Origin of the sequence: Flavobacterium sp. LC2016-12 (assembly GCF_015351595.1) — a bacterium.
Lineage (GTDB): Bacteria > Bacteroidota > Bacteroidia > Flavobacteriales > Flavobacteriaceae > Flavobacterium.
This window is the reverse complement of record NZ_JADKPT010000003.1, coordinates 346,030-400,640: the sequence shown is the minus strand read 5'-3', so window position 1 is coordinate 400,640 and position 54,611 is coordinate 346,030. Positions and strand designations below refer to the sequence as shown.

At 35.9% G+C, this 54,611-nt stretch carries 33 protein-coding genes (1 of these 33 running past the window's edge); 17 read left to right on the top strand and 16 right to left on the bottom strand.

Annotated features, from left to right (window positions below):
- The 3 genes from IRZ99_RS08105 to IRZ99_RS08095 all read left to right on the top strand — a co-directional run.
- Positions 1 to 2,715: beta strand repeat-containing protein (locus IRZ99_RS08105; RefSeq protein WP_370527658.1), on the top strand; the 2,715-nt coding region annotated here is incomplete at its 5' end.
- 77 nt (positions 2,716 to 2,792) lie between these two features.
- Positions 2,793 to 5,198, top strand: coding sequence for a hypothetical protein (locus IRZ99_RS08100; protein ID WP_194656790.1), 2,406 nt, complete (start codon positions 2,793 to 2,795; stop codon positions 5,196 to 5,198).
- 89 nt (positions 5,199 to 5,287) lie between these two features.
- Positions 5,288 to 6,538, top strand: a complete 1,251-nt coding sequence (locus IRZ99_RS08095; RefSeq protein WP_194656789.1) for a gliding motility-associated C-terminal domain-containing protein — start codon at positions 5,288 to 5,290, stop codon at positions 6,536 to 6,538.
- Positions 6,539 to 6,585: 47 nt separating this feature from the next.
- Here the strand turns inward: IRZ99_RS08095 and IRZ99_RS08090 are convergent, their stop codons facing one another.
- From IRZ99_RS08090 to IRZ99_RS08080, 3 genes are all read right to left on the bottom strand, one after another.
- On the bottom strand, positions 6,586 to 6,918 hold the full coding sequence (locus IRZ99_RS08090) for a YegP family protein (protein WP_194656788.1): 333 nt from the start codon (positions 6,916 to 6,918) through the stop codon (positions 6,586 to 6,588).
- A 213-nt stretch (positions 6,919 to 7,131) separates the two neighbouring features.
- Positions 7,132 to 7,290, bottom strand: a complete 159-nt coding sequence (locus IRZ99_RS08085; protein WP_194656787.1) for a hypothetical protein — start codon at positions 7,288 to 7,290, stop codon at positions 7,132 to 7,134.
- A 16-nt stretch (positions 7,291 to 7,306) separates the two neighbouring features.
- Positions 7,307 to 7,591, bottom strand: coding sequence for a hypothetical protein (locus tag IRZ99_RS08080; RefSeq protein WP_194656786.1), 285 nt, complete (start codon positions 7,589 to 7,591; stop codon positions 7,307 to 7,309).
- Between the two features lie 189 nt (positions 7,592 to 7,780).
- Between IRZ99_RS08080 and IRZ99_RS08075 the strand changes: the two genes are divergently transcribed.
- Positions 7,781 to 8,923, top strand: a complete 1,143-nt coding sequence (locus tag IRZ99_RS08075) for an XdhC family protein (protein WP_228519050.1) — start codon at positions 7,781 to 7,783, stop codon at positions 8,921 to 8,923.
- 7 nt (positions 8,924 to 8,930) lie between these two features.
- The gene (locus IRZ99_RS08070; protein ID WP_194656785.1) at positions 8,931 to 9,521 is read left to right on the top strand and encodes an NTP transferase domain-containing protein; all 591 of its coding nucleotides are present in this window, start codon (positions 8,931 to 8,933) and stop codon (positions 9,519 to 9,521) included.
- Positions 9,522 to 9,658: 137 nt separating this feature from the next.
- Here IRZ99_RS08070 and IRZ99_RS08065 read toward each other — a convergent pair whose 3' ends face one another.
- The gene (locus IRZ99_RS08065; RefSeq protein WP_194656784.1) at positions 9,659 to 10,795 is read right to left on the bottom strand and encodes a cysteine desulfurase family protein; all 1,137 of its coding nucleotides are present in this window, start codon (positions 10,793 to 10,795) and stop codon (positions 9,659 to 9,661) included.
- A gap of 170 nt (positions 10,796 to 10,965) precedes the next feature.
- Between IRZ99_RS08065 and IRZ99_RS08060 the strand changes: the two genes are divergently transcribed.
- Genes IRZ99_RS08060 through IRZ99_RS08050 form a run of 3 tightly spaced genes read left to right on the top strand, consistent with a single transcriptional unit; the run spans position 10,966 to position 14,803 of the window.
- Positions 10,966 to 11,607: a (2Fe-2S)-binding protein gene (locus IRZ99_RS08060; RefSeq protein ID WP_194656783.1), complete on the top strand. Its 642-nt coding sequence runs from the start codon at positions 10,966 to 10,968 to the stop codon at positions 11,605 to 11,607.
- The gene (locus tag IRZ99_RS08055; protein ID WP_194656782.1) at positions 11,604 to 12,584 is read left to right on the top strand and encodes a xanthine dehydrogenase family protein subunit M; all 981 of its coding nucleotides are present in this window, start codon (positions 11,604 to 11,606) and stop codon (positions 12,582 to 12,584) included. Before IRZ99_RS08060 ends, IRZ99_RS08055 begins: the two co-directional genes overlap by 4 nt.
- Positions 12,585 to 12,592: 8 nt before the next feature.
- On the top strand, positions 12,593 to 14,803 hold the full coding sequence (locus IRZ99_RS08050; RefSeq protein ID WP_194656781.1) for a xanthine dehydrogenase family protein molybdopterin-binding subunit: 2,211 nt from the start codon (positions 12,593 to 12,595) through the stop codon (positions 14,801 to 14,803).
- 71 nt (positions 14,804 to 14,874) lie between these two features.
- Here IRZ99_RS08050 and IRZ99_RS08045 read toward each other — a convergent pair whose 3' ends face one another.
- From IRZ99_RS08045 to IRZ99_RS07995, 11 genes are all read right to left on the bottom strand, one after another.
- A complete protein-coding gene (locus tag IRZ99_RS08045; RefSeq protein WP_194656780.1) occupies positions 14,875 to 15,438 on the bottom strand; it encodes a DUF2911 domain-containing protein in 564 nt (187 codons plus the stop codon).
- Between the two features lie 97 nt (positions 15,439 to 15,535).
- Positions 15,536 to 17,365: a glycoside hydrolase family 2 protein gene (locus IRZ99_RS08040; RefSeq protein WP_194656779.1), complete on the bottom strand. Its 1,830-nt coding sequence runs from the start codon at positions 17,363 to 17,365 to the stop codon at positions 15,536 to 15,538.
- A 135-nt stretch (positions 17,366 to 17,500) separates the two neighbouring features.
- Positions 17,501 to 19,921: a glycoside hydrolase family 2 TIM barrel-domain containing protein gene (locus IRZ99_RS08035; RefSeq protein WP_194656778.1), complete on the bottom strand. Its 2,421-nt coding sequence runs from the start codon at positions 19,919 to 19,921 to the stop codon at positions 17,501 to 17,503.
- A 126-nt stretch (positions 19,922 to 20,047) separates the two neighbouring features.
- On the bottom strand, positions 20,048 to 21,223 hold the full coding sequence (locus tag IRZ99_RS08030) for a glycoside hydrolase family 88 protein (protein ID WP_194656777.1): 1,176 nt from the start codon (positions 21,221 to 21,223) through the stop codon (positions 20,048 to 20,050).
- A 213-nt stretch (positions 21,224 to 21,436) separates the two neighbouring features.
- Positions 21,437 to 22,954: a RagB/SusD family nutrient uptake outer membrane protein gene (locus IRZ99_RS08025; RefSeq protein WP_194656776.1), complete on the bottom strand. Its 1,518-nt coding sequence runs from the start codon at positions 22,952 to 22,954 to the stop codon at positions 21,437 to 21,439.
- A gap of 12 nt (positions 22,955 to 22,966) precedes the next feature.
- Complete coding sequence (locus IRZ99_RS08020; RefSeq protein WP_194656775.1) at positions 22,967 to 25,969, bottom strand: TonB-dependent receptor; 3,003 nt, start codon at positions 25,967 to 25,969, stop codon at positions 22,967 to 22,969.
- Positions 25,970 to 26,184: 215 nt separating this feature from the next.
- Positions 26,185 to 30,279 carry a two-component regulator propeller domain-containing protein gene (locus IRZ99_RS08015; RefSeq protein ID WP_194656774.1) on the bottom strand — a complete coding sequence of 1,365 codons (4,095 nt, stop codon included), beginning with the start codon at positions 30,277 to 30,279 and terminating at the stop codon, positions 26,185 to 26,187.
- Positions 30,280 to 30,465: 186 nt separating this feature from the next.
- Entirely contained in the window at positions 30,466 to 32,103 is a 1,638-nt protein-coding gene (locus tag IRZ99_RS08010) for a glycosyl hydrolase family 28-related protein (protein ID WP_194656773.1), read from the bottom strand.
- A 256-nt stretch (positions 32,104 to 32,359) separates the two neighbouring features.
- Positions 32,360 to 33,544 carry a mannonate dehydratase gene (gene uxuA, locus IRZ99_RS08005; RefSeq protein WP_194656772.1) on the bottom strand — a complete coding sequence of 395 codons (1,185 nt, stop codon included), beginning with the start codon at positions 33,542 to 33,544 and terminating at the stop codon, positions 32,360 to 32,362.
- Between the two features lie 229 nt (positions 33,545 to 33,773).
- Complete coding sequence (locus IRZ99_RS08000) at positions 33,774 to 34,586, bottom strand: SDR family oxidoreductase (RefSeq protein ID WP_194656771.1); 813 nt, start codon at positions 34,584 to 34,586, stop codon at positions 33,774 to 33,776.
- A gap of 85 nt (positions 34,587 to 34,671) precedes the next feature.
- Positions 34,672 to 35,121, bottom strand: coding sequence for a YhcH/YjgK/YiaL family protein (locus IRZ99_RS07995; RefSeq protein ID WP_194656770.1), 450 nt, complete (start codon positions 35,119 to 35,121; stop codon positions 34,672 to 34,674).
- Between the two features lie 207 nt (positions 35,122 to 35,328).
- Here IRZ99_RS07995 and IRZ99_RS07990 point away from each other — a divergent pair, with 207 nt between their 5' ends.
- Complete coding sequence (locus IRZ99_RS07990) at positions 35,329 to 36,354, top strand: substrate-binding domain-containing protein (protein WP_370527659.1); 1,026 nt, start codon at positions 35,329 to 35,331, stop codon at positions 36,352 to 36,354.
- A gap of 132 nt (positions 36,355 to 36,486) precedes the next feature.
- On the opposite strand, the gene IRZ99_RS07985 is transcribed toward IRZ99_RS07990, so the two are convergent.
- The gene (locus IRZ99_RS07985; RefSeq protein WP_194656769.1) at positions 36,487 to 37,653 is read right to left on the bottom strand and encodes a DUF4861 family protein; all 1,167 of its coding nucleotides are present in this window, start codon (positions 37,651 to 37,653) and stop codon (positions 36,487 to 36,489) included.
- Positions 37,654 to 37,890: 237 nt separating this feature from the next.
- Here IRZ99_RS07985 and IRZ99_RS07980 point away from each other — a divergent pair, with 237 nt between their 5' ends.
- The 8 genes from IRZ99_RS07980 to IRZ99_RS21175 form a co-directional block, all read left to right on the top strand.
- Positions 37,891 to 40,095, top strand: coding sequence for a TonB-dependent receptor (locus IRZ99_RS07980; protein WP_194656768.1), 2,205 nt, complete (start codon positions 37,891 to 37,893; stop codon positions 40,093 to 40,095).
- A 34-nt stretch (positions 40,096 to 40,129) separates the two neighbouring features.
- Positions 40,130 to 40,594 (top strand): NUDIX domain-containing protein, encoded by a 465-nt coding sequence (locus tag IRZ99_RS07975; RefSeq protein WP_194656767.1) that lies wholly within the window; start codon positions 40,130 to 40,132, stop codon positions 40,592 to 40,594.
- Positions 40,595 to 40,674: 80 nt separating this feature from the next.
- Positions 40,675 to 41,313, top strand: a complete 639-nt coding sequence (locus tag IRZ99_RS07970) for an HAD family phosphatase (RefSeq protein ID WP_194656766.1) — start codon at positions 40,675 to 40,677, stop codon at positions 41,311 to 41,313.
- A 314-nt stretch (positions 41,314 to 41,627) separates the two neighbouring features.
- Positions 41,628 to 44,558 (top strand): triple tyrosine motif-containing protein, encoded by a 2,931-nt coding sequence (locus IRZ99_RS07965; protein WP_194656765.1) that lies wholly within the window; start codon positions 41,628 to 41,630, stop codon positions 44,556 to 44,558.
- A gap of 530 nt (positions 44,559 to 45,088) precedes the next feature.
- Positions 45,089 to 48,967: a family 16 glycosylhydrolase gene (locus IRZ99_RS07960; RefSeq protein ID WP_228519049.1), complete on the top strand. Its 3,879-nt coding sequence runs from the start codon at positions 45,089 to 45,091 to the stop codon at positions 48,965 to 48,967.
- 118 nt (positions 48,968 to 49,085) lie between these two features.
- Positions 49,086 to 51,758 (top strand): beta-1,3-glucanase family protein, encoded by a 2,673-nt coding sequence (locus IRZ99_RS07955; RefSeq protein WP_194656763.1) that lies wholly within the window; start codon positions 49,086 to 49,088, stop codon positions 51,756 to 51,758.
- Positions 51,759 to 51,930: 172 nt separating this feature from the next.
- Positions 51,931 to 53,568: a glycosyl hydrolase family 18 protein gene (locus tag IRZ99_RS07950; protein ID WP_194656762.1), complete on the top strand. Its 1,638-nt coding sequence runs from the start codon at positions 51,931 to 51,933 to the stop codon at positions 53,566 to 53,568.
- Positions 53,569 to 53,742: 174 nt separating this feature from the next.
- On the top strand, positions 53,743 to 54,611 hold the beginning of the coding sequence (locus IRZ99_RS21175; RefSeq protein ID WP_228519048.1) for an RICIN domain-containing protein. Its footprint extends 2,014 nt past the window's final position; only the first 869 of its 2,883 coding nucleotides appear in the window; it begins with the start codon at positions 53,743 to 53,745; the stop codon falls past the right edge of the window.

The window sequence follows — 54,611 nt, the reverse complement described above, 5'->3', positions numbered from 1 at the left end:
GGAGTCGCCAGTACTGCTTTAGATTTAGCTCCGGCTATTACAAGCGCAACTACAGTATCTAACGCATCATCAGGAAATACTTCAACAATTACAGTAAACGGAAAAACAAGTACCGGTGCTCCAATTGTGAATAGTAACACCACTTCACTTGCAGGTTCAAGTTTGACTACTACAGTAAACGGAGTCGCCAGTACACCATTAAATTTAGCGCCAGCCATTGCGGCCGGACAAGTGATAACCAATTTGGCACAAGATTCTTCCAGCGGTCTGATAACGTATACAAATGAAAATGCAGTTGATCAGACTGCAGTGGTGACGAGCACCGATGCCGGGAATATTTTAGGAGTTGGAACAGACGGAGGAAGTTTATTAACTCCCGCAGCCATTACAAGTGCAACAACAGTTTCAAATGGATCATCAGGAAATACTTCAACAATTACAGTAAACGGAAAAACAAGTACTGGGGCTCCCATTGTGAATAGCAATGAAACTTCGCTTTCAGGTTCAAGTTTAACCACAACAGTAAACGGAGTTAACAGTACCCCATTAAATTTAGCACCAGCAATCGCTGCAGCAACAACTAATACGCTTACGGCAACAAATGGTAATCTTATATCAACAGTAAATGGAGTGGCAACGAATCCCGCAGTTCCTGTTGTAATATCAGCAGATAACGGTTTAACAGCCACAAACGGAAATGTTCAATTAGGCGGACCATTAACAAATCCGACATCAATATTAACTGACCCGACAAATACTTTAGCTATTGAAGGCTTAATGAATGCGCCTCCTTTCAATGATGTTGTCGTTGTTGATCCTTTTACGGGCGTACTGCAAAAAACTCCTATAAAAGAACTTAATCTTCTTAATTGGAGCATTGAAGGTAACATGGGAATTCAATCGTCATTTCATTTTTTAGGAACAATAGATGACGCTGATTTGGTTTTTAAAAGAAACTCTACAATAGCAGGAAGATTACAGGTAAATAATACTTCTTTTGGAGTTAATGCATTAACAGATTCTTCAGGTGGAAGTTATAATGTTGCCATCGGGGCATTAGCGCTAAATAATAACACAACAGGCATAAGTAACAGTGCATTAGGTTTTTCAGCGATGACTTCAAATACAGCAGGATCGGAAAACACAGCAGTAGGTTATCTGGCGCTTAATTCGAATACTGATGGCGGTAAAAATACTGTTTTTGGTTATTCGTCACTTCAAAATATTACTCAGGGAAAATATAATACTGCTATCGGTTATTCTTCTGGTATAAATTTAGGGTCTGGAGAGGAAATCACTTTAATTGGTGCTTCCACAGCAAGTGCAGATAATCTAACGAATGCGACAGCTATCGGATCAGGAGCTTTTGTTGCTACAAGTAATAGCCTGGTTCTGGGAGCTCCAAACGTAAATGTAGGTATAGGAACTGATTCGCCAAGTAATACTCTACACGTCTTACCGGCTTCAGGTATTGATCCATTACGGGTGGAAGGTTTACAAACAGGACTTAATACTGATAATGTTGTCGTAGCAGATGCGACTGGTGTTTTTAAAACGGTAACGGCAAGTTCTCTTATTCCGGCCACAACAGTTTCTAATACATCGGCCGGTAATAATTTAAGTACAACTGTAAATGGAGTACCAGGAACAGCAGTGACCATAATAAACAGCAATTTAACATCACTCACTGGTGCAAGTTTAGTTACGACCGTAAATGGAGTTCCAAGTACAGCATTAAACCTAACACCGGCAATCAAAGCAAATGAAACGGTAACAGTTGTAGCTCCTGTAGTTGTTACCGGAAACACAATTGCAAATTATACTAACGAAGCTGGAGGAACTCCGGTAGCAATAAAAGAAACCATAACTTCTCTAAATGATGTTGTTACACAAGGTACTGATCAATATGGTCAATTGGTTGATATACATACTTTAACTTATACTGATGAAGCCAGCGTCGCTCATCCTATTAATATGTCCGTTTTAGTAAAAGGTGTTGAAACGCTTACTTCGTTAACTTATGATGGCGCCGCTCATTCCTTAATCTATAATGATGAAGATGGAAATGCTTCAGAGTTTAAAATGGTTGATTTAATTGGGCCGGCACAGACATTAACAAAACTGGAAGTAAACGAGACGACAGGAAATTTAGACTATACAGATGAGAATCAGCAATTAAATTCATTAGATTTAAGTGAAGCTGTAAAAGAACCTTGGTATAGTACAACAACACATATTGGGGCAACTTTAAATACGGAAGATATTTATACTAATGGATGGGTTGGAATTGGTTATACAACCCCATCTGCTATTCCAAACGAAAAGTTAAGGGTTAATGGTGGAATCTCAACTGTAAATAATTATTATGCTGATTATGTATTCGAGGATTATTTTAAAGGTAGCTCTACAATTAAATCTGATTATAAGTTTAAACGGTTGCCTGAAATAGAAGATTACATTAAACAGCACAAACATCTTCCTGGAATAACTCCAATTAATGAATTAGAAAAAACAAAAGAAGGATATGCGTTTAACATATCAGAATTGTCAATTCAGTTACTCGAAAAAACAGAGGAGATTTATCTGCATATTATAGAGCAAAATAAAACAATTGAAGCGAAAGACAAAGAGATACAGGAATTAAAACATGCTTCAAAACAAATGAATTTACGTTTAGAAAAACTGGAAAAATTAATAGCTGAACAAAATAAATAAAGATTTTGCTTCAGGCCGGTAATTTCTAAAATCATAAGGAACAACTTATATTATTGTAGATTTAAAATATAAATACTATGAAAGTAAAATTATATAAAGCACAAAAAAATATCTTTATCATATTCTTTAGTTTGCTCAGTTTTAGTTCTCTTTTCGCTCAGGTTAATTCTACCAAGTTAAAAGACGGAACGATAAGTACTGGTCCGGAGCCTGCAAAGCCCGGAGCAATTTTTGAAATGGAAAGTAATAATAAAGGAATGCTGACTCCAAGGTTGACAACTCCACAAAGAGATGCTATAGCTCTTGCAAATTTAACAGATGGACTTTTGATATTTAATACAACAACAGGTTGTTTTGATTATTGGAGCCAGTTGCAAAATATATGGTTAAGTATATGTGGTACATTGCCTCCTGCGGTATTTGAGATTTCCACTACTCAATGTTCCCAAGTAGAACCTTTTGGTATTTATAAACAAGGACAAACATTGACTACTTCCAACTATTTAACAATTCCGGTTACGGTAACACAGCCAGGTGTCTATACAGTTTCGGCAACTACAACCAACGGATATTATTTTGGCACAAATGGTACTTTCCCTACTGCAGGTACTTATATATTAAATCTGGCAGGTACCGGAACACCTCATAACGGTCATGTTTCTCCAGATCCTGGAGATGTTGTAACAATAACTTTAAACGGAAAGCAAAGCACTTGTATACCTAATAACTTTGTTCAAACTGCTGATGTTGATTTTGTAATTAATTGCGGAATAATAAACACGGTTGGAGATTATAATATTGGCATTCCACTAACCGCATCAAATAAATTAACAGTTTCTGTGACACCGACAGCTATAGGTTTTTGGAGCATGAATACCAACACTGTAAATGGATATTCTTTTAGTGGAACTGGAACTTTTACCGATTTGACACCAAATCAAACTGTTGAACTATTAGGAACAGGTACACCAATTGCATCTGGTACAAATAATTTTAATCTGGTTTCGAACGCAACTACTCAATCCGGTGGTTCTTGTTCTGGTATTGAGATTATTGTAGCTCCGATTAGCTATACAATAAATTGCGCAGGAGCTACACAAAATGGAACATATTTGCAGGATGTTGCCTTAACAGTTAGCAATACCATAACATTACCAATAAATGTTACCGCAACCGGCCAAACAACAATTTCAACGAATACGCTCAATGGAATTTCATTTACCAGTGGCTTAATAAACTTGTCAACTTTAGGAGCGCAAAATGTAATATTAACCGGTACAGGAACTCCAACGGTAGTTGGCACTAATGCATTGACAGTTACAGGATCTCCAGGCGGAGCTGCCACCTGTACATTAAATGTAACTATAGCTGCTCAACCCGTAACGTACACAACAAATTGTGCCAGTATTACAACTAGCGGTAGTTATGCTCCTGGAATTGCTATGACAGCTTCCAATACGATGACAGTTCCTGTAAATGTAACATATGTAGGAGCTTACAATATTTCTACAAATACGGTAAATGGAGTTAGTTTTTCCGGAACTGGTACATTTAGTTCAACAGGAGCACAAAATGTGGTTATGACTGCAACTGGTACGCCAACTTCTGGAGGGACGTTTTCTTACGCTATTACAGCGAATAGTACGAATGGAGCTGCAGCTTGTAATAAAAGCATAACATTTGTTTTCCGCATCATGAAAGTATTAGGACTTGGAGAAGGTGTTTATCAGCCAGGATCATCAGGAGCTGCAAATTCCTCAAGATCCATATTAGCTTCAACGACAAATTTTAGTCCGACAGGAACAGTTCAGGTACAGGCTTTAACAATCGTTAATGGTGGTTATAATCAGGGAAATGATTTAAAGAATTCAATTAATACAAATAATATAGATATCATCGTTATTGGATATAATTATCATCCTAATGCGGCTTCAATTACTATTTTAAATGACTTTGTTAAAAATAAAAAAGGGGTACTAATCGATTCCGAAGAAAATGATGCAACTATTATCGCAAACGTGATTAATACCATTTGCGGCTCGACTACAGTGGTAGCTTCGGGGACAGGAACTACTAATACAAATCCTATTCTTAATGTTACTGACCCTGTTTTACAAGGACCATTTGGTACTATTGCCGGATTTAGTTTAGGTAGTGATGTGAACAACTCTTATTACGTAACGGGATTGCCGGCAAATGTTACTGCATTATCAACGCAAAATGGCAATGCAACCAGAATATTTTCTTTTAAGCATAATACTTTGGGGTATTTATTCGTAGGAGATTCAGGCTGGAGTGCAGGAGATTCAGGAAATACAGCGACAGATATATGGCCTGCAAAAATTTCCGGTACAGGAGTTCCTCTGTCAAAATCTTACTTTGGCTCAGTAACTGTTTATAATAGTATAATGTACGCTAATGCAATGGCGTGGGCTATTCAATATGCACAGACAAATATTAATTCTGCATATGTTATTCCGTAAAGAATGGATATCTTAATAAAACATCTCATTTATGATGTTGTAAAAGAGGTATTTCAAAGAATGAAAAGTATCATTATAAAGAGAAAGATATGATGAGAATGTATTTAAAATATAGTGTTATAATACTGTTTTTTATAAATAAAGTTTCTGCACAAACTGTAAATGTTGGAGAACTTTCTGTTGCGCCTAATACACAACTTGCAACCGTTTTTGATTTTGATAACAAACCGAGCGGTGATTTTTTAAATGATGGAAATTTTTATGTTTATTCTAATTTTAAAAATGACGGACTTGTAACTTTTACCGATACAAGTGATGGAAAGACTTTTTTTATTGGCCAAAAAGTGCAATTAATTGAAGGTTTAGAAACAGCGCATTTTCAAAATATTGAGTTTAATAATTTGTCTGACATAACTCCTTTTCATTTGAAGACTTTTATTATGGTAAATAAAACGACAGCATTTAAAAACGGAATTGTAGACGGAGCAAGTTTTAATGGTAAAATGATTTTTGATAAAAATGCTTTTCATTCAGATGCCAGTAATTTGAGTTTTGTAGATGGACAGGTTGAAAATATTGGGAATTTAAATTTTGAGTTTCCTGTTGGTGATAATTTTTATTTTAGACCCACTTATCATGATAAAGCCAGTAATATCAGCAATGTTTATACAACTCAATATTTTTTTAAAAGTGCAGGAAGTACGCATCCTTATACAAGTAAAGAGCAGACACTTTTATCAATTGATGAAGTTGAATATTGGAATTTGACGCAAAATCAAGGCAGTGAGAAAATTATTCTAAGTTTAACATTGGATAAAAATACGACTCCAGCTTCTTTTTTTGGAGAAGATCCGACAAAAGAACTGGCAATCACACGTTGGGATGAAACCACATCAAAATGGATTAATGAAAAAGGTGTTACTACCGATCTTCTTACTGGCGCAACCTATTCAAAATTAATTACAACCCAAGTTAGTGGTTATGGCCTCTTTACAATTGCAATGGTTAAAAAAGCAAATCCGGAACCTCCGGGAGATTTAATTATTCACAATGCAATATCACCAAATGGAGATGGAGTAAATGATAGTTTTCTTATTAAAGGAATTAGTAAATATCCAGACAATCGGGTTGAAATTTACAATCGTTGGGGAATTAAAGTTTTTGACGCAACTTCTTATAATGAAAGCGATATTATGTTCAGAGGATTTTCGGATGGTAGATCTACTGTAAATCGTGATGCAGGTCTCCCTGCAGGTACCTATTTTTATATTTTAAGATATAAAAAGGGAGACGAAACGATTAGTAAATCTGGTTACTTGTACATTGGTAGTGATAAATAAAGAAGCGAGGTTTTTGCCTCGCTTTTCTCTATGTAAATGCTATTAATTTAAGCAGTCTGATCGTCTGTAGTTCCCTCTGGGGCATTTGTTTTTACTGATTCGATTCCGTTATCTCTGGCAGATGTACTTTCATACATTTCGCTAGAACCAATAATTTGGCCATTACTGGCTTTTAAATTGAAATATGGTTTTCCGTTGCTTGATTCTTTTTTGTCAAATTTGCTGTCGTCTTGCGAATTGGTTTTTACTGATTCGATTCCGTTAAGGCAAGCCGCTTTTGTAGTATAGCCTTCGCTAGTTAAAATTGTTTGTCCATTTCCTGCTTTTAAATTGAATTGGAATTCGCCGTTGGCTCTTTTAGTAATTACAAATTTTCCCATATTATTTATTTTTAAGTTAGGTATTAAATAAACTTTGCTTTAATAAAAATACAAAACTTCGTTAGATAAATACACTCTTAGAAAAAATATATTGATATAATAATCTAACTTTAAAATTATTTGCAAAGAACAAGTGATTCTTGAAATTTAAAATTTAGGAGACAAAATAAAAAAGAGCCCGTAAAGCTCTTGAATAATGTTTTTATGAAATAATTAATGTGTTAATTCTAAATTATTAACTAGCATGTTAGCCTCATCAATCTTATTTGAAACAAAATTTACACTTTTAATTTTGTCTAATTTTTTATCTATAGAAACTGTCGACTTAATCTTTGATGTAGTTTTATTTATTTTTTTATCTAACTTTTTCATAATTATTTTCTTTTAATTAAAAATCCAACAAATCTTGTGTTGTTATTAAAAGGTACAGTATAATATTTTTTAGTGTCAAAATTTTGGAGTATTCCAAAGATATATTGATGTCGTCGATATCAAATGTTTTATTAGTTTCATTAAATTTAACTTTATCTCCAAATCCAAGATTGAAAACATCTGGATTTTTCATCACTGTAAATTTAATTATTTTAATAATATTTCCTTTAGGACCAGTACTAATAAACTCAAAAATAGTTGAATCAGTACTAGTCTTTAATTCATATTTTGGATAATTCATTCAATTTAATTTGCCGCGAAATTAGAATTAATTATTGAAACCTAAAGTAATATTGTAAAATAATTCCTATAAAAATATTTGTTTTAATCGAGATCTTTTTATGCTAAGTTCTGAAATGGATTTTAATTTAATGACAAATGAAAAATTTCACTAAAACATAAAACTTTAAACCATAAAAAACATTTATTTTTGTTAGTAAGCGTTACTATTATGAAGGAAATTAATGAAATTCTAAAAGCTTATTCAGAAGCAAAAAAAACAGGAAAAAAAACTGCTTTGGCAACCGTCGTAAAAGTGGAAGGGTCGTCATATCGGCAGCCTGGCGCACGTATGTTGGTTACTGAAGATGGGAATCTGATGGGCGCCATAAGTGGTGGCTGTTTAGAAGGCGATGCTTTAAGAAAGGCGCTGCTATCCATTCATCAGCAACAGAATAAATTAATTACTTACAATACCAGTAATGAAAATGATAGCGAAGTTGGACTGCAATTAGGCTGCAACGGAATCGTTCATATTCTTTTTGAATATATTAATGATGATGCAGTTAATAATCCAATTCAGCTTTTACAGCAACTGGAAAAAGAGCGGAAACCCGCAATAATTGAAACTATTTTTTCTCTTAAACGAAATGCACCACAAATAGGCACCGTTTTATTTTACAGGCAGGATTCGGATATTTTACATAATAATGATATCGCCATAAATAGTATTCCAGATGTAAAAAAAGCACTTGAAAGTAAAACGACCATCATAAAGAAACTACAGGATGATAATGAAAATGAAGCTCTGATTGAATGCATTGAACCAGTGATTGCGCTTGTTATAGCTGGTGCCGGAAATGATGTTCAGCCACTGGTAAATATGGCCTCTTTGTTAGGTTGGGAAGTAACTATTGCTGATGGTAGAGCAACCCATGCGACAACAAAACGTTTTCCTGAAGCCAAAGAAACCTTTGTTGTAAAGTCAGAGGATTTTCTCGATACTATTGAGATCGATGATCAGACTTATTTTGTTTTAATGACGCACGATTACAAATATGATTTAGCGGTGTTAAAATTGCTTTTAAAGAGAGATTGTAAATACATTGGAATCTTGGGGCCAAAATCAAAATTAAACAGAATGCTCGACGATTTAAGTTCAGAAGGAATAATTTTGACAGAAGAACTGTTGGATCGCATTTATGGCCCAATCGGACTTGATATTGGGGCAGAAACTTCAGAAGAAATTGCCTTATCCATTATAGCAGAAATTAAGGCTGTTATGAGTGGAAAAACAGGAACTTCCCTGAAATATAAAACGCACAAAATACACGATTCAAAAGTAGTAATCTAAAACAAAGATGATGACAGGTATTGTAATTTTAGCGGCAGGAAATTCTTCAAGATTGGGACAGCCAAAGCAGTTACTCGGATATAAAGATTCTACTTTATTAAAAAACACGATTGCAGAAGCTTTTTTAGTACCAGATGTTGCCATCATAGTAGTAACCGGCGCAAACAATCAATTAATAGAAGAAGAATTGGATCCTTCGAGAATAAAAATATGCTTTAATAGCGATTGGGAAACGGGAATGTCATCTTCAATCGTAAAGGGTCTCAATGCATTATTGCACTTGTATCCGGATTGTGAAAATTGCATTTTTGCCGTATGCGATCAACCGTACGTATCCAGTCTTGTTTTTGAGAGCTTAATTCAGGAATATTCCAAAACAGGAAAAGGAATTGTAGCTTCGTCTTATGCCGAAACTTTAGGAACACCTGTTTTGTGTAATAAAAAATACTTTACTGAATTAGCAGCTTTGCAAGGACAGGAGGGAGCCAAAAAGATTATTAATCGATTTTTAGAGGATACTGCTTCAGTTCCTTTTGAAAAAGGCAATATCGATATTGATACGGAAGAGGATTATAATAAGCTTATTTCTGAATTGTAGGGTTTTGCCACAAAGACACTAAGATACAACTTTTTATTAATAGTAATTTGTAGAAAGGATTTGAGTCCTAAAATCAGTTGATCAGAGTAAAAAAATCTTCGTGTCTTAGTGCCTTTGTGGCATGGCATAGATTGGTATTATCGAAGCTGAGCGATCAAAGCAGTTACTCTCCCAATTGTCTCATCAATTTCTTCCGCAGTTGTAAATCTCCCTAAACTAAATCGAATCGAGCTCAAAGCATCTTGATCTGATAAACCTAAAGCTTTCAATACATGCGAAGGTTGAGATGTTACAGACGAACATGACGATCCATTTGACACAGCAATATTTTGTAAAGCCAGAATTAGCTTTTCAGAATTTACTCCCGGAAAACAAATATTGGTAGTGTTACAAATTCGGTTTTGTGTATTTCCGTTTACGAATGATCCTCCAATTTTTAACAGACCATTTTCTAGCCGATCTCTCAATAGTAAAATTCTATTATTATTATCTATATCTATTTCTAAAACAGCTATTTCAGCTGTCTTACCTAAACCAATAATTCCAGGAACATTCAAAGTTCCGCTACGTAATTTTCTTTGCTGGTTTCCGCCGTTTAGTAATGGCGACAATTTTATTTTGGCTTCCGCCGAAATGTATAAGGCACCAACACCTTTTGGGCCATAAAATTTATGTGCAGAAAGTGCCAGGAGATCAATTCCGAGTTTTTTTACATCAATAGAAATCTTTCCGACAGCCTGAGTAGCGTCACATAAAAAGAGTGCATTTTTAGCATGTGCAAGGTCTGCTATCTTTGCAATATCCTGAATGACACCTGTTTCATTATTAGTAATCATTATAATAACAATCAGTGTTTTAGTTGTGATTACCTCATTTAAAAGATTAATATCTAAAATCCCGTCTGAAGCAACTGGTAAATAGGTAACTTCAAAGCCAATGCTTTCCATATAACAGCAAGTTTCCAAAACAGCTTTATGTTCTGTTGCAACCGTTACAATATGTTTTTTAGTTTCATTTGCCAATCCTTTAATGGCTAAATTAATTGATTCTGTTGCTCCTGAGGTAAAGATGATTTCTTCTTCTTTAGCACCAATTAAAGTAGCGGTTTGCCAGGCGGCATTTTCAATAGCTTCCTGAATTTCTAATCCGGCTAAATGACTGCTGCCTGCATTGGCATATAAATCAGTAAAATAAGGGAGCATCGCATGGAGGACTCGCTCGTCAACACGAGTTGTAGCATTATTATCTAAATAGATAGTGGGCAAATGAGGCATAATAAGTTCTTAGTGATGTAAAAATACAATTTTGCAATTTAAATAATTCTCTTATTTATTACTTTAATAAATTACGAGTTTATGTGAATTTTATAAGTATTTATAGCATAGGATTGTTAAATTTGTTAGGAATAACATTTTTGATTTTTTCTAACTTAAAAATACCAGGTATGGCTGCCAAAAAATCAACCAAAGACAAATTGATAGAAGATGAATCGAATGCATCTCGTCGGGACTTTCTAAAAAAGTCGGGATTGTTTACTGCTCTTGCTTTGGCACCGCCTTCATTGGTGATGGCCTCTGAAAATAAATGGGATGAAAAAATCGCCGGATACCTTGAAACGGTTCCGCTTTCAATAGAAGTGAACGGAGTAAAACAAAATCTGAATGTGGAACCGCGTACCACTTTACTGGATTTACTGCGTGAACAATTACATTTAACCGGAACTAAAAAAGGTTGTGACCACGGACAATGCGGTGCGTGTACGGTGCATGTTGACGGTACAAGAATTTTATCTTGTCTGACATTAGCATACATGCAGCAAAATGCTCAGGTAACTACAATCGAAGGACTCTCAAAAGGGAAAAAACTACACCCCATGCAGGAAGCCTTTATCAAAAATGATGGTTTTCAATGCGGATACTGTACTCCTGGACAAATCATGTCTGGAATTGCTTGTATCAAAGAAGGTCATGCCAACAGCAGAGAAGAAATTAGAGAATATATGAGCGGTAACATTTGTCGTTGTGGTGCCTATCACAACATTGTCGATGCCATTACCGAAGTTAAGGAAGGAGGGATGCTATCATGAAAAACTTTCAAATCATAAGAGCATTATCATCAAAATCGGCAGTTACCAGCATTGGTAAAGAACCTTCCGCTATGTTTATTGCGGGCGGGACCAATCTTGTCGATTTAATGAAGAAAAATGTGGTTGCTCCGGACAAATTGGTCGACATTACCGCATTAGATTTAAAAAAGATAGAATTCCTTACCGGAAAAACTTCAATTGGTGCTTTGGCAAAAAACAGCCAGGTTGCCGAAGATAAAGCCATAATAGAAAAACATCCTTTGCTGGCAATGTCTTTAGCAGCAGGAGCTTCCCAACAAATTAGGCATATGGCAACAGTTGGAGGAAATATGCTGCAGCGTACGCGTTGTTCTTATTTTTATAATACAGATATGCCTTGTAATAAACGTGTTCCAAAAAGCGGTTGTGGTGCCATTGGCGGTTCCAACAGAATGCATGCGATTTTTGGAGCATCTGATAGTTGTATCGCCGTTCATCCAAGTGATATGTGTGTGGCACTGGCTGCACTTGATGCAACAGTTCAGGTTGAAGGACCGAAAGGGAAAAGAGAAATTAAATTTACTGATTTTCATCGCCTGCCGGGAAATACACCAGAAAAAGACAATACACTTCAAAATAAGGAATTGATCACTTCAGTTGAAATTCCGAATAACAACTTCAATAAAAATGTACATTATTTAAAAGTTCGTGACCGAAGCAGTTATGCTTTTGCATTGATTTCGGTTGCAGTTGCTTTGGAAATTCAAAACAATACAATCAATGATGTACGTTTAGCGATGGGCGGTGTGGCACATAAACCATGGCGACTAAATGAAGCTGAAGAATTTCTGAAAGGAAAAACAGTTTCAGAAACCATTTTCAGACAAGCGGCCGATTTGGCTATGAAAGGAGCAAGAGGTTACGGAGATAATGATTTTAAATTAACTCTCGGACCAAACGCCATTGTAGAAGCACTAACTATAGCATCATCTAAATAATTTGAATTATGAGCAAGACAAGTAATATAAATAGAGTTGATGGATTTGCTAAAGTAACGGGTTCTGCGACTTATTCAGCTGAGTATAAAACAGATGGTGTTGTGTACGCCTGTCTGGTTGGAAGTACGATTGCAAAGGGAAGGATCAAAAGCATAGATACCAAAAAAGCCGAATGGGCCCCGGGAGTTCTGGCGGTTATTTCGCATTTGAATGTTGATAAACCTTCCGGATATGCAAAAGCAAAAGATCCTCACAATTTTGGACAACCGCTTCAGGTTTTTAAAGATGATACGGTTTTGTATTACGACCAGCCAATCGCAATGGTTGTCGCCGATACTTTTGAGCGTATGCAGTATGCTGCAAGTTTAATTAAAGCGGAATATATCAAAGAAGAGCATATCACTGATCTTCAGAAAGCAAAGGATAAAGAGAAAAAAGTAGAGACCGATAAAGGTGATGATTATCACCGAGGTGTCCAGGATAATTATAAAAATGCAGCGGTTGTTTTAGAGGAAGAGTATACAATTCCGACTGAAGTTCATAATCCAATGGAATTGGCTAATATTATTGCCAAATGGGATGGAAATAAACCAACCGTTTATACCAAAAGCCAAGGTGTTGAGGGAACAAGAAAAAGTATAGGCGGCGTGTTTGGAATTCCGCCTGAAGATGTTTCGGTCAATTCGGAATATCTTGGAGGTGCTTTCGGAATGGGATTGCATACCTGGCCTTATGAAATTGCAGCGCTTATCGGATCAAAAAAATTAAACCGTCCGGTTAAATTAGTGCTTCACAGAGAACAAATGTTTACCAATGTTGGGTTTAGACCTTATACCATCCAAAAAATGGGCCTAGGCGCTACCAAAGAAGGTAAATTGATTGGTTTAACTCATGAAGCCGTAGCCATGACGTCGAGTTATGAAGATTTTATGGAAGGAACAGTAAACATGTCCCGATTTATTTATAATTGCGATAATGTTTCAACACGATATCGTATTGTAAAACTGGATACCTGTACGCCAATCTGGATGCGTGGCCCGGGTGAAGCAACTGGTTCTTTCGCCCTAGAAAGCGCCATGGATGAATTGGCTCATAAATTAGATATGGATCCAATTGAATTCCGTAAACTGAATTATGCCGAAAAAGATTTAGAACAAAATAAACCGTGGAGCAGTAAATATTTATTAGAATGTTACGAAGGCGGAATGGAACGCATTGGCTGGAAAAACCGTAAGAATAAACCAGGTTCCGTTAAAGAAGGCGAGTGGTTAGTAGGTTACGGAATGGGAACCGGAACATTCGGCTGTTATAGAAGTCCAACTTCAGTAAAAGCAAAATTCTTAGCCGATGGAAATTTAGTATTACAATGTAGTGTAAACGATATGGGCCCCGGAACTGCAACCATGATGACGGCAATTGGCGCTGAAATTACTGGTTTACCAAGTGAAAATGTAGTAATCGAAATGGGGAAAAGCGGACTCCCAAAAGGACCAACCCAGGGAGGATCTGCAACGACTTCATCAGTAGGTTCTGCTGTTCATGACGCCTGTAATTTATTAGTGAGTAAAATTTTAGGTTTGGCTGTTGAAACTTCAACCTTTAAAGGAACGGCGATTACTGATCTGGCTTTCGCCAATGGCGTAATAACATCTAAAAAAGACAATTCAAAATCAGTTTCCTTAGCTTCGCTATTATCCGCCAATAAGCTGGAAAATTTTGAAGTTGAAAATGTATCAAAAGCTACTGAAGAAGCAAAAAAATATTCCATTTATTCGTTTTCAGTACACTTTGTAAAAGTACTAGTGAATCCGAATTTAGGAAAAATAAGATTGGCACATGTGGTCTCGTGTGCTGATATTGGAACCGTAATTAACCAAAAAACTTCTGCCGGACAAATGTATGGTGGAGCGGTTGGCGGAATCGGAATGGGATTGATGGAAGCACTAGAAATTGATCATCGTTTTGGTCGACCTATCAATAATAATTTCGCGGATTACCATGTTCCGGTAAATGCTGATATTGAAAAACAGGAAGTCTTTTTCGTTAATAAAAAAGACCCAATCAGTAATCCGATGGGAACAAAAGGACTTGGTGAAACAGCTTTGGTAGGAATGGCACCTGCGATTGCAAATGCTGTTTTTAATGCGACCGGAAAACGTGTGCGTGATTTACCGATTACATTGGATAAGATTTTGGAACCGAGGGTAGCAAATGCATAATTGATGTAGATACTATCATAACAAAAAAGAGACACACATGTGTCTCTTTTCTGTTATCTTATAACGATTTATTACTTAATCGTAATTGGCAATTCAACCGTAGTTTTATCCCAACCAATAACCAAATTAGTTACAGCTCCCTGAGTTGTAAAAGCAATCGATAAAGCTTCAACTGGAGTAGAAACTAGTTTTACAGGAACAGAAACTCTAACAAGATCTTTGCTTTCATCATAAGCATAACCTCCCCACAAATCAAGTTCTTTATTGATAATGATCGTCCATTTGTCTTTTTCAGGAATAGCAAATAAACTGTAAGTTCCAACAGGAACAGCAACACCATTAATAGTTGCAGGTTTGTAGAATTTGATTTCTGTATTTTCATTTGCACCAACTCTCCAAACTTCTCCATATTTAATTAAATCTCCAAAAATCACACGTCCTTTTACAGAAGGTCTTGAATAAATAACTTTGATTGAAGGCGAAGGAGTATCCGTTTTTTTAAACTTCACAGCCTTATTTGGGAAATAAGAAATATCAACAGGACTTGCATCTAACGGAGCAAATTTTACTACGTCTTGAGCCTGAACTGTAACGGCAGTAAATAGAATAACTGCTAGTAAACATAATTTTTTCATAGGATTACAATTTTTAGAATTAATACAAAGTAAGTTAATAATGCAGAAAAATCATATAATTACAGTTTGTTTTTTGTTAATGAATTGGTAATGCTTCTTAATTCTGATTTTGCTCTTTTTCCTTTTTTGCATACCAATTTTGCATGATGTAAAAAGCTTTCTTTTTATTTCCGTCATTTGAGATTAATCCTTTTCTGTTGTATTCATCCTGAATGCCTGGCAGTAGTCTTCTTGGCGATCTGAAATCAACCAAAATCCATGGACTTAAACCACTAAGATGAGGTATTTTTTCAATCATCTTCAGGTTCTGAATGTATAAGTATTCCTGATATTCTTCTGTCCAGCGCTCATTTTTTTCTCCATGTAAGCCTTGTTTGGCGTCTCCTCCAAATTCAGAAACTATAACAGGTTTATTGTATTTAGTTTTCCAGAATATCTTTTCAGCATCTTCCAGTTTTCCGCCATACCAGCCTAAATATTGGTTGAATGAAATGATATCTAAATAATCGCCAATTGCGTCATTGATAGTTCCAAATCCTGCGCTATCACTTTGTGTCAATAATGCAGCACTGATTAATCTTGTATTGTCTAGAGATTTGGTATGATCTACCAGATTTTTAATGAAAGCATTTCGTGCATCAGATATTGGCGTTTCATTGGCCATTGACCAAATAATAATACAAGCTCTGTTTTTATCTCTGGTAACTGCAGCTGTCAATTGATCTTCTGCATTTTGATAAGTAGCTTCTCTTGTAAATTCAACAGTCCAGTACACCGGAATTTCCTCCCAAACCATTAATCCCATTTTATCAGCCGTTCTGATAATATTTTCGTTGTGTGGATAATGTGCCAGACGAACATAATTACAACCTAATTCTTTTGCCCAGTTTAACAAACGTAAAGCATCTTCTTCAGAATTAGCACGTCCGCCTTTTGCATTTTCTTCGTGAATTGAAATACCACGTAAAAAGATTGGTTTTCCGTTTAATAAAATTTTGTCTTCTTTGGTTTCAATGGTTCTAAAGCCAATATTGTCACTTAATTTTTGACTGTTATAATCAATAGTTACATCATATAATTTTGGATTTTCAGGTGACCAATAAGAGATTTTCTTAGCCGGAATTTCAAAGTTCAAAATTCCATCAGCACCCACTTTTCCTTTGTAATTAATTTTCAATTCCGGAATTGTGATGGTTACAGCATTTTGTGAAACATTTGGATTACTGATTTTTACAAAACCTGAAATCAAAGCTGTATTATTCTTTTTAAGCTGAATATTGTAATCTTCCACAAATGAAGCTTCTTCTTCAATCAAAGTCACATCGCGCGTGATTCCGCCATAATTCCACCAATCCGTATTGATTGTCGGGACATCTTCTTTATGGCGTGTATTATCCACTTTTATAACCAGATAATTATCTTTTGGTTTTACAATCGATGTTACTTCATAATTAAATGGCGTAAATCCACCAATATGAGTTCCGAGTTTCTTCCCATTCAAATAAACATCAGCTTTATAATTGATCGCTCCCAGATAAACAAAAAGGCGTTTTCCAGCTTTCAAATTATAATCAAATGATTTTTTGAACCAGACATTGCCTTCATAATATTTAAGCTCCGGAACCTGCGAAGTCCAATCCCCAGGAATATTGATTTTAGGAGATTTATCAAAATCATATTCAACCAATTCCTGTTTGTTCACCGCATGATAGTTATTGAAATAAGCAGCGTTGGATGGCTTTGCCTGTTTGTCGTATTCATCGTGATGAAAGCTGTAATAACCGGTTTCGTATGGATCGACAATATAATTCCAAACGCCGTTTAGAGAAATTGTATTTCGGTGTGGAACGTTGGAGATGAGGTCTTGATTTTGTGCAAAACCGAAAATAGATGTGGTTAAGAGGATTGCGGTTAATAGTTTTTTCATTGGTATATGTATTTGTTTTTTATTGTAAAGTAGGGATTATTTTTAACCGCACAGGGCGCCAAGATTTTACACAAAGTTCGCCAAGCTTTTTTTAAACTTTGCGAACTTTGCGTTTTTTACTTTGCGTCTTTGCGGTTAAATTTTCGTTTCAATTTTCAAATATTCTCCTTTAAAACTCTGGTTCAAAGCCGTCATTTCAATTGGTAAACCCGAGCCATCCGGCACCACTTCAATAGAAGCTTTTCCGTTGGCCATTTTAATCGATTCACTTCCCGTCGGAGTTCCTTGGTTTTTCATTGTTTTTCCACCTTTCAGACATTGAAAATAAACACTTTCTTCATAATCCAGACAACGTAAATTGTTATTGTCGATTGCAATGGCCGTTACCAGATAATTGCCGTTTTTTAGTTTCTGGGATGACAATTGTAACGAAGTGGCCGTATCATTTTTGTTAAAACGGTAGTTTACTTTTAAGGTATCTGAAACCGTTTTTCCTTCTTTGTTTTTTCCAATAGCAACCAGAATATTGTCTCCTTTTTTAAAATTGACATCCCAAGTTAAACCATTTGCAGGATATAGCGAAAGATTTTTCGATTTTTCTCCGAGTGATTTACCATCGTGGTACAAAGTCACTTTCTCGCAATTACTAAAAACGCTCAGTATTCTCGGCGTGTTTTCAGGTCCCTGACGCTCTGTCCAGGTATGCGATTCGATATAAGTAAAAGGTTCTTTACTCCAGTAGCTTTTAAAAACATAATAAGCATCTTTCGGAACTCCGTTTCTATCCACCAATCCTTTTTGGTTCATGTAGGGAATGTCATCTTCTGGTCGCAATGGCGTTGCAAAATCCTTAAATGCCCATTGTACGTTACCCACGAACGTTGGATCATTCTCGGATATGTGCAAATGCCAGTCAAATAAATCTACGATATAATTCTCGCTCCAATCTCCAATTTGTGCAATATTAGCCACTTTGGTTTGCACGATAGCTTCTTCCCAACCTTCAGCTTTTATGACATTTTCACCCGTAACAGGTTTTTCGCTATGACGTCCAACATGACTGTCTCCGCCATATTCGGCATGGATAAAATGCTTGTATTCTTTCTTGTAAAGATCAATTGCTTTTTGGTAACTTTTATAACTTCCGGAATACCAGCCAGACCAGATTGAAGGGGAGAAGACATCCACAATTTGTGAACCTTCATAATATTTTCTGATAGCCGTTTTTCTGGTTGGATCTAATTTATGTGCGAGGTCATTTAATTGGGTTAAAAAGATATTTGTTTTTTCTGTATTATCTCCGTCAGGAAAATCAGGAAGCCAGTTCATTTCATTTCCGAGAGACCAGATTATGATACTTGGGTGATTGTAATTTTGATTGATGATTTCTGTCAGCATATTTTTGGTGTTTGTCTGCCAAAGTTCACCGCCAATTCCGCCGCGACACCAAGGCAATTCATCCCAAACCAATAATCCCAATTGATCACAGGCTTTATATACTTCAGGATCTTGCGGATAATGTGCCAGACGAACAAAATTAGCCCCCATATTTTTTATGGATTTCATATCGGCCCAATGCTGTTCGTTGCTCATTGCTGCGCCAACACCAGCTTGTTCTTCATGTCTGTGTGTACCACGAATCAACAATCGTTTTCCGTTTAAATAAAAGGGACCATGATCTTTAAATTCAAACCATCTGAAACCCACTTTTTCGTTTACGCTGTCTTTGATTTGATTTTTCTCGGATAAAATAGCGGTAACAATATACAAATTCGGATTATCGGTATCCCACAATTCCGGATTTTTAATGTTTTCAAAAGTGACATTAGATGTTTTATCTGAAACCTGAATTGTTTTGCTGGCTACTTTTTTTCCTTTCGGATTTTTAAGAATCACAGTTAACGATAATGCCGAATTATCAGTATTTACAGTTGAAGCCAGAATTTGTACCGAAGCTTTTTTTGCAGAAACCTCAGGAGTTGTAATTTTTAGATTATCGATGTGATTTTTGTATTGAGATAACAGCCAGACATCTCTTGTAATTCCGCCATAAATAAAGAAATCGCTCTTTTGAGACGGAATTATTTCGATGTCATAACTATTATCCACGCGTACAAAAATATCGTTGTTTCCTTCTTTGATGAAGTTGGTGATATCAATCGTAAAGCCAATATAACCACCAATATGACCGCCGGCTTCTTTGCCGTTTACATATACTTTTGTAGTGACGTTCGAACCTTCAAAATATAAAGAATAACGTCGGTTTTTATCTATTTGAGAAATATTCAATTTCTTTTGATACCAGCTTGCATCCCGTCTGTATCCCGGATTTAAGTCGGTAGCATCTTCGGCATTCCAGGTGTGTGGTAAATTTATGGAAGTCCAGTTTGAAGCCTTTTGTGCTTCTGAAAGGTTAGGAGTATGATTTTCTAAATACAGCCAATTGTCATTGATATTCATTTTTGTCTGAGCAAAACTGCTGCTCAGACAAATTTGAAAAAAAACAAAAAGTGCAAAAGTAAAAAGTTTGTTATGGTGATACGGTTGATTTGTCATTGATTATGAGCTTTTTTTAAGGTGCAGAGGTTCATAGGTTCAAAGGTCAAAAGTTCCTAGACTTTGAAGGTTCAAAGACTCGCATGGTAAAACCTTTGCACCTCTGTCCCTTTGTCCCTTTATTTGTTACTTCTTTCTTAATAATGCCTCCAGAAAATAGTAATCGGCATAAATTATAGGTTCGTCGATTTCGTCGTGTTTTGGCCAGTTTCCGGTACTGTGATCCAGAATAAAAGGTGCTTTTATGGTATCACTTAAAATGTATTTATCTGAATTTAAAGACTTCATTATTTTATCGGCGAAAGCCAAGTAACTTTTATTCTTAGTATAACCGTACAATTCATATAAGGCTGAAGCCATAACGGTTGCAGCAGAAACATCTCTAGCCGAATAGGGAATCGCAGGATCTTTAAAATCCCAATACGGAATTCCGTCTTCCGGTAAATTTTTATGGGTCATAAAAAACTGAGCAGTAGCCTCGGCTTGTTTTAAATAGGCTGGATCTTTTGTATATCTATACGACATGGTGAATCCGTAAACCGCCCAGCCTTGACCACGTGCCCAAACAGAATCATCATTATATCCTTGTAAAGTTGTTTTTTTTCTAATAGCTCCAGTTGTCGGATCATAATCAATAACGTGATAACAACTATTGTCTGCCCTAAATTGATTTTTTAAAGTCGTGTTGGCATGTTGAATCGCAATCTCCTGATACTTTTTATTTCCGGATAATTTAGAGGCTTCAAAAAGCAATTCCAAATTCATCATATTGTCAATGATGACTGGATAATCCCAGATTTCTTTATTAAAATCCCAAGATCTTATGGCGCCAACTTTGGCATTAAAACGAGTGCATAATGTTTCGGCACCTTTAATAATAACGTCTTTGTATTCTTGTTTGTTTTCCACTTTTAAAGCTTCTCCAAAACTGCAAAACACTTTGAATCCAACGTCGTGCGAATTACGATTTACACTTTCTTTTTTGCTAAAAGGCGTCCATTTTTGGGCCTGAATTTTATAGCCTTCATTGCCTGTCAATCGGTACAATTGCCATAAGTTTCCGGCAAAGAATCCGCTTGTCCAGTCTCTTGAAGGAACTTTTTTTATTGTATTGGTTTTGATGGTCATGCTGCGTGGCATCGACATCGAGTCAACCGGATAATCGAGCAGCATTTTATATCTTTTCTCCAGAAGGTTTTCTGAAGTTGCAGCAACTTTTGTCTGAGAATTAATTCCGGATTTGCACGCTGTTGCCAGCAGTGCAAACCCAAGAATTAAAGAAAATGAACTAACTTTATTCATACTTGCTAATTAATCTAATTTTTAATAACAGTGGGTGAATTTAACACATAGATACATAGTTTTCATAGCTTAAAAAAAGCGTTTCACTTGCATCAAAACACATAGCTATGTGTTAGAAACTAGTTTCTTTTGATTGTCTTTGTATTAATTTCTTATTTAAAATCTATGTTTCTATGTGTTTAAAATATTTTCAACCATTGTAATTATAATGTTTTAATAACCAGGATTATTTGGTTTTAAATTAGGATTGATCGCTAATTCAGTTCCCGGCAAAGGGAATAAATAATCTTTGTTTGGATCAAAATTCGCATGAGGTTCAAAACCATTAGGACCAAATACTTCAGGTCCGTTTTTCAGCCTCTTAATATCATACCATCTGATATATTCAAAAGCCAGTTCTAATCTTCTCTCGTTGATAACCATTTTCTTAAAATCGGTTTTAGAAAGTCCCGGCGTTACATTGGCTGGAAATGAAACTTGTCTTCCTGCTTTGTTTCTGGCTCTCGCACGCACACGATTTACATAATTATCTGCTTCTGCAGTTCCCGGTGTAATTTCGTTTAAAGCTTCAGCAGCAGTCAATAATACTTCAGCATATCGCATCGTGATATAATTGTGTTGCGATGTTCTTCCGTTGGCACCGGCTTTTCCAGGAAAACGATAATATTTAGCAATATGAGGACGCGGTGCTTTTTCATTATCGCTTGAAGGATAAACCTCCAAAGATCCACCTGGTCCGGTTTTCTTTCTGATTATGGTGTCAAAACTTACTGCTCTTCTGTAATCTCTTTGATCCCAGTCGTTAAAAACTTTTAGAGAAGGTACTGCAACAGAAAATCCTTGTCCATAGCTATAACTGTCATCTTTTAAGGAACCTGTAAAAAATGCGGTATAATCCTGACCGTAATTTCCTGATGTTAAGTTATTAAAGTCAATGGTGAACAGTGGTTCTTTTAAGGCTGCAGCTTTTGTAGCATTGAACAAATCCTGGAAATCAGCATCTAAACCTAAACCGAATTTAGCTTCGTTATTAATTACATATTTCGCTTCATCATACGCTTTTTGATAGTTTCCTAATGTCAAATAAACAGAAGCCAAATAACCGGCTGCAGTGCCTTTTCCAGGAACCGCTTTTACTTTCGGTTTGTCGTCTAACCATTGTTTTGCAAATTCTAAATCGGCTATGATTTTGGCATATACCTCAGCTTCTTTGGTTTTACCTAAGGAATTTACCTGAGAAACATCATTCACCACAAAATCAACATACGGAATATCACCAAAAATTCGAACTAAATGATAGTAAGCAAAAGCTCTTGCAAAATGTGCCTGAGCTACGATCGCATTTACTTTTGCCGGATCGCCCGGAGTCTTTTTTGCACCTTCAATAGCCTGATTGGCTGCTGTTACAATGATATAGGATTGTGGCCAGAAGTTGGCAACCAATGCGTTGGTATCATTCATTTTCATATCATTCACATCAATACGGGCAGCCTGAGTGGTTCGGTCGCCAATATCGGCCATGTCGTCACGTAACATTAAGGCGATGGTAAATTCTCTTCCCCAATAATTATTATGGGCAATGTTTGCAAAGGCTCCGTTTACAGCGGCTTGTAAGTCGTCTGTATTGTTAAAAAAGTTATCTGGACGAATGATTCCAACTGGATGTTCTTCAAGATCTGAGCATCCAAAAACGAATATTCCCAAGAAAAATAAAGCTATATATTTTTTCATAATATGATTCTATTAAAATTTTAAATTGAAACCGAAAGTGAAGGTTTTCACGTTTGGATAACTTCCATAATCCAATCCTAAATTGGTATTACTTCTGGCGTTGGTGTCGTTTAAGTAATTTACCTCAGGGTCTGAACCCGGATAATCTGTAATCGTCCAAAGGTTTTGTGCACTAACGTAAAAACGAACTTTGCTCAATCCCATTTTCGAAACTACTTTATCATTTAAACTATATCCGATAGAAACATTTTTCAAACGAATGTAACTTGCATCATATACAAACCTTGAAGTGATTCTTTTTGTTCTTGCCGCATTTGCAGGAACATTTGTATCGGTATTTGTTGGAGTCCAGGCATCTAAAACTTCCGTAGTTGCATTGTTGTTTCCTGAAGCCAATTCCATTAACGTATAATTTAAAATTTGGTTTCCTTCTGATCCCTGAAAGAAGATATTCAAATCCAGATTTTTATACGTGAAATCATTATTTAAACCGAAAATGAAATCCGGATTTGGGTTCCCGATAATAGTTTTGTCACTTGAATCCAGTTTTCCATCACCATTTACATCTTTGAATTTTTCTCCACCCGGAGCCGTTTCAAAATTCCCCGGAAGCGCTGTTTCTCCCTGCTGAATTACACCATCGTAAATAAATCCGTAGAAAGAACCAACCGGTTCACCAACTCTCAAAATTTGAGATTCTGTTGCAAGGAAATGCCCCGGAGCAGAGTTAATTAATAAGTCTTTGTTATCGGCCAATTTTAATACTTTATTCTTGTTTGAAGAGATATTAAAGTTAGTAGACCAGGTAAAATCGGCGCCAATAAAGTTTTTCGTATTGATTCCTAATTCCCATCCTTTGTTTTCTAATTCTCCAACGTTTTGAAGCTGAGATCCAATTCCTGAAATTCCGGGTAAAGGTCTGTTGAACAACAAATCTTTGGTAATGGTTTTATAATAATCTGCCGTAAGACTGATTCTGTTATCAAATAAACCTAAATCAATTCCGTAATCTTGTTGATAAGATGTTTCCCATTTTAAATTCGGATTATCCAAAGAAGTCAACTGTACTGCGTTTACAATTACGTCACCGCTCACATCATAAATTTCAGAGAATCTTGACAAAGTAGAGTAGGCACCAATCGATGGATTCCCGGTTGCTCCGTAACTTGCTCTTAGTTTAAGGTTTGAAATCGTTTTATTGTCTTTTAAAAAATTCTCTTTAGCAATATTCCAACCCACGGCTCCGGAAGGGAAAGTTCCGTATTTGTAGTTTTTACTGAAACTTGAAGAACCGTCACGACGTGCTGTGAAAGTGAATAAGTATTTATCATCGTAATCAAAGTTCAACCTTCCGAAAGCAGAAATTAATTCGGTTTCAGATAAACCTGAATCTGGTTTTAAGAACACGGTTCCGGCTCCTAAATTATGATAAGAGTTGGTATTCGTAAGAAATCCTCTTGAAGCAGCATATGAATTTTCATTTGTGTTTTTTTGATACGAATAGCCTCCAAGAATGGTTAAAATTCCTTTGTCGATAATTTCTTTTTTGTACGTCAAATAATTCTCGGTTAAGAAAGATGAAAATCTTGTGTTGTTTACAGAAGCTTCTCCTTTAATATTTTTTCCTGCAATTAAAGTAGATGGAATATATCTTCCCGTTTGAGAATTAGACTCTGTTAAACCTAAAGTGGTTTTGAAATTTAAATCTTTAAAAATCTGATAAGAAGCAAAGAAATTGCTTCTGTTGGTAATGTTGATTACTTCCAGAATGTTTTCCATTGCAGTCGCATACGGGTTGTCAATATCATCTCCAATGGGAGCTGTAGTTGTGTAAGAACCATCTTCGTTATAAATACCTTTATCGGGCATAAAACGGTACGCAGCTGCAATTACACCCGCAGCACCAGTTCCTCCGGCTCCAGTCTGGCTGATAATTCCGTCTTTGTTTTGTTTGCTGGTAAATAAATTCAGTCCCACTTTAAACTTATCACTCAAATCAGCTTCAAGATTACTTACAATCGTGTATTTGTCAATTCCTGAATTAATTACAACTCCGTTTTGGTTGTAATAATTTCCGGAAACATAATATCTGATTTTCTCTGAACCGCCTGAAAATGATAATTGTGAATTCGAAATCATTCCGTCACGATAAATTACGTCCTGCCAATCGGTGTTCGCTCCGGCAGAAGTGTGTGTAGTAAAACTTTTTCTATAAGCGACAAACTGGTCGCCGTTTAATAAATCCAATTGATTGTTTACAGATTGCGTTGAAGTCGAATTACTGAATTCAATTACCGGCGCTCCTGGCTTTCCTTTTTTAGTCGTAACCATAATAACTCCGTTTGAACCTCTGGATCCGTAGATAGCTGTAGCTGATGCATCTTTTAAAATCTCAATGGAAGCAATATCCTGAGGTGCCGGCATAGAAGCACCTGCAAAACCATCCACAACAATAAGAGCATCTCCACTCGCATTGATTGATGTTCCGCCACGAACCCTGATTTTCACCGGAGCACCTGGCTCGCCACCATTATTCGATTGTACCGAAACCCCTGCAGCGCGGCCTTGCAAAGCCATTTCTGCATTCAATAAAGGATAAGCGGTTAGCTCTTTTGCGGTTACTGATGATACTGATCCTGTAATGTCGCTTTTTTTACGGGTACCATAACCTACAACGATAACCTCATCCAGATTTTTAGTATCTGATTTTAAACTTACATTGACTACCGTTTTATTCCCTACCGGAACTTCGATAGTTTGATATCCTACATAGTTGAAAACTAAGACAGCATTTTTTTCTGCAACTATTACAGTATAGTTTCCATCCATGTCCGCAGTCGCGCCAACAGAAGATCCTTTGATATAAACATTAGCACCAGGAAGCCCAAGTAAGTCTTCGCTGGAAGTAACTTTTCCGGTGACTTTTCTTTCCTGTGCATTCACAACAATATTTCCTAGTAAAAAGAGCACCAGAAAACACCATTTAAGCGATTTAATTTTGTGGTTTGTAAACATTCATTTTTTGGTTTTAAGGTTAATGTTAGATAAAATAAAAAAGCAATAAACTCATTCCGATTATAAGCAGCATGAAGAGAATTTGCAGCAATAAGAATTTTGTTTTTTTGATTTTCATATCACAAATATATCAGGGCAGAATGATATAGAAATACAAAAAAGGGTATCTAAAAATACAGATACCCCTTTTTTAAGCCTTTAAATATGCGGATTTTCTAAAATACATCAACGGACTTAGAAAATTTGTCAGCAAATTGCGACGGAGTTTCCCCGTACTTTTTCTGGAAACATTTGCTGAAGTATTTGGGATTATTAAAACCTACTTTATAACTCACTTCAGAAACATTCAATTTGTTTTGTTCTAATAATTGAGCGGCACGTTTTAATCGTATTTCGTGAATAAATTCGTTTGGCGTATAATTCGTCCACGCTTTTACTTTTAAGAATAACATGGTTCGGCTAACCCCTAATTCGGAACAGAAAAACGGAATGTCAAATTGTTCGTTTGAAATGTTTTCTTCCACAATTTTGAACGCCTTTTTGAGTAATTCTTCATCCAAAGAAGAAACCGTAATTTCTGACGGAACGAAACTGTCTTCACTGGTGAATTTGTTCTTCAGTCTTTCAGTTGAATTCAAAAGATTCTTAACACGAAGTTTGAATTCCATCAAATTAAAAGGTTTACTAATGTAATCATCGGCACCGCTTTCGAGTCCTTCGAATTTATAAACCAGTGAAGATCTGGAAGTCAGTAATATGACCGGAATATGACTCGTTTTTAGATTTTCTTTTATTTTAGAACATAGTTCTGTTCCTACCATTTCTGGCATAATAACGTCACTAATAATTAAATTCGGAACAAATTGTAATGCCTTTTCAAAAGCAATTTTACCATTTTCGGCCTCAATAATATTGTATTCTTTTTTGAGTAAATTTTTCATAAAGGTTCGCAAAACCTTGTGATCTTCTACAATAAGAATAGTTTGTTTTTCAGCATTTACAACAAAATCTTCAATGTCTTCCGGTTCTGTTATTGCTCCGGTTTCTAGTTGCGTAGTATATTGAACGATATCATCACTGATTTTAAAATCCTCTATAATTTCATCGTCTGCAAGATGGGCGCGACCCAGTGGAAGTGTAACTTTAAAAACAACGCCCCCTGTTTCTTTATTCGTTACATCAATATTTCCTTTATGAAGTTTGACGATATTCTTTACAATTGACAATCCAATTCCGGTTCCTTTATTATAGTTTTTCTGAACGTTGTTGTGTAACGGAACTTCAAAAAACAAATCGAAAATTTTGTCAATATGTTCCTCGGCAATTCCGGCTCCTGAATCTTCTACGGCAATAAAAAGATTTTCATGATCATGATTGATTTTGATATTGATCGTACCACCTTTTGGTGTATAACGAAAGGCATTAGAAATCAAATTATAAAAAACACGTTCCAGTTTATAGCGGTCAAAATACACCAGAATTTCTTCTTCAGAAGTTTCAAAAGTATAATCGTAACCGCCATCTTTGGCGTATTCGATAAAAGACAAAAAGATTTCTTTGGTGAATTTGACAATATTTCCATTGGCCGATTCCAGTTTCACCTGATCGTTTTCGAGTTTTCTAAAATCCATTAAACGGTTAATCAGACTCAAAAGATGATTGGCACTTCCTTCAATTACCAGCAACTTTTTGTACATTTCATTGGTTCCGTTATAATTGGATAAAATCTGTTGTAATGGTCCTAAAATCAAAGTTAAAGGTGTTCTAAATTCATGAGAAATATTAGTAAAGAAATCCAGTTTTGCCCTGTTGTTTTCTTCAATACGTTTGGTTTCTAAATACTCCAGTTCGAGTTTTTGTTTCAATCTGGCTTTCGATTTCATGATCCATATTAAACCGTATAAGGCAGAACCAATTATAATTCCGTACAATAAAAAGGCCCAGATACTGCGCCACGGAGCCGGATTTATAACAACAGTCAGGGTAGTGGGAACTTTATTCCAAACGCCGTCATTGTTAGCACCCCGAACTTCAAAAACATAAGTTCCGGGATTCTGAATGGCATACATAGCTTCGGTATTTTTGGTGACGGTCCAGTTATTTTCCAGTCCGGTCAATCGGTAACTGTATTGGTTATTTTTTGACCGAATGTAATTTGGAATCGCAAAATTGATGGAGAAATTAGCTTTGTCATAATCCAAAGTGATGGTTTTGGTGTAGCCGATACTTTTCTCCAAAATTGCTGTTGAATCCTGAGGATTAATCGTTTCATTTTTGATTTTCAAACCGGTAATTAAAACCTGAGGGACATATTGGTTGAGGGAAATTTTTCGGGCATCAAAATAAGTTGCTCCGGATGGACTTCCGAAATAAAATTTATTACCATCTAATTTTAAGGCCGAATTATCATTGAATTCATTGCTCGCCAAACCGTCTTTTTGATCGTAGATTACAATCGTTTTTCTCGTTGTACTATATTTTATTATGCCCTGATTGGTACTGATCCAAAGGTTTTTATCATCATCTTCCAAAATAGAATGAATTGATGTGATAACCGTATTTCCAATTTTAAGATTGATTCGGTTAAATTTCTTTCCATCAAAATAATGCAATCCTTTTGCTTTTGTTCCCACCCAAATTTTATTTTGAGAATCCTGAAACAAAGTCAAAATATCGTCGCCAGCCAAAGCAGAAGCATCAAAAAAGAAATGTTTTATAGCATATTTAATAGGCTGGAAATTTTGAAGCCCAATAAGATTTAGCCCATTTTGCGTTCCAATCCAAAGTCTTTTTTGTTTGTCAATTAAAATTGTTCTGACGATATTATTCGTTAGAAAATCAGACTTTGTATTATCATTTCCAATAATCTGAAAAGTTTTTGAAATCGTATTATACCGAATCAATCCTTTATTAAATGTACCAATCCATAAAATTCCATTCCCTTCTGTTTTGATAGAATAAACACCGGTTTCTTTCAATAAAGTATTTAGTTCGGATGAAATTCTGTTGTCTTCAATTTTTTTAGAAATGATATTGTAAGCCGTGATTCCTTTAGAAAAAGTCCCAATCCACAAAATATGATCTTCGGCAAGGCACATCGATTTAATGTCGTTTTTAGTCGTTTGGCCACTTTTACTGTTGATATAACTGGTTGCTTCGGTATTTGGATTATAAATCGTGATTCCACCGCCTTCCGTTCCAAAATAAATGTTTTTATTTTTATCTGCAATTATAGCACTTACCACATCAAAACTCATCGGAATCTTTTTAGAATTCTGATTGTAATTCGAAAAGTTCACATTCGAGACATCCCAAATATTCACGCCTTTATAATAACAGCCAATCCAAACCGATCCTTTTTGATCCAAAAAAACTGATTTTACCTTATCGATTCCGTTGCTGTTGTTGCTGTTATTTATTTTTTGAATGCTTTTGTCTTCTCCTAAAATGTAAATTCCGTCGTAAGCACCAATCCATAAAGAACCTTGTTTGTCAATAGTCAAAGCACGAATGTCTGTACTGAGCTCACTGTATTTTTCAGCAGGTAAAAAAGAGATAAATTTGTTTGATGATGGATTAAATTTTAAAAGTCCTTTGTTTTTTGTGCTAACCCAGATGTCGTTGTAACGATCTTCAGTAAGTGCCTGAACAGTCAATAAATCCGTTGTGTTTAAAGGATAATTTTTAAAAGAAAACTTTCCGTTTTTTCTACTTATCAAAACACATAAACCTTTTGTTGTACCAATCCAGATTTGGCCTTTTTTACTTTTTAAAATACTTAGTATATTATTGCTTGGAAGCGTTGTATTATCCGTATCCGAATGGAAAGTGGAGTTAAATTGCCCTGTTTTTTTATTGTAAATCGTCAATCCTTTAGATGTTCCAAACCACATTTCATCGCCAATTTCTTTGATGCTCCAAATCGCGTTTCCACTTATGGAATGATTGTTTTTGGTGTGCAGATATCTTGTAAAAGTATTGGTGACAGGATTATAACAATTCAGCCCGTTATATGTCCCAACCCAAATCTTCCCTGAATTGTCTTCTTCAATTGCTAGAATATCATTGTTACTGATAGAAGATTTATCCGAAATATCATTTCTAAAAATCGTAAACCGGCTGCCATCATATTTATTCAGTCCATCACGTGTACCAAACCACATTTGCCCAAATTTATCCTGATGAATAGCAATGACAGAACTCTGCGAAAGCCCGTCAGTCGTAGAAATGTTTTTGAGACGATATTTATTTTGAGAAAATACATTCCCGGAAATAAATAATAAAACCAGAAAAGCTATTTTGTATTTCATAACATTCAAATTATAAAATGAGTTTTTTTTTGCCACTGATTTCACAGATTAAAAAGATTAGTATATTCAAAAAATAGCCACGAATTCACGAATGATTGCGCATAGATATTTAAAAATTCGTGAATTCGTGGCTAAAAGATTATTTTAAAAATCCTTTTAATCTGTGAAATCTGTGGCAAGAATATTTTATTTCAAGCGCCTTTGCAATTGATAATCATACAGCGACAGCACTTTGTCCAGCGATGTATTTAAAAATTCAATATAGGCATCAGGTTCGTATTTTACCTCGAATTTTGCGTTACCGTTGACGCCAATGATTCTCGCAAAAGGCCCATCTTTCATACCGTATAATAAAACCGGCTTTGTGCTGTCAAATGTTTTTTCAACCTGAATATTAAGATTCCAAAACGTGCTGAAAGGCCCGTGTGATGGTTTCCAGTAATCGGCACCGCCACCGCCAAATAACAAATAACTATTGTTCTTATCCGGATTGATATGAACCATAATATGATCAAATAAATTTTGATGATTTGCACCCGAATGCTGATCTAATAAAGCATCTGCAAAAATCTCACAATTCTGATATACATTTTTTGTAGCAAACGTATTGAAGCTCAACGGGTGAACTGTTTTATTATAAATTTTAAGATTCTTTACCAATATATTATGTACGCCACCTAACGTTACGGTATAATGTGCCATATGTGGTCCATCGGTTACAATATCCTGAATCGTAACATTGGCATCTTCTTCGGCCAGAATTCCGCTGTCTGAATTTGTAATCACAATATCCTTAACCCAACTATTGAAAAGACGGGTTAAAAAGATCGCATTATTTCCCGGTTCAACATGATGTGCTACTCTCGGAATGTCCGGAAAAGTAAAGCGAATGTGTTCAATTCCCACTTCGTTTAAATGTTTCCATTCCACCAATTGCGCCTGATAACTCGGTTTTATTGCAATGGTCAAAGGCGTTTTGATGGTAATTTTTGAGTTTGAAATTTTAGTGATTTCAACTTGTTGTCTCACAATTGGTAATTTTGGAAATTTCCAATGATGAGAGCCTGGTTTTACTTTAGCACCTTTGTATAAATCCTGAATGATTTCGCCATTTTCTCCGTCTTTATTGAATAATTGAAGCTCTACAACATCACCAACTTTCAATCCCTTTACATCAGACACATTGATGATGTGTTCGCCTATCTTTCCGGAGCTGACTTTCGCCAAAATATTTGGAGTAGGTTCGTACTTGTCTAAATAAGATTTCACACGTTCTCCAGGAATCTGCGTCCAGATAAAACCGCCGGACCAGGCATATTGAGAAAAAGGCAAATCGATATTATTTTCGGTTTCGCGCTGTCTTTTATCAAAAGTGGTTAAATATTCACGAAGTTCTGCAAGCGATTCCGGATCTTTAAGATACATCATCGGTCTTGGGCAATAAATCTCGGTTCCGTTTTCATTAGAACCGGCGCCCCGAAGTACAAAATTGCTTCTTTCGATGTATAAAATATCACTCAGAATAATTCGGCCTGCAGGCAATTGTAAAACTACATTTCCTTCTGTAGAATTTGCCGCTTTTATGGCTTTCAATAAAGCTTTTGAATCGTCTAAATTGTCATTTGCTTTTACGCCAAAATCTGTCGCATTTACAACTTTTCCATCAGATACAGGAATTTGGCTTTCGCCGAAATGATAGCCCGCGTAACTAAAATCAGGGAGATAATTTGCCTTTGAATCGGTTAGTATTTTTGGTGTTTGTTGCGCCATTAAAATACTATTTATAAAAAGACTGAAACAAATAATAATGGTTTGACGCTTCATGGTTTTGTGGTTATTTTGGTTAGTTAGGTTTTGGTTTGCTATTTGCCATTTGCCACGAAGGCACTAAGGCGCAAAGTTTATTAAATGCCACAGATTAAAAGATTAAAAAGATTATTTCACGCAGATTTTAAAAAGATTATAGCAGATTTAATTTAAATAAGCTGTGGCAAAAAAAATCTGCGCACATCTGCTTAAATCTTTTTAAAATCTGCGTGAAAAAAAAACTTTGCGCCTTAGTGCCTTCGTGGCAAAAAACTTAGACAGTTCTTTTAATTCCCATTTCAAGCCCTCGTAATTCGGCTAGACCTCTCAAACGGCCGATTGCTGAATAACCCGGATTTGTCTTTTTCTTCAAATCATCGAGCATTTGGTGACCGTGATCCGGACGCATTGGCAATTGGCTGTTATTTCTTTTTTCGACTTCAATAATTGCTTTCACCACTTCGTACATGTCAACATCGCCTTCCAAATGGTTGGCTTCATAGAAACTACCTTCTGCATCGCGTTGTGTACTTCTTAGGTGAATAAAATTCATTTTATCACCGTGACGTCTTACAATTCCCGGTAAATCATTATCAGCTCTTACGCCGTATGAACCCGTACACATGGTGAATCCGTTTGATGGAGACGGAGCGACATTCATTAATTCAATCAAATCTTCTTCTGTACTCACGACTCTTGGTAAACCTAAAATCGGGTAGGGCGGATCGTCTGGGTGAATCGCCATTAAAACACCTTTACTTTCGGCAACCGGAATAATTTCCTTTAAAAAGAAGAAAAGATTTTTCTTTAAAGCTTGTCTGTCAATATGATTGTAAGCGCTCAAAGTCACCAGAAAATCTTCTACAGAATAGGCTTCTTCAGCACCCGGAAGTCCTGCCAGAATGTTCTGTTGTAATTTTACTTTATCAGCCTCTGTCATGGCTTGAAAGTATTTTGTGGCCTTTTCGATTTGTATTGACGAGTATTCTTTTTCCGCTCCCGGTCTTTTCAAAATAAACAATTCAAAAGCAGCAAAAGCATTAATATCAAAACGCAAAGCTTTTGATCCGTCTTCGACTTCATAAGATAAATCAGTTCTTGACCAATCCAGAACTGGCATGAAGTTATAGCAAACACATTTAATGCCGCACAACGCCAGGTTTCGAATGCTTTCTTTATAATTTTCAATGTATTGAAGATAATTCCCAGTTTGTTTTTTAATGTCTTCGTGAACCGGAATACTTTCTACAACGGACCATGTCAAACCAGAAGCCCCTTTTTTCGGATCACCGTTTTCATGCTCAATTTCGACTTTTCGTTTAATAATTTCTTCAATTTCCCATATTTGTCCGTTTGATATATGGTGTAATGCAGTAACAATTCCGGTAGCGCCGGTCTGCTTAATATCTTTTAAAGAAACCGGATCATTTGGTCCGAACCATCTTAATGTTTGTTCCATTTTATTCGTTTTTTGTCCTGCAAGGTTTTCGAAACGTTGTAGGTATTTATTATTTTTTTCAGGAGCTAGTTCCCGCTATCCGTTGCAAACGAAGTTCACTGAACTCCGATTAAAATAAAAATTAAGTGAAGTAATCTTTTGTGTCCGCCGCGGCGGACACAAAAGGATTTCCACTACTATCGGGGCTAGGGCACTCATTTTCATAAGAACATTTCCAGCTAATTCAATTTTAAATACTTGTAGCGGCAAATCCACCGTCTACAATTATAATGGTTCCTGTCACGAATTTGGACATGTCACTGCATAAAAATAAAAGTGCACCGTCAATATCTTCTGGTTTTCCAAATCTTCCCATAGGCGTATGATCGATTATTTTTTCACCTCTTGGTGTTAAGTTACCATCCGGCTTCAACAATAAAGCCCTGTTTTGTTCTCCAATAAAAAAGCCTGGTGAAATGGCATTCACACGAATTCCCTCTCCATATTTTGAAGCCAGTTCAACCGACATCCATTTAGTAAAATTGTCAATCGCCGCTTTTGCTGCCGAATAACCAACTACTCGTGTTAAAGGCCTTTGTGCCGATGTTGAGGATATATTGATCACATTCCCTTCTTTTTGTTTTGCAAAAAGTTCAGAGAAAACCTGTGTTGGGAGCATCGTTCCAATGATATTTAAATCTACTACTTGTTGCAGGTCATTTGTTTTCATATCATAAACAGCCTGATCAGGTTGTATCGTTGCTCCCGGCATATTTCCTCCCGCAGCGTTGATCAAAATATCAAGGCGACCGTATTTTTCTACGATAAAATCTTTTACTTTTTCAAGTTCTTCTTTTTTCAAAACATTGGCTTGTACAGCAAAAGCCTTTCCGCCATTGTTTTCTATAGCAGCGACCGTTTTATTGGCTTTTTCAATAGATTGCGACACAATTCCGACGATTACGCCCTGTTTGGCCAATACGTTTGCAAAATTGCTCCCCAATACACCAGCACCACCGGTTATAAGAGCAATTTTTCCTTCAAGATTAAATATTGAATTCATTTGTAAGTTTTATTATTTATATTTTTTAAGCACCTGTAGTCTCAAATTTCAGGCGAAGCAATTTCAAAAATTGGAATTTCTTTTTTTAAATTTTGACCTTGATTACAATTTTCTTCAACATCCCTTCACCAATCATGGCAGCGTGAACATCTGTTGGAAATAAAATGGCAAATTGTCCTTCCTGCAATTCAAAATACATGTCTGGTTTGTCATGAAAAAAGCGAACATCTCTTTCGTCGCTGTATTCACCATTTGGACTCACACATTTTTCTCTCGGTTTCCAGGCAAAAGTTTCAGGACCTTTTAATGAAATCTGGATATCAATATTCTGATCATGGCATTCAAAACCTTTTATGCTTTCTTCTCTAGATGTTCCTTCTCCTGAAATTACAATTACTTTTAATCCTTCTCCAATTTCAAAAGCACCATCTTCAAGATTTAGCAAGTCATTTTGACTTAAATAATCAAATGCTTTTTTGAAATTTGAATGTAAGCCACAATATTTTGCGGCATTACTTAAAACATCTATAATCATATTTTAAATTTTCGATTGGTTTTTTTGTGTGGCTATTTATTTTAAAAGACAAACAATTATTGTTTTTTGTTTAAATTGTGTAATTTTGCGTGTACGCACACGGGCTTTTACAAATGTATATAAAAAGTTAAGTAAAACAACTTATCTTTACCTAAAAAAAATAATTTTACGCGGTTTCAAAATAGTTTTAACTTAAAAAGTAAGAATATCATAACAATAAAAAAAATAGCGGAATTAGCCAATGTTTCACCAGGAACTGTTGACAGAATCATCCACAAACGTGGTCAGGTGGCGCAGGAAAATGTAGATAAAGTGAATGCTATTATTGAAGAATACGGATACAAAAGAAATATCCTGGCGAGCAATCTGGCTTTAAATAAGAAATTCCGATTCGCAGTTTTTTTACCTAAATACGAAAGCATCGAATATTGGAAAAGCCAAATTACCGGAATAGAAAAAGCGGCAGTTGAGTTCGGTAAATTCGGTGTCGTGCTGGATTATTTTTTCTACGATTTTAATACTGCTTCTTTTAAGGAAGCTGTCGAAAAAGTCTTGAATTTTGATTGTGACGGCTTGTTATTTGCACCCATTTTTTACGAAGAATCTGTTCGTTTTTTAAAGGAATATGAAAAGAAGAATATTCCGGTTGTTATGATCGATTCGAATATTTCAAGTGATGAAGAACATGCCTATGTTGGACAAGATGCTTTTCAGAGCGGGTATCTGGCAGGAAGATTGATTAGTTTTGCCGTAAATAACGAAAGACAGGTTCTGATTTTTAAGATTACCCGTGAAATAGAAAGTACTTCGGTTTACTTGCAGCGCATTGATGGTTTTTATTCCTTCTTTAAAGATCGTAGTGAGCTTACTAATTTTAAATTCTCAGAAGTTACCATTAAGGACTCCGGAATCGATCAGCTTTCTTTAGATATGTTTTCGGAAATAAACAGCGTTTTTGTGCCCAATTCCAGAGCTTATATTGTAGCGCGATTTTTAGAGCAAAACAATATTAAAGGTGTCCGTATTATTGGTTACGATTTATTAAAAGAAAATATAGAATATCTAAATAAAGGAATAATTGATTTCCTGATTAACCAAAGACCAGAAGAACAAGGTTATATGGCGGTTAATCATTTGTATAAAAAATTGGTTTTACAGGAAAAAGTAGAAAGCAGGCATTATATTCCCTTAGAAATTATTCTGAAAGAGAATTACTTTCCTGCCAGAAAATAAGAAAAAGGGTTTCACACAGATTTTGACAGATTTAAGCAGATTAAAAATGATTTTTTATTTTAATCTGAAATTTGATAAATAAAATCTGCGCCTATCTGCTTAAATCTGCCAAAATCTGCGTGAAATAAACCATTACTTCACCTTAACCTCAAGAGGATTATCTATCTTTTTAGAAAAAGAACTTAAATACTTTTCCCATTCTGCTTTTGTTTGAAACGGACTTCCTTTTTTCCATCCAAAACCAGCATAATAAACTACTTTGTTATCTTCTACTTTTAAGTTTGCGTATAAATTACTTAGGTCTTTATCGTTGGTTACATAGTTGGTAAAACTGATCACAGTATCTTCCGGAGCAACTAATCCTGTTCCAATTTCTGAATCATCAAGTGGTTCCCAATGACTCATCCAACTTTGCTTAAAGTTTGTGGTTATAGTTCCTTTTTTGTCGTGAAGGGTTAATCCGGCAGCAATTGTTTTGGCACCTTTAATCGAAATTTCAAAACGTGATAAATAATTTCCATAGTCAAGACTAATCAGTTTTGATTCAGTTATTTTATTTCCCTTTGCATCCCAATCGGCATAGGTCAAAATAAAACTGGTTCTGATTGGTCCGGTTGTAATGGTTTTCCAGCTGATAAAGTTCTTCGAGAAATAGTATTTCCCATCAATGTTTACGGCAATTCCGCCAATTCCACGGCTATCACCAACGGCAAAATTATCTAAACCTTCACCAGTATCTTTATGATAAGATCCGGCTCCCGAAACTGTTTTTTCATACCATTTATTAATAATAGGATATTCCACTCTTTTTAACCAGGCATCAATTCCGCTGGTTAAAGTTCCGCCCGGAATTTTATCTTCTACCATTTTTTGAGCTACAGGACCATAAGTTCTAAAAGCCACTTTATTATTTTCCCACGCATAATCGTCTGTTCTTTCGGGAACAAATCTCGAATAGCAACTTACTGTTTTTGATGCCGATGGATTTGTACCTACAAACACTTCGTATTCCTGACGGGAAGAAGCCTGAATTTTGGGTTGAAATAAAAGTAAATCAGCATTTCCGTCACCATCAGTGTCAACAGTTTGTGTTTCTAAAAATGCTGGCGAAGTAACTTCTTTCACAACATAGTTTTCAAGTTTATCTGAGGAAGATAATCCAAGCGCTTTTTTTGTGACTTCGACTGTTTCAAATTCCCGGTCAATATTTAATGTATTGGTTACCCTTACGATTTTATTCTGAGAATGAACGGCAAAACTACTTGCCAGAATTGTGGCTAATAAAAGATGTTTTTTCAAAATTTTGATGGTTTATTTCCTGATTACGTCAGATTTAATGAAAGACTAAAGTACAAATCAAATCTTAAATAAAAATACATAAAGAGTATAAATACGTACAGAACTGAAAATCAGAATAGAGTTTAAAAAGTTCGTTTAGTATAAGACAGTGCAATATTTAACTTGAATCCATTGGTTTTCTTGCTGTAGTTGCGCTATTTTTGCGGCTTTTAATTTTAAGCTATTCCTCAAAAAAAGATGAGACTACTATTTGTAATTGGAATTTTTATAATGTCATTTTCTGTAAAAGCACAATCCGTAAATGGCATAGTTACAGACCTAAACGGAAAACCACTAAATGATGTAATGATTTATAATTTCATTTCAAAAGTACATGCTCATAGTGATATAAGCGGAAAATTTGTTCTGGAAAATACCAAGCCTGAAGATAGTCTGCGTGTCACGAAGCAAGGTTATGTTAGTAAAAATAGTAAGGTTTCAAACACTGAAACGCTCTCTATTATTTTAGAGGAAAAACCATTTTTACTGGAAGAAGTTACCATTACAAATAGTCTGAAGTATTTAAACACGATTTCTAAAATAGATTTTGAAATTCAGCCTATTTCAAACTCTCAGGATCTAATGCGAAAAGTTCCGGGTTTATTTATTGGTCAGCATGCAGGTGGAGGAAAAGCAGAGCAGATCTTTCTTCGTGGATTTGATTGCGATCACGGAACAGATATCAACGTTACTGTGGACGGAATGCCTGTTAATATGGTATCTCATGCGCACGGTCAGGGTTATGCCGATTTGCATTTTGTAATTCCGGAAACGGTCGATAAAATTGATTTTGACAAAGGTTCTTATTTTGCCGATAAAGGTGATTTTACAACAGCAGGTTATATTGGTTTTAATACAAAAGAGGTTTTAACTAACAATGCCGTTTCATTTGAAGCGGGACAGTTCGATACTTTTAGAACCGTTGCTTTGTTCAACTTATTGCATACCGAAAATCAATCGGCTTATTTTGCAGGAGAATACATGATGACGGATGGTTATTTTGATGCGCCGCAAAATTTTAACCGAATCAATTTATTTGCAAAGTATACTGCTAAAGTAAATAACGGAGATAAAGTGGCAGTTTCCTTATCTCATTTTACAAGCCAATGGGATGCCAGCGGACAGATTCCGGATCGAGCTGTAAATGATGGAACGATTTCTCATTATGGTGCAATTGATCCAAACGAAGGCGGAAATACAGCAAGAACTAATTTTAATCTTCAATATGATTCTAAAATTGATGAGCATTCGCACATTAAAAACAATGCTTTTTTAAGTAAGTACGATTTTGAACTATATTCAAATTTTACTTTTTTTCTAAATGATCCTGTAAATGGTGATCAAATAAAACAAAAAGAAAACAGAACAATTGTTGGTTTTCAGTCAGAGTACAACAACAAATTGAGTGATAAATGGTTCTTTAAATTAGGAGCCGGACTCAGAAATGACAATAATAAAGATGTCGAATTATCGCATACTGTAAACAGAAAAACGGTGCTGGATTATTTGAGTTTAGGGAATGTAAATCAGACTAATCTTTTTACTTACACGAGCTTTGATTTTACGTCAGGAAAGTGGTTGATTAATTCCGGTGTTCGCTTAGATTATTTCAAATTTGGATACGAAGATCAATTGGCGCCAGCCTATACAAACCAAACACAAACTAAGGCTATTGTTAGTCCGAAATTAAATTTTTTGTATACGGAGAATAATACTATACAGTATTTCTTAAAGTTAGGAAAAGGATTCCACAGTAACGATACCCGCGTTGTAGTGGCTCAAAAAGGACAGGAAATTCTCCCGGAAACGTATGGAGGAGATCTTGGAATTAACTGGAAGCCTTTTCCAAGAATGATTGTTAATTCGGCTATTTGGTATTTATATCTGGCACAAGAATTTGTATACGTTGGAGATGAAGCTGTTGTTGAGCCAAGTGGGCAAACAGAGCGAAAAGGATTTGATTTTGGATTTAGATACCAGCTTACGAATTGGTTATTTTGGAACACTGATTATACGTATACACATGCACGTTCTATGGATGAACCTAAAGGAAATGACTATTTGCCACTGGCACCGGTTCATACTTTAATGAATGGAATTTCTGTTAAAGATTTATATGGTTTTTCAGGAAGTTTAAGAACAAGGTTTTTAGGCGACCGACCGGCAAATGAAGATAACTCTGTGGTTGCAAAAGGATATTGTATCACTGATTTTTCAGTAAATTATCAAATTAAAAAGATTTCTATCGGATTGAATATTGACAACATTTTCGATACTAAATGGAAAGAAACACAGTTTTTGACAGAAACCAGATTGGCAAACGAAACTGATCCGGTAGAGGAAATTCATTTTACCGCAGGAACTCCATTTAACGCCAGATTAATTTTGAAATATAGTTGGTAATTATATCTTATCTTTAGGTATAATATTTAAAGATATGAAACAAAGCGCCGGCATATTACTTTACAAATTTATCGATTGCACTGTTTATTTTTTACTGGTGCATCCGGGTGGGCCATTTTGGAAAAATAAAGATTTGGAAAGCTGGTCTATTCCTAAAGGTGAATTTACAGTTGATGAAGATCCACTTGAAGCTGCAAAACGTGAGTTTCATGAAGAAACGGGTTTTGAAGTAGATGGTGATTTTATAGCACTTGAATCGGTTAAACTTAAATCAGGAAAAACAGTTTTTGCCTGGGCCGTAGAATTTGATATTGATGTTACTTTGTTAAAAAGCAATGAATTCGAAATCGAATGGCCTCCAAAATCAGGAAGTATGAAAAGCTTTCCCGAAATTGATAAAGCCGAATGGTTTCAAGCGGCAGAAGCGCTAAAAAAAATAAACCCTGCTCAGGCCGACTTTATAATTCAAATCGTATCAAAAATTTCAGCTTCACTTTAAATCCCGATCACTTTTATAAAATATTTTTGTAATTTACATTCCCTCTCCAGAGGGTAATTAAAAAAATGTAATTATAAAGTATGGAAGTTAAATGTATTATTTTCGATTGTGATGGCGTTCTTGTAGATACAGAAAAAATAGGTAACGGAATTCTGCTTGCGATGGCTGCGGAACATGGTTTCGAAATGAAAATCGAAGATGCATATCGCGATTTTAACGGTCGTAATTTAAAAGAATGTTTTCAGCATATAGAAACGGCAATCGATAAAAAACTTCCGGATAGTTTTGAGAATGAATATCGCGAAAAAAGCTTCGAGGCATTCAAAACACAGGTAAAACCAATGGAAGGTATTCTTGCATTTATAGAAAAATTAAAAATCCCGTATTGTGTAGCATCAAGCGGCCCGGTTGATAAAATCCGATTAAATCTTGAAGTAGCTGGCTTACTCGATAAATTTGAAGGTAAAATATTCAGCTCCTACCAAATAAAAAGCTGGAAACCGGAACCCGGAATTTTTTTGCATGCCGCAAAAGAAATGGGCTTTGATGTCAAAGACTGTATTGTTGTAGAAGACAGCAAGGCAGGAGTTAAAGCTGGAGTGAGCGGAGGCTTTAAAGTGTATGGTTTTGCTAATAATTATAATAACGAAGACTTAGAAAACGAAGGAGCGATTCTCTTTAATAGTTTTGACGAGTTGAGTGACTTGATTGGAGTTTAGTTTTTTTGTTTCAGGTTCCAAGTTACTATAGTTTGTCATCCTTCCTCCGTCAGTATGATAAGATTGCGCTAAAAATCATCTAATTTTCTCATTATCGAATTATCTAATTAAAATGCAATTAGTTACATTAAAATAAATTTTTATATATTTGATTATAGAGATTCATTTTTTTTAGTGCCTCAAATTGTCAAATTATAATTTTTGAAGCCACGATAAAATAATTTCTTTTTGCCTGAAAATTGACTTTTCCCCAAGAGCTGATTTTTTGATTGTGGTTCTTAACACCGCAAAACTAACCTACAGAAAGAAACAAAATGACGAAATTTATAATTAGAATTTTAATTCTATCAATATCTCTTTTGCATCCAATTGTTAATGCCCAAATTAAGAAAATTGGAGTTCCTTTTATCACGAATTACAGTCCTAAAACCTATAAAGCCGCTTCAGAAAACTGTGATCTTATTCAGGATTCTAAAGGAATGATGTTTTTTGCCAATCATTTTGGCATCATGCAGTTTGATGGAGTAAGATGGAGTATCGTTACGCAGCCGGAAAATAGAAGTATGGTCCGTTCTCTTGCTATTGACAAAAAGGATAAGATTTATGTGGGCGCTCAAGGTGACTTTGGTTATGCGGTTCAATTGCCAAATGGACAATATAAATACACTTCTCTCGTAAAATTACTTCCCGTTTCTTTCAGAAATTTCGGTGATGTATTACATACAGTTGTCCGTAATAATGAAGTGACCTTTTTCTCTAATGAAGCGATATTCATTTACAAGCAAAACAAAATCAAAATATTACAATCTCCTTCTAAATTTGATGAGTTTTTTGAGACTAAAAAAGCAATCTATGTTTCGGATAATGCAAAAGGTTTATTGAAACTAGAAAATGATGCTTTGATTGCAATTCCTAATAGTACACAATTTATAGGAATGAAGATTAGAAAGATTCTTGAAACAAAAGAAGGTTTGGTAATTCTGACACAAAAGAATGGACTTTTTAAATATCAAAACAATGAATTAAAACCTTTTGTTACTAAAGTTGATGCTTTATTAAAACAAAATCAAATCTCAACAGCAATTTTTCTTTCTGGCGGATACTTTGGAATTGGGACGCGTCAATCGGGGTTGATAGTCCTGGATAGTGGAGGGAATTTGATTCAGCATGTTAATAAACAAATGGGTTTGCAGAATGAATATGTTACTAATCTTAAAGTAGATGTCGCCGGTAATTTATGGGTAACCTTAAAAGAAGGAATTTCCTTGATTCAGATTTCGTCTCCTTTGTCCAAAATATTGGATGCTTCAAATTCTGAAACCAAAATATATTGTAGCAAAATTTATCAGAACAAGCTTTATATTGCTACAGATAATGGTGTATTTTGGATGGATTGGGACGATTACAAAAATGGGCAACATAAAAATGTACATTTTCAACGTATTTCGGGAATGTCTGAAAATGTATGGAATATTGATGTTTTTGGTAATTCGCTTTTAGCTTTTGAAAAAAACGGAATCTTCGAGATAAAAGGCAATTCAGCTCAATTATTAGCCAAAACAGACGGAACATGGAAAGGGGTTATTGTTCCGAATCATCCTGATTTATTATTAGTTGGAGGTTATACAGGACTATATTTGTTGAAGAAAATAAATAGCTTTTGGGTTTTTCAACATAAAATAAAGGGATTTGAAGAAAGCAGCAGGGTGATTGAAACGGATACTGCAGGAAATATCTGGATTGCGCACGGTTATAAAGGAATTTATAAACTAAAGTTTAATAAAACTTTTGACGCTGTTTCAAATGTTCAGTTTTACAATCAGGAAGCTGGTTTTCCATCAAGTTTGTTTTTGAATACTTTCAAAATAAACAACCAAATACTTTTTGGAACAACAAAAGGAGTTTATAAGCAGGATGCTGCTTCCAAAAAAATGATTCCTGATCCTGTTTTTAGGAAATATCTGGGGATGCAAAATCACATTCGTTTGCTTAAAGTAGATAATCAAAATAATATCTGGTACGTTTCAGGAGAAAATACCGGCAGAATGAGTCAAAAAGCAAGCGGAAACTTTGATGTAGTAGAGCTGCCATTCAGGAAATTAAGATATTTATATGTTCCGGGTTTCGAGAACATTCAAACAACAGCAAGTGGAGACGTTTTTTTTGGAACACAGGAAGGTCTAATTCATTACAGCGCTTTGAAAAGTAAAAATTACCAGTTTAAATATAAAGCTGTTATTTCTGAGGTAAAATGCATTTTTCCGAAAGACAGTTTATTATTTTCAAGTCGATATGATGTACTTCCAACAAATATAAAATCAGAGGAGAAAGTATTTTGCCCGGATTTAGCGTATTCAAATAACGCTTTGCATTTTTCGTTTGCAGCACTTTGTTACGACGAAGCCGATGCAACAAGATACGAGTATTGGTTAGAAGGGTTTGAACCCAAATGGTCAGAATGGAGCCTTCAAACTGAAAAAGAATATACCAATTTGCCTGAAAACGAGTATGTTTTTCATGTAAGGGCAAAAAATATTTATGATGTTGTAAGTGAAGAGACCGTTTTTAAATTTGAAGTTTTGCCACCATGGTACAGAACCAGTTGGGCTTATATTTTGTATTTTGCTCTTTTTGGAGTTCTGATTTATGCCATTATCAAATATCAAAAAAATCTTGCAGAACGCGATCGTGAACAATTAATTCTGAATCAGGAAAAGCAACTTTTGCGAAATCGTGCCGAATTAAACGAACAAAAATTAGCCTTGGAGCAGGAGAATATGGCGATTATGAAGGAAAACCTCGAAGCTACTATCAATCTGAAAAATGCTAAAGTGGCTTCGAATACGGTCAATCTTATTCATTTAAATAAAATTTTACTTTCTATTAAAGAACTTATTAGTCAGATTGATAAGAAAAATGATTCCAATACCAATTTTAGTTTACTGACCAAAATAAACCGAATTATTGATCACGAACTTCAAGGAGATCAGCATTGGAATGAGTTTGAAGAAATATTTAATCAGCTTCATGATAATTTCATGCAAAGGCTTAAAACTAGTTTTCCTGAATTGACTCCGCGCGATATGCGATTGTGTGCTTATTTGCGAATGAATTTCAATACCAAAGAGATTGCACCGCTTTTAGGAATCTCTGTAAGAGGTGTTGAAGATACCCGTTACCGCATTCGCAAGAAATTGCAGCTTCCGTCAGATGCTAACATTACGGAGTTTATTCTTAATTTTTAAATGTGTAAATGTTTTTTTACGCAGATTTACCCTCATTTTTGTCATTTTCGACGAAGGAGAAATCCTCGTAAGTAACTCCGCCTACAAAAGCCACCAATCTTTGTAGAGCTACTCGCGAGGATTTGCTTCGCCAGTCGCTATCGCTCGAGTCTCTTTCGTCATACGTAAACTACATTTTCTTTTGCATTCGTACAAATCAAATTCATGTTTTACCTATTCAAAACCGCTGCATCGGCGTTTTTTTTACTATCAGTAAATTCCTAAGTATTTTTACGCTTTTTGAAAGCTGTTTATTACAATTTTTTATAAACACCGTAGTCAAACCGTAGCCCAAAATTGAAGTCTTGGGTAGTTTATTTGTTAATATTGTCGTCTTATTAATACAATATTGATCTGTTTTTTGAAAACAGAAGATTTATTGTGTTAATAAGCTTTACTAACAAAAAACTAAAAAAATGAAACAAAAAGACTTTTTTTTCGGCCGACCACCGAGAAGCAATTATTATTTTTTAAAAAGGTGTATCATTCTGATGCTATTTTTTCTTACACCTTTTCTAAAACTTCAGGCACAATGCAACACCTTAATTTGGTCTGATGAGTTTAACGGCACAACCGTAGATTTAACTAAGTGGCAAAGTATTTCCGGAAACGGTTGCCCTTCGCTTTGCGGCTTTGGAAATGGGGAAGCACAACGTTATGATCCAAATCAGGCAACAATTGTAAAAGAAGGAACAGACAGTTATCTAAACATTCAGGCAAAGTACGAGCCGAATGCCGCATTCCCGCAACAACCCTATTCCTCTGCAAAATTAACTACTGAAGGAAAATATGCCGTTAAATATGGTAGAATTGAAGCTCGTATGAAATTATCTTCCGGAATGGGAGCGTGGCCTGCCTTCTGGATGTTGCCTGCCGGTACATCAAATTGGCCTTTTACAGGTGAAATTGATATCATGGAAGCCAAACACAGAAATCCAAAATCGATAGACGGTACGATTCATTATGATGGAGGTGGTTATCATTTTACAGGAAGAAGTTATAGCTCGCCAACTGATTTATCGACTGAATTTCACGTTTATGCGGTAGAATGGGGACCCAATATTATCAAATGGTTTATTGATGGCAATTTATTTCATACTGCTACACCAAATACTACAGTAAATGGCGGGTGGCCTTTTAACGATCAGCAGTTTTATATTATTTTAAATTTGGCTGTTGGTAGTTTAGGAACGCCTTACACAAGCGTAAACGGCGCAGGAGTAGAGCCAATTCCGGCTGATTTCCCGGCAAAACTACAAGTTGATTACGTTCGCGTTTACAGCGGAAGTTTTACTTATGGAGTTCTGGGCGATGCAAAAGTGTATCATAATGAAACTGGTAAAACCTATTCTATAAACCCAATTGCAGGTGCAACTTACAATTGGACAGTTCCTGCTGGTGCATCAATTACATCAGGACAAGGCACAAACACGATTACTGTAAACTGGGGAACTTCTGGGGGAGATGTTGCCGTAGCTACAACAGTTTCGGGCTGTGCTGCTAATACATATAAACTGGCAGTAATAACAGAAGCACCTTTAACTGTAGAAAAAATTCACGAAGATTTTCAATCAAACCGAAATATCGTGTACGGTAATAAAACAGGAGTTTTGACAGAAGCTGTTGCAAATCCATCAGCTACAGGAATTAATACTTCTGCTTCAGTTGGAAAATATGTTCGTAACGCTTCTGAATTGTATGATGTTTTAAATATCAAAAACGTAACAATTAGCAATGCAAATGATTATGTCTACGGAAGAAAAAAGCTTTCTTTTGATATTTATACATCGGCACCGGTTGGAACAAAGATTTCGATGCAATTGGAGAATAGTCTGGTAACAACTGCAATCAATTTTCCTTTGGGAAGACATAGCGGTTACAAAGCCACGACAACGGTGCAAAACAAATGGGAAACAATTGAATTTGAATTCGAAAAAGTAATTGACCCAAATACAAGCGCCTTGACGATCAATAATGTGGTTTTTCTTTTTGAATCGAATTCGAATTCAGGTGCAACCTATTATTTCGATAATCTGCTCACAAAAGCAGCACCCGAAAAACCTATTATTGCTACGGATGTTTTGCAAAACTACGATGGTATTAATAAGATAATAAAAGGAACTACTACCGGAACGTATTCTGTAGTTGCAAATCCGGGAGCAAATTCGGTAAACTCTTCAGCCAATGTGGCGAAGTATGTTCGAAATGTAACCGAACAATATGATGTACTTTTCTTTAATACACAAAACAATATTGAAGATGCAGGTTTACTAAAAAATCAGACGAACAAAATTATGATTGATGTGTATACTTCGGCACCAATTGGTACTGTTGTAAGTCTGAATTTAGAAAATAGTGCAACATCGCTTCCCGCTAATTTTCCAACCGGAAGAAACAGTAATTATGTAGCAATTACCACCAAACAAAATCAATGGGAAACACTCACTTTTTATTATAATTCAAGTCCGGATGCAGGAACTTCAAATTTGGCAGTGAACCAAATGGTTATCTTGGCTAATTCAGGTTCTTATACCAGCGATACCTATTATTTTGATAATATCAGAATTGGTTCAACAAAACTTCCGGATACTTTTACGCCAGGAGTTGTGTATGAAGATTATCAAAGCACGCACAATATTACGTTTAGAGATGCTATTGGAACTTATACGCCAAACACGGCAAATCCAAATGCAAGCGGAATCAATACTTCTTCAAACGTTGGAAAATATGTTCGAAAAGCAACGGAATTGTATGATAATTTTTCGTTCAATACCACTTTAACGAACATTGGAGATTTCAAAGCAGGTACTAAGAAGTTTGCGATGGATGTGTATACTTCAGCACCAGTTGGATCTATAATTTCCTGGCAGGCAGAAAGCAACGCTTCTATTCCGTCAAATTATCCGGCAGGAAGACATAGTATTTATCAGGGTGTTGTAAAGCAAAGTAATGCATGGCATACCGTAATTTTTACCTATGCGAGCTCGCCTGATGCATCAACGTTAGACAGCGAAGTAAATCGTTTTGTTTTCTTGTTAGAGCCAGGAACGAGTTCAGGAAACACCTATTATTTTGATAATCTTAGAGCTTTAAATTTAGTTTCTACAGAAAATCCACCGGCAACTTTACCTGCGCCGTGGGTTAGTACCGATTTAGGCGCTGTTACTCCAGCCGGAGAAGCGACTCACGCCAGTGGAACTTTTACCATCAAAGGTTCAGGAAATGATATTTGGGAAACAAGCGATCAATTTCAATTTGTAAATCAATCGATTACAGGTGATGCTGAAATTATTGCAAAAGTAAATTCATTAACAAATACGAATACATATGCCAAAGCCGGAGTTATGTTTAGAGAAACGCTTACGCCAACTTCTAAACATGCGATGACTGACGTAAGCGCAGCGGCAGGAGTAGAGTTTCTATCAAGAGATGCAGTTTCTGGAATCACGACGGCTACGGTAGCGGCTGGTACGGCTCCAAAATGGATTCGTATCGTAAGATCAGGAAATGTGTTTACCTCTTATACTTCAGACAACGGATCAACCTGGACGCAACTTGGTACACCAAGAACGATTGCCATGGCAAGCACTATTTATGTAGGTATGGCTGTGACATCTCATGCAAATGGAACTTTGACAACGGGAGTTTTCAGCGATGTTATTGTTAGAAATATTACGGCTCCAACGAATACCAATTTAGCTCTGGCCAAAACAGCTACAGCTTCTACAGAAGAAAATGCTACTTATTCTTCGGCGAAAGCCACAGACGGAGATGCAGGAACACGTTGGGCTAGCAGTTTTGCTAATACAAGTGAATGGATTTATGTTGATTTGGGAAGTAATTACAACATCAATCGCGTGGTTCTAAAATGGGAAGCTGCTTTTGCAACCCAATATAAAATACAGCTTTCTACAGATAATGTTTTCACCGAAAATGAAACCATCAACACACAAACCGCCAGCGATGGAGGAACAGATGATTTGGCTGTAAGTGGAACAGGAAGATACCTTCGAATTTTATGTACTACAAAAGCTTTGACTCCATACGGATATTCTTTATTCGAAATAGAAGCGTACGGATCTGCTTCTACAGCTAAAAAAGCTGCGGTTATTATTGAAGAAACTGAAGTAGAAAATACTGAATTTGTTATGTATCCTAATCCGGCGAGTAATTATGTTCAACTTTCAATACCTGATCAATTAAATAATAAAGTAGTAACAATTTATGATAATTCAGGGACATTATTAATCGAAAGAAAAGTAGAGTCTAATGATGCTCAAATTGATATTAGCAGACTTAAAAGCGGAATTTACATTCTGAATTTCAAATCAGATCAAAAAAGCTGGTCTAAAAAACTGATCAAGCAATAATTAAAACAGGCTGGGTGTTACGATCCTAAATAGTTACACCCGGCTTTTTATGCATACCTATTTTCTCATTACTTACTAATTGATTTAAAACCAATTTACTAACCTAAAAGAATTAAAAATGAGAAGTTTTAAATTATTAAAAACCTTTTTTGCAGTAATGTTCTTCGCATTACTATCTAATTTTATGTATGGGCAAGGGCCTATACCATTTACAATCAGTAATACCTCGACATTTAATGACAACGAATTGTATGTTGCCATTGTAGGTATAGATTATACAACCGGAAATCACGTTTGGGTGAACGCTAAAACGAGTCAGGTTTTGCCTATGAGTTCGTCTTATAATACCGTTACCGGACCAATAATTGGTGGGAATACCGGTCCGGGACAAAACTCAAAATATGCCAATTGTTTTACCAAATTGAGCGAGATTCCGAATAAGACTTTTACGCTCCCACAAATTGCGGGTTGCAGAGTTTTTATTGCCAAGGGACAACAGCTGTATTTTTATTTTTTTGGAGCAAGCGGAGCACCTTCTGGTTATACTTCTCCGAATCCGTTGAATGCAACAGATCCAAATCAGGGAATTTTATATGAAATTATTGAATTGACGAATAATCAATATGGTTTCTTCGGAAATCCTTCAAGAGTGGATTCGTATAAATATCCAATGGGATTGGAATTATTTGGAGCAAACAGCTATCAGAAAAGAGTGGGTGAATTAAAAAAACACGCTGATATTGTTGCGGCTTTTAAGGCCAATGTTCCATCAGAATTTCAGGGTTGCGTTAATGATGCAACGGGCGAAATTACAGCGCCATCAAAAACTCCTGCTTTTGCAGATGGAACCGGAGGAACTTCTGTAGGACCTCAGGCCAATTACCTAAAATCTTATATTGATGCGATTTGGAACAAATATAAAAATGAAGATTTAATATTCTATGCCGGAGATGCCGGAGTTTTTAAAGGACGAGTGATTGGAGAGCAACTGGAAATGGTTGGTCAATCCGGAGGTTTTGTCGGCCGTACAGGAAGAGTTCAAAACCGGCCTTCGACTCAGGAAGCACTCGAAGGAAAAGGAGTTCTGGACAGAAGATTGGTCGACGGAGATTTAGATCTTGTTATTCAGGCGCAGTTAACGGCTGCAATCAACAGACATGTTGTAAACACTACTACTGCAAATCCGGGACAGCAAAACTGGTATGATGCGTCAAAATATTATCAGGTAAATCCAACGAATCATTATTCTAAATTTTGGCATTTGCCAGGCATTAGCGTTGATAATCTGGCATACGGATTTGCATATGATGATGTAGCGGATCAATCGCCATCGCTTCATAGTCCACAGCCAACAAAAGTTATTGCAAGTTTTGGTGGATATGCGGGAACAGTTCCTTCAGTTCCGGCTACCACAGATGTGATTACGGTTTATAAAGATTGTAACTATACCGGATTTTCTGGCGGATTAACAATTGGAGATTATAATCTGGCTCGTTTGAATACTTTGGGCGTTCTAAATGATGATATTTCTTCGCTTAAAATTACACAGGGTTATCAGGCGATTTTATATCAGGATGATAATTTTACAGGAGCTTCAACGGTAATTAATTCTGATAATACTTGTTTGAATACAACGTGGAATGACAAAGTAACTTCTATCAGAATTATAGCAAACGGAACAACCACTTTAGGAAATCAGACTTTCTTTTTACAAAACAGAAACAGTGGTTTGTATATGGATGTTTGGAATTCGAGTATGTCTAATGGAGCTGGAATTAATCAGGGCGCTCTTAATTCCGGAAACAATCAGAAGTTTACGTTTACCCATTTAGGTGATGGTTTATATAAAATCATAGCCAATCACAGTGGTCAATCATTAGATGTAAATAATTTCAATAAAGCTAATGGTGCACGCGTAGAGCAATATCCATACAATGCCACAACCAATCAGCAATTTGTATTGGTTTCAACTGGTGATGGATTTTACAAAATTGTTGCCAGACACAGCGGCAGAATTGTTGAAGTCGCAGGAGCAAGTGCAGCTTCTGGCGCTATTGTACAACAATGGGACAATAACAACCAAACTTGTGGACAATGGAAATTGATTCCGGCTACAACTTCGCAAACCTCTGTTTTAATTCAGGCCGAAGATTATTCTGCCATGAGCGGAATTCAGGTTGAAGCAACTACAGATACTGGTGGAGGATCAAATGTTGGTTATACCGAAACTGGCGACTGGATTGCTTACAACAGCATAAATTTTCCAACTACAGGTTCGTATTTAATTGAATATAGAGTAGCAAGTGCCGTAACTGGTGGCAAATTATCTTCAGATTTAAATGGCGGAACTATTGTTTTGGGTTCTGTTGATATCCCGAATACAGGAGGATGGCAAAACTGGCAAACGGTTTCTCAGACTGTAAACGTGAATGCTGGAACATACAATTTTGGAATCTACATTCAGAATACGGGAATGAACATCAACTGGATTAAAATTACGAAAGTCGGCGCTGCTTCAACTGCAAAAAAAGCTTTAGCTCCGGTTGAAGAAGAAGCTCCGGTTGAAACGGTATTAAATGTTTATCCAAGTCCGGCAGACAGTACAATTTTCTTTACAACAGATGTTTCCGGACAAAATGTAAAAATTGTTGATTCTCAAACCGGAGCAGCTGTTTTGTCTCAAAAAATCAGTAACAACAATATCGATGTTTCTCGCTTAAGAAAAGGAATCTATTTGATTGTTTTTGAAAAAGAAGGTAAACAGACGATCAAACGTTTTATTAAAAAATAGTTTTAAAAACAGATCTCGGACTTTAGATTTTAGATGATAATTAGGTAGTGTTAGTTCTGCCAAATTAGATGAATAGTAATTAAAATCTAAAATTTAAAGTCTGAAATCAAAAACCAAACTCAAAAACCGCCCCCATTATTTACAAGTTTATTAATCTATTAAACAAATTATTATGAAAAACAATTACAGAACAATGCTGCAGAAATGCATAATTATTTTAATGCTGGGTGTTTTTAATTTAGCGATAGCCCAGAAAAAAGTTATCGCATACATTCCAAACTGGATAGACCTGAATGCCTTTTCAAGCAGTATTCAGTATAGCAAATTAACGCATATAAATATTGCGTTTGAAAATCCGGATGCAAATGGGTATCTGACTTTCAATTCGGGAAGTAACAGTATTATTAATGCGGCACACGGTCAAAATATTAAGGTTTTTGTTTCGCTTGGAGGAGGTTCTGTTTCTGAAGGCGGTGCCATTCGCGACAATTATTTTAATCTGATTACACCTGCAAACAGAACGGCTTTCATTCAAAAGATCTACGATTATGTGGTAGCTCATAATTTTGACGGAGTCGATGTTGATTTAGAAGGTCCGGCAATTAATGGCGATTACGGAGGTTTTGTAATTGCTTTGGCGAATAAATTGCATGCAAATGGCAAATTGATTTCGGCAGCGCTTTCAGAAGGATATGGTGGTGCAAATGTACCTGCATCTACTTTTGCGGCTTATGACTGGATTAATATTATGGCCTATGATGCAACAGGTCCGTGGGCACCGAACAGTCCGGGACAACATTCTCCATATAGTATGGCTGTGAATCAATTCAATTACTGGACAGGAAGAGGTTTACCGGCTAGTAAAGCCATTATTGGACTTCCGTTTTACGGATATGGTTTTGGCGCTTCAGCCAATCAGGGAATTTCTTATGCGAATATTGTAGCCCAATATCCTGGAGCAGAAAATGTTGATCAGGTAGGAAATACTATTTATTATAACGGAATTCCAACCATTAAAGCAAAAACAACTTTCGCAATTCAAAATGCCGGTGGGGTCATGATTTGGGAATTATCTCAGGATGCTACAGGTTCTAAATCACTATTAACAGCCGTTAATCAGGTTATTACCGGAAGTCAGCCACCAACAAGCGGAACTTTAATTCAGGCAGAAAACTACTCCACAATGAGTGGTGTTCAAACCGAAGCTACGACAGATACTGGCGGAGGTTTAAATGTAGGATATGCCGATACAGGTGATTGGATGGCATATTACAACATCAATTTTCCAACTTCTGGTAATTACGTAATTGAATACCGAGTAGCAAGTGCTGTGAACGGAGCCAGAATATCATCAGATTTAAGTGCAGGAACTATTCAGCTTGGTGCTGTAAATGTTCCTAATACAGGAGGATGGCAAAATTGGCAAACTATCACGCAAACGGTTAATGTAAACGCCGGAACCTATAACTTCGGAATCTATATTCAGAGCTCCGGTGTGAATTTAAACTGGTTCCGAATCACAAAATCAGCTTCGGGTCTGGCAGCAAAGACAGCTTTAACGGCATCAGTTTCTGAAGAAAAAATCGAAAGTTTGACTATTTATCCAAACCCAACAGAAAGCACTATTTTCTTTACTGCTGAAGTTTCAGGTGCAAATGTGAGCATTATAAATTCTCAGGGTGGAGATACAGTTTCAACCCAAAAAATCAGTAATAATAGTCTTGATGTTTCTGGTTTAAAAACAGGAATCTACCTGATTTTAGTTGAAAAAGACGGAATCAAAACCGTGAGACGTTTTATCAAAAAATAGATTTTAACCGCAAAGGGCGCAAAGATTTTTGTTCTAGTTTGCGCTCAGAAAGCACAAAGTTCGCAAAGCTTTGTCAATAAACACTTTGCAAACCTTGCGTAAGCCTTAGCGCCCTTTGCGGTTAAATTTTACCACATAGTATTGTATCCTTTTAACCCCAAATCTACCTTACATATGAAAACAAATTACAAATTTCGGTTAAGCTTATTTCTATTTCTGGCTTTTAGCAGTTTTGCAATTGCCCAGACTTCCTTAGGCTCTACGAAGACTTTTATGAATACTTTAAAGCAGGAACTGGTGACCAGTACAACCTCAAAAGGCATTGAAAAGACCATTTTACTTCAGGTTGAAAATTCAAAAAACTTTAAAGGAAAAATAAATTACAAAGAATCAAATGAATCAAGTGAATTCCTGATTGGAGAAATAAAGGATGTTCCCGAATCCTCTTTTTTCGTAAAAGTGATGGATAAAAAGCTGGAAGGTCATATTATTTTAAAGAAAACAAAAGAAGCTTTCAAATATTATTCAGATGCTCAGGGAAATGCTTATGTTTCTAAAGTTGATATCAATACAATTGTTTGTATTAATTTTAAAGATATACCTGAAAACACTAAAAAAACAACCAATAAAACAGCAGTTGCTGCTGCAATTGCGCCCGCTTTGTTGAATTTACAAAGTTTACCGGGTGCAGCAGGCTGTGTAATGTTAGATTTTGATGGTTATAATATGCCGGCAGGAAATCTTTGGAATAACGGAAATGCTATTAACGCAGCACCATCGAGAATGAGTGATGCCGATGTACAGCAACATTGGGAAGTAGTGGCAGAAGATTACAGACCTTTTAATCTAAATGTGACTACAAGTGAAGCCATTTTTAATTCGTATCCAAGAAACAGAAGAATGCGCGTGGTGGTAACTCCAACCAATACTGCAGCTCCGGGAGCAGGAGGTGTCGCTTATATTGGTTCTTTCAATTGGGACAATGATGTACCTTGTTGGGTATTTATTACTTCGGGCAAATCGGGTGGAGATGCCTCAGCGCA

Excerpts from the sequence above, each read along its gene's own strand:
- IRZ99_RS08100 (WP_194656790.1), top strand. The coding sequence starts at position 2,793 with ATGAAAGTAAAATTATATAAAGCACAAAAAAATATCTTTATCATATTC.
- IRZ99_RS08095 (WP_194656789.1), top strand. The coding sequence starts at position 5,288 with ATGATGAGAATGTATTTAAAATATAGTGTTATAATACTGTTTTTTATA.
- IRZ99_RS08090 (WP_194656788.1), bottom strand. The coding sequence starts at position 6,918 with ATGGGAAAATTTGTAATTACTAAAAGAGCCAACGGCGAATTCCAATTC.
- IRZ99_RS08085 (WP_194656787.1), bottom strand. The coding sequence starts at position 7,290 with ATGAAAAAGTTAGATAAAAAAATAAATAAAACTACATCAAAGATTAAG.
- IRZ99_RS08080 (WP_194656786.1), bottom strand. The coding sequence starts at position 7,591 with ATGAATTATCCAAAATATGAATTAAAGACTAGTACTGATTCAACTATT.
- IRZ99_RS08070 (WP_194656785.1), top strand. The coding sequence starts at position 8,931 with ATGATGACAGGTATTGTAATTTTAGCGGCAGGAAATTCTTCAAGATTG.
- IRZ99_RS08065 (WP_194656784.1), bottom strand. The coding sequence starts at position 10,795 with ATGCCTCATTTGCCCACTATCTATTTAGATAATAATGCTACAACTCGT.
- IRZ99_RS08060 (WP_194656783.1), top strand. The coding sequence starts at position 10,966 with ATGGCTGCCAAAAAATCAACCAAAGACAAATTGATAGAAGATGAATCG.
- IRZ99_RS08055 (WP_194656782.1), top strand. The coding sequence starts at position 11,604 with ATGAAAAACTTTCAAATCATAAGAGCATTATCATCAAAATCGGCAGTT.
- IRZ99_RS08050 (WP_194656781.1), top strand. The coding sequence starts at position 12,593 with ATGAGCAAGACAAGTAATATAAATAGAGTTGATGGATTTGCTAAAGTA.
- IRZ99_RS08045 (WP_194656780.1), bottom strand. The coding sequence starts at position 15,438 with ATGAAAAAATTATGTTTACTAGCAGTTATTCTATTTACTGCCGTTACA.
- IRZ99_RS08040 (WP_194656779.1), bottom strand. The coding sequence starts at position 17,365 with ATGAAAAAACTATTAACCGCAATCCTCTTAACCACATCTATTTTCGGT.
- IRZ99_RS08035 (WP_194656778.1), bottom strand. The coding sequence starts at position 19,921 with ATGACAAATCAACCGTATCACCATAACAAACTTTTTACTTTTGCACTT.
- IRZ99_RS08030 (WP_194656777.1), bottom strand. The coding sequence starts at position 21,223 with ATGAATAAAGTTAGTTCATTTTCTTTAATTCTTGGGTTTGCACTGCTG.
- IRZ99_RS08025 (WP_194656776.1), bottom strand. The coding sequence starts at position 22,954 with ATGAAAAAATATATAGCTTTATTTTTCTTGGGAATATTCGTTTTTGGA.
- IRZ99_RS08020 (WP_194656775.1), bottom strand. The coding sequence starts at position 25,969 with ATGTTTACAAACCACAAAATTAAATCGCTTAAATGGTGTTTTCTGGTG.
- IRZ99_RS08015 (WP_194656774.1), bottom strand. The coding sequence starts at position 30,279 with ATGAAATACAAAATAGCTTTTCTGGTTTTATTATTTATTTCCGGGAAT.
- IRZ99_RS08010 (WP_194656773.1), bottom strand. The coding sequence starts at position 32,103 with ATGAAGCGTCAAACCATTATTATTTGTTTCAGTCTTTTTATAAATAGT.
- uxuA (WP_194656772.1), bottom strand. The coding sequence starts at position 33,544 with ATGGAACAAACATTAAGATGGTTCGGACCAAATGATCCGGTTTCTTTA.
- IRZ99_RS08000 (WP_194656771.1), bottom strand. The coding sequence starts at position 34,586 with ATGAATTCAATATTTAATCTTGAAGGAAAAATTGCTCTTATAACCGGT.
- IRZ99_RS07995 (WP_194656770.1), bottom strand. The coding sequence starts at position 35,121 with ATGATTATAGATGTTTTAAGTAATGCCGCAAAATATTGTGGCTTACAT.
- IRZ99_RS07980 (WP_194656768.1), top strand. The coding sequence starts at position 37,891 with ATGAGACTACTATTTGTAATTGGAATTTTTATAATGTCATTTTCTGTA.
- IRZ99_RS07975 (WP_194656767.1), top strand. The coding sequence starts at position 40,130 with ATGAAACAAAGCGCCGGCATATTACTTTACAAATTTATCGATTGCACT.
- IRZ99_RS07970 (WP_194656766.1), top strand. The coding sequence starts at position 40,675 with ATGGAAGTTAAATGTATTATTTTCGATTGTGATGGCGTTCTTGTAGAT.
- IRZ99_RS07965 (WP_194656765.1), top strand. The coding sequence starts at position 41,628 with ATGACGAAATTTATAATTAGAATTTTAATTCTATCAATATCTCTTTTG.
- IRZ99_RS07960 (WP_228519049.1), top strand. The coding sequence starts at position 45,089 with ATGCTATTTTTTCTTACACCTTTTCTAAAACTTCAGGCACAATGCAAC.
- IRZ99_RS07955 (WP_194656763.1), top strand. The coding sequence starts at position 49,086 with ATGAGAAGTTTTAAATTATTAAAAACCTTTTTTGCAGTAATGTTCTTC.
- IRZ99_RS07950 (WP_194656762.1), top strand. The coding sequence starts at position 51,931 with ATGAAAAACAATTACAGAACAATGCTGCAGAAATGCATAATTATTTTA.